General features: G+C 71.8%; 49 protein-coding genes and 1 riboswitch (1 of these 50 running past the window's edge). Of the genes, 17 read left to right on the top strand and 32 right to left on the bottom strand.

Going from position 1 to position 57,671, the window contains the following annotated elements; translation table 11 throughout:
• A protein-coding gene (gene dnaE / locus IE142_RS26150; RefSeq protein ID WP_191888022.1) for a DNA polymerase III subunit alpha crosses the window boundary here: on the bottom strand, positions 1-1,848 show its 5' portion. 1,692 nt of this gene lie to the left of the window's left edge; 1,848 of the gene's 3,540 nt are visible here — the first part of the coding sequence; it begins with the start codon at positions 1,846-1,848; the stop codon falls past the left edge of the window.
• A 245-nt stretch (positions 1,849-2,093) separates the two neighbouring features.
• On the opposite strand from dnaE, the gene IE142_RS26145 reads away from it, so the two are divergent.
• The 4 genes from IE142_RS26145 (at position 2,094) to IE142_RS26130 (ending at position 6,900) form a co-directional block, all read left to right on the top strand.
• Positions 2,094-3,434, top strand: a complete 1,341-nt coding sequence (locus IE142_RS26145; protein ID WP_191888021.1) for a DUF2252 domain-containing protein — start codon at positions 2,094-2,096, stop codon at positions 3,432-3,434.
• Between the two features lie 86 nt (positions 3,435-3,520).
• Positions 3,521-4,228: a hypothetical protein gene (locus tag IE142_RS26140; RefSeq protein ID WP_191888020.1), complete on the top strand. Its 708-nt coding sequence runs from the start codon at positions 3,521-3,523 to the stop codon at positions 4,226-4,228.
• Positions 4,229-4,325: 97 nt separating this feature from the next.
• On the top strand, positions 4,326-5,126 hold the full coding sequence (locus IE142_RS26135) for a DsbA family protein (RefSeq protein ID WP_191888019.1): 801 nt from the start codon (positions 4,326-4,328) through the stop codon (positions 5,124-5,126).
• 88 nt (positions 5,127-5,214) lie between these two features.
• Positions 5,215-6,900 carry an alkaline phosphatase D family protein gene (locus tag IE142_RS26130; RefSeq protein WP_191888018.1) on the top strand — a complete coding sequence of 562 codons (1,686 nt, stop codon included), beginning with the start codon at positions 5,215-5,217 and terminating at the stop codon, positions 6,898-6,900.
• On the opposite strand, the gene IE142_RS26125 is transcribed toward IE142_RS26130, so the two are convergent.
• A complete protein-coding gene (locus IE142_RS26125) occupies positions 6,885-7,538 on the bottom strand; it encodes a dienelactone hydrolase family protein (protein ID WP_268252975.1) in 654 nt (217 codons plus the stop codon). The genes IE142_RS26130 and IE142_RS26125 overlap by 16 nt on opposite strands.
• 60 nt (positions 7,539-7,598) lie before the next feature.
• Here IE142_RS26125 and IE142_RS26120 point away from each other — a divergent pair, with 60 nt between their 5' ends.
• A complete protein-coding gene (locus IE142_RS26120) occupies positions 7,599-8,723 on the top strand; it encodes a mechanosensitive ion channel family protein (RefSeq protein WP_191888016.1) in 1,125 nt (374 codons plus the stop codon).
• A gap of 119 nt (positions 8,724-8,842) precedes the next feature.
• On the opposite strand, the gene IE142_RS26115 is transcribed toward IE142_RS26120, so the two are convergent.
• The 5 genes from IE142_RS26115 to IE142_RS26095 form a co-directional block, all read right to left on the bottom strand.
• Positions 8,843-10,429 (bottom strand): Na+/H+ antiporter, encoded by a 1,587-nt coding sequence (locus tag IE142_RS26115; protein ID WP_191888015.1) that lies wholly within the window; start codon positions 10,427-10,429, stop codon positions 8,843-8,845.
• Positions 10,430-10,518: 89 nt separating this feature from the next.
• Positions 10,519-11,001, bottom strand: coding sequence for a GNAT family N-acetyltransferase (locus tag IE142_RS26110; RefSeq protein ID WP_191888014.1), 483 nt, complete (start codon positions 10,999-11,001; stop codon positions 10,519-10,521).
• The gene (locus IE142_RS26105; RefSeq protein ID WP_191888013.1) at positions 10,998-11,942 is read right to left on the bottom strand and encodes an RluA family pseudouridine synthase; all 945 of its coding nucleotides are present in this window, start codon (positions 11,940-11,942) and stop codon (positions 10,998-11,000) included. Before IE142_RS26105 ends, IE142_RS26110 begins: the two co-directional genes overlap by 4 nt.
• A 94-nt stretch (positions 11,943-12,036) precedes the next feature.
• Complete coding sequence (gene lspA, locus IE142_RS26100) at positions 12,037-12,633, bottom strand: signal peptidase II (RefSeq protein WP_191888012.1); 597 nt, start codon at positions 12,631-12,633, stop codon at positions 12,037-12,039.
• A 109-nt stretch (positions 12,634-12,742) separates the two neighbouring features.
• Entirely contained in the window at positions 12,743-13,486 is a 744-nt protein-coding gene (locus IE142_RS26095; protein ID WP_191888011.1) for a TraR/DksA family transcriptional regulator, read from the bottom strand.
• A 560-nt stretch (positions 13,487-14,046) separates the two neighbouring features.
• Between IE142_RS26095 and ileS the strand changes: the two genes are divergently transcribed.
• Positions 14,047-17,193: an isoleucine--tRNA ligase gene (ileS, locus tag IE142_RS26090; RefSeq protein ID WP_191888010.1), complete on the top strand. Its 3,147-nt coding sequence runs from the start codon at positions 14,047-14,049 to the stop codon at positions 17,191-17,193.
• Positions 17,194-17,444: 251 nt separating this feature from the next.
• Here the strand turns inward: ileS and divIVA are convergent, their stop codons facing one another.
• The 16 genes from divIVA to rsmH all read right to left on the bottom strand — a co-directional run bounded on the left by divIVA (position 17,445) and on the right by rsmH (position 35,383).
• Positions 17,445-18,650, bottom strand: coding sequence for an apical growth/hyphal branching protein DivIVA (gene divIVA, locus IE142_RS26085; RefSeq protein ID WP_191888009.1), 1,206 nt, complete (start codon positions 18,648-18,650; stop codon positions 17,445-17,447).
• A 55-nt stretch (positions 18,651-18,705) separates the two neighbouring features.
• Positions 18,706-18,990 carry a YggT family protein gene (locus IE142_RS26080; RefSeq protein WP_019328007.1) on the bottom strand — a complete coding sequence of 95 codons (285 nt, stop codon included), beginning with the start codon at positions 18,988-18,990 and terminating at the stop codon, positions 18,706-18,708.
• A gap of 81 nt (positions 18,991-19,071) precedes the next feature.
• Entirely contained in the window at positions 19,072-19,713 is a 642-nt protein-coding gene (sepF, locus tag IE142_RS26075; RefSeq protein WP_191888008.1) for a cell division protein SepF, read from the bottom strand.
• Between the two features lie 129 nt (positions 19,714-19,842).
• Positions 19,843-20,562 (bottom strand): YggS family pyridoxal phosphate-dependent enzyme, encoded by a 720-nt coding sequence (locus tag IE142_RS26070; protein ID WP_191888007.1) that lies wholly within the window; start codon positions 20,560-20,562, stop codon positions 19,843-19,845.
• A gap of 6 nt (positions 20,563-20,568) precedes the next feature.
• Positions 20,569-21,297 carry a peptidoglycan editing factor PgeF gene (pgeF, locus tag IE142_RS26065; RefSeq protein WP_191888006.1) on the bottom strand — a complete coding sequence of 243 codons (729 nt, stop codon included), beginning with the start codon at positions 21,295-21,297 and terminating at the stop codon, positions 20,569-20,571.
• On the bottom strand, positions 21,294-22,502 hold the full coding sequence (ftsZ, locus tag IE142_RS26060) for a cell division protein FtsZ (RefSeq protein WP_043373968.1): 1,209 nt from the start codon (positions 22,500-22,502) through the stop codon (positions 21,294-21,296). Before ftsZ ends, pgeF begins: the two co-directional genes overlap by 4 nt.
• A gap of 284 nt (positions 22,503-22,786) precedes the next feature.
• Positions 22,787-23,581, bottom strand: coding sequence for a cell division protein FtsQ (ftsQ, locus tag IE142_RS26055; protein ID WP_191888005.1), 795 nt, complete (start codon positions 23,579-23,581; stop codon positions 22,787-22,789).
• 25 nt (positions 23,582-23,606) lie between these two features.
• Complete coding sequence (gene murG / locus IE142_RS26050) at positions 23,607-24,701, bottom strand: undecaprenyldiphospho-muramoylpentapeptide beta-N-acetylglucosaminyltransferase (RefSeq protein ID WP_191888004.1); 1,095 nt, start codon at positions 24,699-24,701, stop codon at positions 23,607-23,609.
• A 6-nt stretch (positions 24,702-24,707) separates the two neighbouring features.
• Positions 24,708-26,078, bottom strand: a complete 1,371-nt coding sequence (gene ftsW, locus IE142_RS26045) for a putative lipid II flippase FtsW (protein WP_191888003.1) — start codon at positions 26,076-26,078, stop codon at positions 24,708-24,710.
• 76 nt (positions 26,079-26,154) lie between these two features.
• Positions 26,155-27,561, bottom strand: a complete 1,407-nt coding sequence (murD, locus tag IE142_RS26040; protein ID WP_191888084.1) for a UDP-N-acetylmuramoyl-L-alanine--D-glutamate ligase — start codon at positions 27,559-27,561, stop codon at positions 26,155-26,157.
• Between the two features lie 11 nt (positions 27,562-27,572).
• Entirely contained in the window at positions 27,573-28,664 is a 1,092-nt protein-coding gene (gene mraY, locus IE142_RS26035) for a phospho-N-acetylmuramoyl-pentapeptide-transferase (RefSeq protein WP_019327998.1), read from the bottom strand.
• Entirely contained in the window at positions 28,664-30,079 is a 1,416-nt protein-coding gene (locus IE142_RS26030; protein ID WP_191888002.1) for a UDP-N-acetylmuramoyl-tripeptide--D-alanyl-D-alanine ligase, read from the bottom strand. The genes mraY and IE142_RS26030 overlap by 1 nt, the downstream gene beginning before the upstream one ends.
• Positions 30,080-30,116: 37 nt before the next feature.
• Positions 30,117-31,646 carry a UDP-N-acetylmuramoyl-L-alanyl-D-glutamate--2,6-diaminopimelate ligase gene (locus IE142_RS26025; RefSeq protein WP_191888083.1) on the bottom strand — a complete coding sequence of 510 codons (1,530 nt, stop codon included), beginning with the start codon at positions 31,644-31,646 and terminating at the stop codon, positions 30,117-30,119.
• Positions 31,647-31,840: 194 nt separating this feature from the next.
• Positions 31,841-33,808 (bottom strand): peptidoglycan D,D-transpeptidase FtsI family protein, encoded by a 1,968-nt coding sequence (locus IE142_RS26020; protein ID WP_191888001.1) that lies wholly within the window; start codon positions 33,806-33,808, stop codon positions 31,841-31,843.
• Positions 33,805-34,305, bottom strand: a complete 501-nt coding sequence (ftsL, locus tag IE142_RS26015) for a cell division protein FtsL (RefSeq protein ID WP_191888000.1) — start codon at positions 34,303-34,305, stop codon at positions 33,805-33,807. The genes IE142_RS26020 and ftsL overlap by 4 nt, the downstream gene beginning before the upstream one ends.
• 121 nt (positions 34,306-34,426) lie before the next feature.
• Entirely contained in the window at positions 34,427-35,383 is a 957-nt protein-coding gene (gene rsmH, locus IE142_RS26010; protein WP_191887999.1) for a 16S rRNA (cytosine(1402)-N(4))-methyltransferase RsmH, read from the bottom strand.
• Between the two features lie 428 nt (positions 35,384-35,811).
• Here rsmH and IE142_RS26005 point away from each other — a divergent pair, with 428 nt between their 5' ends.
• The 4 genes from IE142_RS26005 to IE142_RS25990 all read left to right on the top strand — a co-directional run bounded on the left by IE142_RS26005 (position 35,812) and on the right by IE142_RS25990 (position 41,404).
• The gene (locus tag IE142_RS26005; RefSeq protein ID WP_191887998.1) at positions 35,812-36,360 is read left to right on the top strand and encodes a beta-class carbonic anhydrase; all 549 of its coding nucleotides are present in this window, start codon (positions 35,812-35,814) and stop codon (positions 36,358-36,360) included.
• Positions 36,361-36,618: 258 nt separating this feature from the next.
• Complete coding sequence (locus IE142_RS26000; protein WP_043373945.1) at positions 36,619-37,656, top strand: AAA family ATPase; 1,038 nt, start codon at positions 36,619-36,621, stop codon at positions 37,654-37,656.
• Positions 37,656-39,017, top strand: a complete 1,362-nt coding sequence (locus IE142_RS25995) for a DUF58 domain-containing protein (RefSeq protein ID WP_191887997.1) — start codon at positions 37,656-37,658, stop codon at positions 39,015-39,017. Before IE142_RS26000 ends, IE142_RS25995 begins: the two co-directional genes overlap by 1 nt.
• On the top strand, positions 39,014-41,404 hold the full coding sequence (locus IE142_RS25990; protein WP_191887996.1) for a transglutaminase TgpA family protein: 2,391 nt from the start codon (positions 39,014-39,016) through the stop codon (positions 41,402-41,404). The genes IE142_RS25995 and IE142_RS25990 overlap by 4 nt, the downstream gene beginning before the upstream one ends.
• A 319-nt stretch (positions 41,405-41,723) precedes the next feature.
• Here the strand turns inward: IE142_RS25990 and IE142_RS25985 are convergent, their stop codons facing one another.
• The 3 genes from IE142_RS25985 to IE142_RS25975 form a co-directional block, all read right to left on the bottom strand.
• Complete coding sequence (locus tag IE142_RS25985; RefSeq protein WP_191887995.1) at positions 41,724-42,125, bottom strand: spore wall synthesis complex protein; 402 nt, start codon at positions 42,123-42,125, stop codon at positions 41,724-41,726.
• Positions 42,126-42,402: 277 nt separating this feature from the next.
• Entirely contained in the window at positions 42,403-43,230 is an 828-nt protein-coding gene (locus tag IE142_RS25980) for a methyltransferase (protein ID WP_191887994.1), read from the bottom strand.
• Positions 43,231-43,480: 250 nt separating this feature from the next.
• Positions 43,481-44,152, bottom strand: coding sequence for an SAV_6107 family HEPN domain-containing protein (locus IE142_RS25975; RefSeq protein ID WP_191887993.1), 672 nt, complete (start codon positions 44,150-44,152; stop codon positions 43,481-43,483).
• A gap of 176 nt (positions 44,153-44,328) precedes the next feature.
• Between IE142_RS25975 and IE142_RS25970 the strand changes: the two genes are divergently transcribed.
• From IE142_RS25970 to IE142_RS25955, 4 genes are all read left to right on the top strand, one after another.
• Positions 44,329-45,207 (top strand): ATP-binding cassette domain-containing protein, encoded by an 879-nt coding sequence (locus IE142_RS25970; RefSeq protein WP_191887992.1) that lies wholly within the window; start codon positions 44,329-44,331, stop codon positions 45,205-45,207.
• A complete protein-coding gene (locus IE142_RS25965; RefSeq protein ID WP_191887991.1) occupies positions 45,179-47,263 on the top strand; it encodes a YhgE/Pip family protein in 2,085 nt (694 codons plus the stop codon). The genes IE142_RS25970 and IE142_RS25965 overlap by 29 nt, the downstream gene beginning before the upstream one ends.
• A 55-nt stretch (positions 47,264-47,318) precedes the next feature.
• Positions 47,319-47,948, top strand: coding sequence for a TetR/AcrR family transcriptional regulator (locus tag IE142_RS25960; RefSeq protein ID WP_191887990.1), 630 nt, complete (start codon positions 47,319-47,321; stop codon positions 47,946-47,948).
• 574 nt (positions 47,949-48,522) lie between these two features.
• Entirely contained in the window at positions 48,523-50,043 is a 1,521-nt protein-coding gene (locus IE142_RS25955) for a phytoene desaturase family protein (protein WP_191887989.1), read from the top strand.
• A gap of 30 nt (positions 50,044-50,073) precedes the next feature.
• Here IE142_RS25955 and IE142_RS25950 read toward each other — a convergent pair whose 3' ends face one another.
• From IE142_RS25950 to IE142_RS25925, 6 genes are all read right to left on the bottom strand, one after another.
• Positions 50,074-51,135, bottom strand: coding sequence for a hypothetical protein (locus IE142_RS25950; RefSeq protein WP_191887988.1), 1,062 nt, complete (start codon positions 51,133-51,135; stop codon positions 50,074-50,076).
• Between the two features lie 56 nt (positions 51,136-51,191).
• On the bottom strand, positions 51,192-52,115 hold the full coding sequence (gene metF / locus IE142_RS25945; RefSeq protein ID WP_191887987.1) for a methylenetetrahydrofolate reductase [NAD(P)H]: 924 nt from the start codon (positions 52,113-52,115) through the stop codon (positions 51,192-51,194).
• Positions 52,116-52,304: 189 nt separating this feature from the next.
• Entirely contained in the window at positions 52,305-52,961 is a 657-nt protein-coding gene (gene thiE, locus IE142_RS25940; protein WP_191887986.1) for a thiamine phosphate synthase, read from the bottom strand.
• Between the two features lie 224 nt (positions 52,962-53,185).
• A complete protein-coding gene (locus IE142_RS25935; RefSeq protein WP_043373911.1) occupies positions 53,186-53,551 on the bottom strand; it encodes an Rv2175c family DNA-binding protein in 366 nt (121 codons plus the stop codon).
• 41 nt (positions 53,552-53,592) lie between these two features.
• Positions 53,593-54,885 carry an NAD(P)/FAD-dependent oxidoreductase gene (locus IE142_RS25930; protein WP_191887985.1) on the bottom strand — a complete coding sequence of 431 codons (1,293 nt, stop codon included), beginning with the start codon at positions 54,883-54,885 and terminating at the stop codon, positions 53,593-53,595.
• Positions 54,886-54,917: 32 nt separating this feature from the next.
• The gene (locus IE142_RS25925) at positions 54,918-55,268 is read right to left on the bottom strand and encodes an avidin-fold protein (RefSeq protein WP_191887984.1); all 351 of its coding nucleotides are present in this window, start codon (positions 55,266-55,268) and stop codon (positions 54,918-54,920) included.
• Between the two features lie 52 nt (positions 55,269-55,320).
• Positions 55,321-55,432, top strand: a riboswitch (TPP riboswitch).
• Here IE142_RS25925 and thiO point away from each other — a divergent pair.
• The 3 genes from thiO to IE142_RS25910 all read left to right on the top strand — a co-directional run bounded on the left by thiO (position 55,430) and on the right by IE142_RS25910 (position 57,611).
• Entirely contained in the window at positions 55,430-56,617 is a 1,188-nt protein-coding gene (gene thiO, locus IE142_RS25920; protein ID WP_191887983.1) for a glycine oxidase ThiO, read from the top strand. Its footprint overlaps the riboswitch before it by 3 nt.
• Complete coding sequence (thiS, locus tag IE142_RS25915) at positions 56,614-56,814, top strand: sulfur carrier protein ThiS (protein WP_191887982.1); 201 nt, start codon at positions 56,614-56,616, stop codon at positions 56,812-56,814. Before thiO ends, thiS begins: the two co-directional genes overlap by 4 nt.
• Before the next feature lie 2 nt (positions 56,815-56,816).
• Positions 56,817-57,611: a thiazole synthase gene (locus IE142_RS25910; protein ID WP_191887981.1), complete on the top strand. Its 795-nt coding sequence runs from the start codon at positions 56,817-56,819 to the stop codon at positions 57,609-57,611.
• Positions 57,612-57,671: the final 60 nt, after the last annotated feature.

Genomic DNA, 57,671 nt, shown 5'->3' with positions numbered 1-57,671 from the left:
GGGGTCGTCCAGCGGAAGCGACAGCAGGTCGAGGTCGATGCCCTTGTTGGACTTCACCATCTTGACGGCGTCGTCCATGATCGTGAGGTTGCGCAGGCCGAGGAAGTCCATCTTCAGCAGGCCGAGCGACTCGCACTGCGGGTAGTCCCACTGCGTGATGGTCACGCCGTCGGTGTGCCGCACCCAGATCGGGGCGTGGTCGACGATCGGCTCGCTGGACATGATCACGCCGGCCGCGTGCACGCCCATCTGCCGGACCAGGCCCTCGACGCCCTTGGCGGTGTCGATGACCTTCTTCACGTCCGGCTCGTTCTCGTACATCGCGCGGATCTCGCCGGCCTCGCTGTAGCGCGGGTGGGTCGGGTCCGTGATGCCGTTGAGGTCGATGCCCTTGCCGAGGACGTCGGCGGGCATGGCCTTGGTGAGCCGGTCGCCCATGGCGTACGGGTAGCCCAGCACGCGCGCGGAGTCCTTGATGGCGTTCTTCGCCTTGATCTTGCCGTACGTGCCGATCATGGCGACCTTGTCGGCGCCGTACTTCTCCGTCACGTACCTGATCACCTCCACGCGCCGACGCTCGTCGAAGTCGATGTCGACGTCGGGCATGGAGACGCGCTCCGGGTTGAGGAACCGCTCGAAGATCAGGCCGTGCGGGATCGGGTCGAGGTCGGTGATGCCCATGGCGTACGCCACGATCGAACCGGCCGCGGAGCCTCGGCCGGGGCCCACCGCGATGCCCTGGTTCTTCGCCCACATGATGAAGTCGGCGACCACGAGGAAGTAGCCCGGGAACCCCATCTGGATGATGACGTCCATCTCGTATTCGGCCTGCTTCTGGCGGTCCTCCGGGACGCCGCCGGGGAAGCGGCGGGCCATGCCGCGGCGGACCTCCTCCTGGAACCAGGTGACCTCGGTGTACCCCTCGGGGATGTCGAACTTCGGCATGAGGTCGCGCTTGACGAACATGCCGGTGGTGTCGACCATCTCGGCGATCAGGCGCGTGTTGGCGCAGCCCTCCTGCCAGGCGTCGGAGGAGTCGATGGCGTACATCTCGTCCGTCGACTTCAGGTAGTAGCCGGTGCCGTCGAAGCGGAAGCGGTCCGGGTCGGAGAGGTTCTTGCCGGTCTGGATGCACAGCAGGGCGTCGTGGGCGGTCGCCTCGTGCGCGTACGTGTAGTGCGAGTCGTTGGTCACCAGCGGCGGGATGCCGAGCTTCCTGCCGATCTCCAGGAGGCCGTCGCGGACCCGGTGCTCGATCTCGATGCCGTGGTCCATCAGCTCCAGGAAGTACCGGTCCTTGCCGAAGATGTCCTGGTAGTCGGCGGCCGCCTTCAACGCCTCGTCGAAGTGGCCGAGGCGCAGCCGGGTCTGCACCTCGCCGGAGGGGCAGCCGGTGGAGGCGACGATGCCCTCGGACCACTGGGAGATGGTCTCCTTGTCCATCCGGGGCCACTTCTGCAGCCAGCCCTCGGCGTAGGCGTCGGAGGAGAGCCGGAAGAGGTTGTGCAGGCCGGTGCTGTTGACGGCCCACATGGTCTTGTGGGTGTAACCGCCGGAACCCGAGACGTCGTCCCGCTTCTGGTGCGGCTGGCCCCACTGGATCTTGCGCTTGTTGCGGCGGGACTCGGGTGCGACGTACGCCTCGATGCCGATGATCGGGGTGACCCCGGCCTTCTGCGCGGAGTGGAAGAAGTCGTAGGCCCCGTGCAGGTTGCCGTGGTCGGACATGGCGATGTGCGTCATGCCCATCTCGTTGCAGGCGTTGAACATGTCCTTCAGCCGCGCGGCACCGTCCAGCAGCGAGTACTGGGTGTGGACGTGCAGGTGCGTGAACGGCGGCTTGGACACGTTCGGCCTCCTGGGAGAACTCTCGGTGACGGGCTGGCGGCGGGTCGCGGACAGTCCGGGGGTCAGCGTCGAAGTCTATGCCTCGCCACTGACACTCCGAGGGCTTCCCCGCGTACCTTCGGGGGGCGGGTCCCGTGTCGGGCGCGGTCCCCGGGCGCGGGCACTCCCGCACCCGTTCGAACGTTGACCCGAGTGGAGATCCGCTCCACCGGTCACAGCACCATCCGCACCAGGAGGCACCAGGCATGTCGGACCCGCAGCTCAACGAGGAGCACCGCGGCGAGGAGATCCTCGCCGTCTTCGACGCCGCCTTCGGCACGCTGCTGGCCGCGGATCCAGCAGCGTTCCGCGTGAAATTCCGGAAAATGGCGGCCTCGGCCTTCGCGTTCTACCGCGGCACCGCTTGCCTCTTTTACCACGATTTGACCGAGGACCAGGAGTTCGGCTCGAAGACCGGCGGCCCGTACCTGGACGACCGGACCTCCCGGGTGTGGATCCACGGCGACCTGCACGCGGAGAACTTCGGCACCTACATGGACTCCACCGGCCGCCTGATCTTCAACGTCAACGACTTCGACGAGGCCTACGTCGGCCCCTTCACCTGGGACCTCAAGCGCTTCGCCGCCTCCGTCGCGCTGATCGGGTACGCGAAGGCGCTCAGCGACGAGCAGATCTCCGAGCTGGTCCGGGTGTACGCGGGCGCGTACCGCGAGCGCATCCACGCCCTGGCCACCGGCGCCAAGAGCGACGAGGTGCCGCCCTTCACCCTGGACACCGCCGACGGGCCGCTGCTCGGCGCCCTGCGCGTCGCCCGCTCCCTGACCCGGTTCGGTCTCCTGGAGTCGATGACCGAGATCCGAGACTTCGAGCGCCGCTTCGCCCCGGGCGGCGGCTCCATCGAGCTGGACGCCGCCACCCGCTACAAGGTGCTGGCGGCCTTCGACGGCTACCTGGAGACCCTCCCGGAGTCCTCCCTGGCCCGCCCCGACTCCTACCGCGTCAAGGACGTCGTCGGACGCCGCGGCATCGGCATCGGATCGGCCGGCCTGCCCTCGTACAACATCCTCCTGGAGGGCAACAGCGACGCCCTGGAGAACGACGTCGTGATCTACATCAAGCAGGCCCAGACCCCGGCGGTCTCCCGCCACATCACCGACCGGGCCATCCAGGACTACTTCCAGCACGAGGGCCACCGCACGGTGATCTCCCAGCGCGCCCTCCAGGCGCACGCCGACCCGTGGCTGGGCTGGACCGAGCTGGACGGCTCGGGCCAGCTGGTCGCCGAGGTCTCGCCGTACGCCGTCGACCTGGACTGGGGCGACATCGACGACCCGGAGGAGATCGCCGAGGTCGTCGCCGACCTGGGCCGGGCCACGGCCGCCATGCACGCGGCGGCGGACGACCAGTCCGGTGAGTCCCTGGTGCCGTTCTCCACGGAACGGGCCATCGACGCGGCGATCGCGGCCGACGAGGAGGGCTTCGCGCCCCTGCTGGTCGACTTCGCGCACCGGTACGGCGCACGCGCGCGCGCCGACCACCAGACTTTCGTGGACCTCTTCCGCAACGGCCGGATCCCGGGGCTGTGACCATTCCGGTTCGGTAACCGTCGGCTTTCTCACAGGAACCCTTTAGGGGTCTCTTACCGGACCCCGTGACACACTCTTGTCTCGCTATGGACATATCCGGAACCCCACTCAGAGCCGTACGCGCGGCGCTGTTCACGGCACTCGTCGTGACGCTCAGCACCGCGTCGCACGTGCTGCTGTCCGGGGTTCCTCTGCCGCTGCCCACGGTGGCGGCCGTCGCCGCCGCCGTGTTCCTGATCGCGTACGCCCTGGCCGGGCGACGCGAACGCGGCTTCGGCCGTATCGCCGCCCTGCTGATCCCGCTGGAGCTGGCCGCCGACACGGTCTTCACCACCGGCCAGCACGTCTGCTACGGCAGGGCGGGCGGGCCGGTCGCGGGCCCGCTGCGTTCGGTCGGCTTCGACGTGCTGTGCGGCGACGGGACCGGCGTCCACGCCGGGGTCGCCGCCCCGCTGAGCAGGGTCACCGGCGCCGAGACCGACCGGCTGGCGACCGTGCTCGCCGACGCCGACCCCCGGACCGCCTGGCTGCTGCTCGGCGCGCACGTCGGCATCGGGCTGCTGGCGGCGGCCTGGCTGCGGCGCGGCGAGCGCGCCCTGGCCCAGTTGCTGAGCGCGGTGGCCGCGACCACCTTCCGGCCGCTGCTGCTCGCCGTCGCGGCGGTGAGCGCGCGCCGGGCCCCGACGGTGCGCCGCCCGACGGTCTCGGCCCACCGGACCACCGGCGCCCGTGAGGCGATCCTCACGCACTCCCAGGGACGGCGCGGACCGCCGTGCCCGGTCGCTCTCGTGTGACCCGCGCGCCTTCGCGGGACACGTGACCGAGCACCGGCAGTCCCCCGTACGTATTCCGCACACCGACCGTGTGCGCGTCCCCGGAGAAATCATCACCATGAGCAAGCGGAACAGTCAGGCGGCCAAGTCGGCGGCCCGTGAGCGGCTGCGCCTGGAGCGCGAGCGTCAGGCCAAGCGCGACAAGGTCAAGCGGCAGATCATCGTGGCCTGCTCGATCGTCGGCGTGCTGGCGGTGGCCGGCGGCATCAGCTACGCCGTCGTCCAGAGCAACCAGCCCTCGAAGTGGGAGAAGGCCGCCGACGCCAAGGTAGTGGCCCCGGCCAACACCTCCGGCAAGAACGGCACCACGGTCACCCTCGGCGAGTCCAAGAGCGACCACGTCGTCCACCTCTACGAGGACCCGCGCTGCCCGGGCTGCGCCAACTTCGAGCAGACCATCGGCGAGGCCGTCAACAAGGGCATGGAGGACGGCACCTACAAGCTCTCCTTCACCATCGGTACCTTCCTCGACGGCAACCTCGGCGGCGAGGGCTCCAAGAACGCCCTCAGCGCCCTCGGCGCCGCGCTGAACGTCTCCCCCGAAGCCTTCATCGACTACAAGACCGCGCTGTACTCATCCGAGTACCACCCGTCGGAGTCGACCGACGAGTTCGCCAAGGACGACTACCTGATCAAGGTCGCCAACAGCGTCGACTCCCTGAAGGACAACAAGGAGTTCCAGGACGCCGTGGAGAAGGGCACCTACGACGCCTGGGCGATGAAGATGGGCGACGCCTTCCAGAAGGCGGAGGACGTCCAGTCGACCCCGACCGTCAAGATCAACGACAAGGTGATCGAGACCCCGAGCACGGACGCCGACTGGCAGAAGGCGCTCAAGGACGCGGGCGTCACGAAGTAGTAGGCACCAGCCGTACACAGGTGAACGAGCGGGCGAACTTTACGAGTTCGCCCGCTCGCGCCCATACCGATCAGTAACCTGATCGGCCGTGACCAGTCGACACAGATCATCCGAGACCCCCGTCCCGTCGTCCGCCGAACTCACGGGCGCCCGTTCACCCAGCCGCCGTTCGGTCGTCAAGGCCGCGGCGGCCGGCGCCGTTCTGGCCGCCCCGCTCGCCGCCGCGCTGCCGGCCGCCGCAGCCGGCGCCGTCCCCGCCTTCCTGCACGGAGTCGCCTCCGGTGATCCGCTGCCCGACGGCGTCCTGCTGTGGACCAGGGTGACCCCGACGCCCGAGGCCGTGCCGGGCTCGGGAACCGGACCCGACACCGAGGTGAGCTGGGTCGTCGCCACGGACGAGGAGTTCACGAACATCGTCGCCAAGGGGTCCGTCACCGCGACGGCCGCCTCCGACCACACCGTCAAGGCCGACGTCCGGGGCCTGGCGCCCGCCACGGACTACTGGTTCCGCTTCTCCGCCGGTCCCGCCGACTCCCCCGCCGCCCGCACGCGTACGGCCCCCGCCGCCGACGCCGCCGTGGCGGGCCTGCGCTTCGGCGTGGTCTCCTGCGCCAACTGGGAGGCCGGCCACTTCTCCGCGTACCGGCACCTCGCGGCCCGCGGCGACCTGGACGCCTGGCTGCACCTGGGCGACTACATCTACGAGTACGGCACCGGCGAGTACGGCACCCGCGACACCGTCGTACGTCCGCACGCGCCCGCCCACGAGATCCTCACGCTCGCCGACTACCGCGTCCGGCACGGCCGTTACAGGACCGACCCCGACCTCCAGACGCTGCACGCCACCGCGCCGGTCGTGGCGATATGGGACGACCACGAGATAGCCAACGACACCTGGTCGGGAGGCGCCGAGAACCACACCGAGGGCGCCGAGGGCGCCTGGGCGGTGCGTCAGGCCGCCGCCAAGCAGGCGTACTTCGAGTGGATGCCGGTCCGTCCGGCGATCGCCGGGACCACCTACCGCCGGCTGCGCTTCGGCAAGCTGGCCGACCTGTCGCTGCTGGATCTGCGCTCCTTCCGCTCCCAGCAGGTGGCGCTCGGCAACGGCGAGGTCGACGACCCGGACCGCACCCTGACCGGGCGGGCACAGATGGACTGGCTGAAGTCGGGCCTCGCCTCCTCCGACACCACCTGGCGGCTGGTGGGGAACTCGGTGATGATCTCGCCGTTCGCCATCGGCTCCATCCCCGCCGAGCTGCTGAGGCCGCTGGCCGAGCTGCTGGGGCTGCCCAAGGGCGGACTCGCCCTCAACACCGACCAGTGGGACGGCTACACCGACGACCGCCGAGAACTTCTCGCCCACCTGCGCGCGAACGCCGTCCGCAACACGGTCTTCCTGACCGGCGACATCCACATGGCCTGGGCCAACGACGTGCCGCACAACGCCGCCACGTACCCGCTGTCCGCCTCGGCCGCCACGGAGTTCGTGGTCACCTCGGTGACCTCGGACAACCTCGACGACATCGTGAAGGTCCCCGAGGGCACGGTCTCGGCGATCGCGGCGCCGCTCATCAGGGCCGCGAACCGGCACGTCCACTGGGTCGACACCGACCGGCACGGCTACGGCGTGCTGGACGTCACCGCCGACCGGACGCAGATGGACTACTACGTCCTCTCCGACCGCACCGACCCGGACGCCACCTCGAAGTGGGCCCGTTCTTACCGCACGCGCAGCGGCACGCAGCGCGTGGAGCGGGTCTACTCGCCCGTCTGAGGCTCGTCGGCCCCCTGGGTCTCCTGGAGCGAGTCGAGGAAGCCGAGCGCCACCCGCCAGGTGGCCTCGGCAGCCTCCGCGTCGTAGTCCGGCAGGTCGGGGTCGGTGTAGAGGTGTCCGGCCCCGGCGTACCGGTGCACCTCGACGTCGGCGCCGATGCGGCCCATCCGGAGGTACCAGGCGCTGAGCCAGTCGTCCGTCTCGAAGGCGTCCGGCTCGGCGACGTGCAGTTGGACCGGGAGGTCGTCGACCGAGGCGTTGGCCGCGATGTCCGAGGTGCCGTGCAGGAGGAGCAGTCCGCGGGCCCGGTGGTCGCCGAGGGCGAGGGTCTGGGCGATGGAGGCGCCGAGCGAGAAGCCCGCGTACACCAGTCCCCGTTCGGAATAGGGCGCGGCGGCCAGCACCGCCCGCTTCAACAGCTCCTCCCTGCCGATCCCGTCCTGGTGGGCCATGCCCTCCTCGACCGTGTCGAAGGTACGGCCCTCGAAGAGGTCCGGGTTCCACACCTGGTGCCCGGCGTCGCGCAGCCGGTCGGCGGCCTGCCGCACCGCGGGCCTCGGGCCGAGGGTCGAGTGAAAGAGCACGATGTTCATGAGGCCATGGTGCCAGCCGGGTGTGACAACGCGGTCGGCGGCGATACCCGGGGCGGGACGGAAGTCACAGGTTCACCGCACGGCGGGTCCGGTTACGTTCGAGGGATGGAGACGATACTCCGCCCGCTGACCGTGGTCGGCGGCTCGATCCTGCTGACCCTCGTCATCGGATGGGCCACCGACCTGCTGCTGCGCAAGGCCGACGCGCGGCATCCCGAGACGCCCCTGTGGGGGCTGCTGCGCCGTGCCCGCATCCCGTACCAGGTCATGCTGTGCGCCGCGCTGCTGAGAGGGTCGTACGTCGAGGCGCAGGTGTTCCCGGACCACCGGTCGGCGGTCGGCCGGGTGCTGACGCTGCTGCTGATCGGCTCGGTGGCCTGGCTGGTGACCCGTATCGCCGCCGCGGTCGTCGAGACGTCCTACTCCCGCTACGCCCACGCCCACGCCCAGCGCAACCCCGCCCGGGTGCGGCGGGTACGGACCCAGGTGTCGCTGATCATGCGCGTGGTCACGGCGGTCGTCGCCGTGGTCGCCGTGTCGGCGATGCTGCTGACGTTCCCGGCGATGCGCGCGGCGGGGGCCTCGCTGCTGGCCTCGGCCGGAATCCTCGGCATCGTCGCCGGTGTGGCCGCGCAGTCCACGCTCAGCAACATGTTCGCCGGGTTCCAGATCGCCTTCGGCGACATGGTGCGCATGGGCGACACCGTGGTGGTGGACGGGGAGTGGGGCACCGTCGAGGAGATCACGCTCACGTTCCTGACCGTGCGCACCTGGGACGAGCGCCGGATCACCATGCCGGTGTCGTACTTCACGTCCAAGCCGTTCGAGAACTGGTCGCGCGGCACCCCGCAGATGACCGGCACCGTCTTCTGGCACCTCGACCACTCGGCACCGCTGGACCTGATGCGCGAGCGGCTGCGCGACATCCTGCGCGAGTGCCCTGCCTGGGACGGCCGCGACTACAACCTGACCGTCACGGACACCACCCCGAACACCATGCAGGTGCGGGCCCTGGTGACCGCGAAGGACGCGGACGACATCTGGACGGTCCGGGTCACGGTGCGCGAGGGGATGCTCCGCTGGCTCGCCGACGAGCATCCCTACGCCCTGCCCCGCGTCAACACGGCCGACGCCGCCCTGCGCCCGTCCCCCGACGGGGTCAGCCGCCCCCGCCGCTCCCCCGACGGCGGCACCCGCCGCTTCCCGGAACAGCCGGCGAAAAGCCTGTGACTACCGGCACGGACCCCGCCCGGCCGACGGACCACGCCCGGACCGACGGACCACGCCCGAACGGACAGCACGGGCCGTGCCCGGCCCGGCGCTCGCGGAGCCGGGCGTGAGGACCGGCCTCACCGCATGCTGCGCACGTCCAGGTGGCGCAGGACGCGGTCGACGATCTCCGGGTCCGCGCCGGGTTCGCTGCGGGCGGCCAGCACCTCGTGGCGGGCGGCGCTGAGCATCTCGCTGTGGATGCGGCGGATCCGCTTCACCCGGCGGGCCCGCTGCTCCTGGGCCTCGCGCCGCTCCTCGTCGCCGACGTCCGGACTGATCCGCAGCCCGATGTCGAACGCTCGCCGCAACATCTGCTCGGACAGTTCTTCCGGCAGTTCCTCGACCGACTCGATCTCCCTGAGGCGCTGCTTGGCCGCCTTGGCCGCCCGCACGGCCAGTTCCTTCTCGTACTGCTTCTCCCGTTCGGTGTCCGCGCGCACCCCGAGCCGGCTCACCAGCCACGGCAACGTCAGGCCCTGGAGCAGCAGGGTGACCATGATGACGCCGAAGGCGATGAAGACGATCTCCTCGCGGTGAGGGAAGGCGGACCCGTCCTCCGTCTCCAGCGGGATCGCCAGCGCCAGCGCGACCGAGGCGACGCCCCGCATGCCCGACCACCACATGACGACGGTCTCCCGCCAGGAGGTGGGGATGTCCTCGTCCTTGTCCTGTCTGGCGTGCAGCCGCTGGGTCAGCCAGGTGGCCGGCAGCAGCCACAGCAGCCGTACGAGGATCACCACGGCCACGACGACCGCGGACCAGCCGAGCAGTTCGGTCCAGCGTCCGGAGGCCGTCCGGATCGCGTTGTGCAGTTCCAGGCCCACCAGTCCGAAGGCGACGCCGGTGACGAGCGTGTCGACGACGTCCCACACGGTGTGCCCGGCCAGCCGGGTCATCACGTCGTCGGCGTCGAAGGCGTACTCGGCGAGGAACATCGCGGTGGTGAGCACCGCCAGCACCCCGGAGCCGTGCAGCTCCTCGGCCAGCACGTAGGCCACGTACGGCACCAGCAGCGTCATGCCGATCTGCAGCGTGGCATCGCCCAGCACGCTCATCAGCTTGTTGGTGGCCCAGCCCAGTGCGAGGCCGACCGCGACGGCGACGACGGCGGACAGCACCAGGTCGAGCCCCGCCCGCCACGGGGAGAAGGTGCCGCCGACCGCGGCGGCGATGGCCACGTGGTACAGGACGATGGCCGTCACGTCGTTGAACAGCCCTTCGCCCTCCAGGATCGACACCAGTCGGCGCGGCAGCCCCAGCTGACCGGCGACTGCGGTCGCCGCGACCGGGTCGGGCGGCGCCACCAGCGCGCCCAGCGCGAAGGCGGCGGCGATGGGCAGGCCGGGCACGATCGCGTGGGCCACCGCGGCGACACAGGCCATGGTGACGAAGACCAGCGCCACGGCGAGCAGGAAGATCGGCCGCTTGTTGGCCGCGAACTGCCGCCAGGACGTGCGCCGTACGGCCGCGTAGAGCAGCGGCGGCAGCAGCGCGGGCAGGATGAGCTCGGGCGGGATGTCGACGTTGGGCACGAAGTCGAGCAGCGCCAGGACGATGCCGAGGACCGTCATCAGCACCGGCGCCGGCAGCCCGAGGCGGGCGCCGACCGGGACGCTCAGCAGGGCCCCGAGCAGCAGCATGAACAACAGGCCCAACTGATCCACGGTCACCGCTCCGGTGGGGTCTCGGCATCACACGGCGGGCTTCAAGCCTGTCACGTCACCGGCCCCACCAGCCCGTACGGCACCTCCTGCTACAGGGCGCGCCGCATTGCGCGGTGGGGTATCCCGGCGTCGGAGAACTCGGGTCCGTACGCCTCGTACCCCAGTCGCTCGTAGAAACCCAGGGCGTGGGTCTGCGCGTGCAGGTCCACGGCGGTGAGTCCGCGTGCGCGTGCCGCCTCCTCGACGGCCCGCACCAGGGCGGCCCCGACGCCCAGTCCGCGGGCCTCCCGGGTCACCGCGAGCCGACCCAGGGAGCCGACGGCCGCCTCGCCGCCGGTCTTCGCCGCGGCGGGCGCTCCGTGCAGCAGCCGGCCGGTGCCCAGGGGTGTGCCGTCCTCCCGCACCGCGAGGACGTGCACGGCGACGGCGTCGTAGGCGTCGTACTCGATGTCCTCGGGGACCTCCTGCTCGGCGACGAAGACTTCCTTGCGCACGGCGAAGCACATCTCGCGGTCGGCGGCGTCCTCGGCGACCCGCACCCGGTAGGACGGCGGCTGCGACGGGCCGCTCATGCGTAGGTCTCCTCGCGGACCCGGTCCAGGGCCTGCTGGAGGTCCTCGGGGTAGTCGCTGGCGTACTCGACCCACTGGCCGTCGCCGGGGTGCTCGAAGCCGAGCCGCACGGCGTGCAGCCACTGGCGGGTCAGGTGCAGCCGCTTGGCGAGGGTCGGGTCGGCGCCGTAGGTCAGGTCGCCGACGCAGGGGTGGCGGTGGGCGGCCATGTGGACGCGGATCTGGTGGGTGCGGCCGGTCTCCAGCTTCACGTCGAGCAGGGAGGCGGCGCGGAAGGCCTCGATGAGGTCGTAGTGCGTGACGGAGGGCTTGCCCTCGGCGGTGACGGCCCACTTGTAGTCGTGCTGGGGGTGGCGGCCGATGGGGGCGTCGATGGTGCCGCTGGTCGGGTCGGGGTGGCCCTGCACGAGCGTGTGGTAGCGCTTGTCGACCGTGCGCTCCTTGAACTGGCGCTTGAGCGAGGTGTACGCCCGCTCCGACTTGGCGACCGCCATCAGGCCGGAGGTGCCCACGTCGAGGCGGTGCACGATGCCTTGCCGCTCCGCGGCGCCGGAGGTGGAGATGCGGTAGCCGGCGGCGGCCAGTCCGCCGATGACGGTGGGGCCGCTCCAGCCCGGCGACGGGTGGGCGGCGACGCCGACCGGCTTGACGATGACGACCACGTCCTCGTCGTCGTGCACGATCTCCATGCCCTCGACGGGCTCGGCGACCACCTGCACCGGCGCGGGCGCCTGCGGCATCTCGACCTCGAGCCAGGCGCCGCCGTGGACGCGCTCGGACTTGCCGACCACCGATCCGTCGACCTGCACCTTGCCCGCCGCGGCGAGCTCCGCGGCCTTGGTACGGGAAAAGCCGAACATGCGGGAGATGGCGGCGTCGACGCGCTCGCCCTCCAGGCCGTCGGGCACGGGCAGGGTGCGGATCTCGGGAAGCGTGCTCACCCCGTCGAGTATGCCGGACGGCTCGGACACTCCCGAACGCGCTCTCAGTCCTGTGGACGACCGGGGCCGGCGGACGGTCGGTCCCGGTGGCCGGTCAGTCCTTGTGGACGGTCCCGTCCGGGTCCAGGCCCCGGAAGGAGAGGATCACGATCAGGATGCCGCCGCACACGATCGCCGAGTCGGCGAGGTTGAAGACGGCGAAGTGCTTGGGCGCGATGAAGTCCACCACCGCGCCCTGGAAGACGCCGGGCGAGCGGAAGATCCGGTCGGTGAGGTTGCCGAGGGCGCCGCCGAGCAGCATGCCCAGGGCGATCGCCCACGGCACGCTGTAGAGCTTGCGCGCGAGGCGGGCGATCACGACGATCACCGCCGCCGCGATCACCGTGAAGATGACGGTGAAGGCCTCGCCGAAGCCGAAGGCCGCGCCCGCGTTGCGGATCGCCACGAACCGCAGCCAGTCACCGACGATCTCGATGGGCTCCTGGTGCTCCAGCTCGGCGACCACGATCATCTTGCTGACCAGGTCGAGGAGGTACGCGAACGCGGCGACCGCGAACAGTACGGCGACCCGCCGCTTGCCCCGGGGACGCTCCTGCGGGGCCTGCTCCTGATCGGCGACGGGCCGCTCCCGCCCGTCCCCCGCCGCGTCCGGGGTGTCCGGAGTACCGATGATGCGCTCCGCCTCTGCCACGTGAGTCCCTCAGCCTAGGTACCTGACTGAGGACGAGGGTACGGCACACGTTCCGTCCCGCACGTGCTCAGGACCCATCCGGAGGCGGAACGGCACGATCGGGGCCGGATCAGTACCGGCGCTCCTGCTTCTGCTTGCACTCGACGCACAGCGTGGCCCTCGGGAAGGCCTGCATGCGCGCCTTGCCGATGGGGTTGCCGCAGTTCTCGCACAGGCCGTAGGTACCCGCGTCCAGGCGTTCCAGGGCGCGCTCGGTCTGGGTGAGCACCTCGCGCGCGGTGGCCGCCAGCGCCAGTTCGTGCTCGCGCGTGATGTTCTTGCTGCCGGTGTCCGCCTCGTCGTCGCCCGCTCCGTCGCCGGAGTCCCGCATCATGCCCTGGAGCGACCGCTCGGAGGAGTCGATCTCGGTGCGCAGGCGGTCGGCCTCGGACTGCAGTCCCCCGCGCGCCTCCTCGACCTCCTCCGGGGTCCAGGGTTCCTCACCGGGGCGTACCGCGAGGTCGCCGGGTTCGGCGGCGGCGCCGCGCGCCTTGGGAACGGCCGTCTTGGCCGCCGTGGCCGTACCAGGAGTCTTCTTCGCAACCACCGTCGTGGCTCCCGTCTGCTCCGCGGCCTGCGCCGCGCCCGCCTTTTTGGACGTGCTCTTCTTCGCCGCGGTCTTCTTCGCCGCGCTCTTCGTGCTCTTCCCGGCCGCGGCCCTCTTGGCCGTGCTCTTCTTGGCCGTGCTCTTCTTGGCCGTCGTCTTCTTGGCCGTCGTCTTCTTGGCGACTGCCTTCTTGGCCGTCGTCCTCTTGGCGGCGGTCTTCTCCGCAGCCGCCTCCGGCTGCTCTCCGGCGGTCTTCTTCGCCACCATGGCCGCGGCCCCTTCACATATTGTGATCTTGCTCGCGAATCGTGCTGGGACGATAAATCGACTCGGGTCCCGCGGCAACGGGGCACGCCGCCCGATTCGCCCGCCCTCCGCGCGCCGCGCGGCGAACTTGCATGCGTTGTGCCCAGCTCCCCGCCCTGTAATCCGCCGGACGGGGGCCCGGCCGGGCCCGTCGCGAAGCCGAACGCCGGCGTCGGCATTCGGGTCACCGCTGACCGTGCGAAAACCGGTCGGCCGCTGTCCGCGGGGCGCCGTACACTGGGCGCAGCGAAAAGCATGGATGGGGACGAGTAGCGGCGTACGCAGCCCAGAGCGACCCGGGGACGGTGTGAGCCCGGGGGCGAGCGCGACGTGAAGATCACCCCGGAGCCGCCGGAAGAAAGCCCTGGCCAGGACGGCCGAGGCGAGTAGAACCGGCTCGCGACCCAATGAGGGGGCTCACCGGCGCACACGACGCACCGGGGAGCCAAGGAGGGTGGTACCGCGGGAGCACGGCTCTCGTCCCTCCGACGGAAGGCAGCACGTCCGCCGGAGGAAGCTCGTTGAATACGCAGCCGCAGTACCGCCAGGTGCCCGCCCAGGTCGACCTGCCCGCGCTCGAACACGCGGTGCTCGACTTCTGGCGCGAGCAGAAGATCTTCGCCAAGAGCCTGGAGCAGTCCGAGGGCCGCCCCGAGTGGGTGTTCTACGAGGGCCCGCCCACCGCCAACGGCATGCCGGGTGCCCACCACATCGAGGCGCGCGTCTTCAAGGACGTCTTCCCCCGCTTCCGCACCATGCGCGGCTACCACGTGGGCCGCAAGGCCGGCTGGGACTGCCACGGCCTGCCGGTGGAGCTGGCGGTGGAGAAGGAGCTGGGCTTCTCCGGCAAGCAGGACATCGAGGCGTACGGCATCGCCGAGTTCAACGCCAAGTGCCGCGAATCGGTGACCCGCCACACCGACGCCTTCGAGGAGCTCACGACCCGCATGGGCTACTGGGCCGACCTCCAGAACCCGTACCGCACGATGGACCCGGAGTACATCGAGTCCGTCTGGTGGTCGCTGAAGACGATCTTCGACAAGGGCCTGCTGGTCCAGGACCACCGCGTCGCCCCCTGGTGCCCCCGCTGCGGCACCGGTCTGTCCGACCACGAGCTGGCGCAGGGCTACGAGACGGTCGTCGACCCGTCCGTCTACGTCCGCTTCCCGCTCACCTCCGGCCCGCTGGCCGGCGAGGCCGCGCTCCTGATCTGGACGACCACTCCCTGGACGCTGGTCTCCAACACGGCGGTCGCGGCGCACCCCGAGGTGACCTACGTCGTCGCGACGAACGGCGAGGAGAAGCTGGTCGTCGCCGAGCCCCTCGTCGCCAAGGCCCTCGGCGAGGGCTGGGAGACCACCGGGCAGTCCTTCACCGGCGCCGAGATGGAGCACTGGACGTACCAGCGGCCCTTCGAGCTGGTGGGGTTCCCGGCGCCGGCGCACTACGTGGTGAACGCGGATTACGTCACCACCGAGGACGGCACGGGTCTGGTCCACCAGTCCCCCGCCTTCGGTGAGGACGACCTCAAGGTCTGCCGCTCCTACGGCCTGCCCGTGGTCAACCCGGTCCGCCCGGACGGCACATTCGAGGAGGGCCTGGCGCTGGTCGGCGGCGTCTTCTTCAAGAAGGCCGACGAGAAGCTGACCGAGGACCTGGACACCCGGGGCCTGCTCTTCAAGCACATCCCGTACGAGCACAGCTACCCGCACTGCTGGCGCTGCCACACCGCGCTGCTCTACTACGCCCAGCCGTCCTGGTACATCCGCACCACGGAGATCAAGGACCGTCTCCTGGCGGAGAACGAGGGGACCAACTGGTTCCCGGACTCGGTCAAGCACGGCCGCTACGGCGACTGGCTGAACAACAACATCGACTGGGCGCTCTCCCGCAATCGCTACTGGGGCACCCCGCTGCCGATCTGGCGCTGCGAGGAGAACCACCTCACCTGCGTCGGCTCCCGCGCGGAGCTCACCGAACTGTCCGGCACCGACCAGTCGGAGCTGGACCCGCACCGCCCGTACATCGACGACGTCACCTTCACCTGCACCCACGAGGGCTGCTCCCTCGAAGCGGTGCGCGTGCCCGAGGTCATCGACGCCTGGTACGACTCGGGATCGATGCCGTTCGCGCAGTGGGGCTACCCGTACAAGAACAAGGAACTGTTCGAGTCCCGGTACCCGGCGCAATTCATCTGCGAGGCCATCGACCAGACCCGCGGCTGGTTCTACACGCTGATGGCGGTCGGCACCCTGGTCTTCGACAAGTCCTCGTACGAGAACGTGGTCTGCCTCGGTCACATCCTCGCCGAGGACGGCCGCAAGATGTCCAAGCACCTGGGCAACATCCTGCAGCCGATCCCGCTGATGGACCAGCACGGCGCCGACGCCGTCCGCTGGTTCATGGCGGCCGGCGGCTCCCCGTGGGCGGCCCGCCGCGTCGGCCACGGCACCATCCAGGAGGTCGTCCGCAAGACGCTCCTCACCTACTGGAACACGGTCGCCTTCCAGGCCCTGTACGCCCGCACCACGGGCTGGGCGCCGAGCGAAGCCGACCCGGCACCGGCCCACCGCCCGGTGCTGGACCGCTGGCTGCTGTCCGAGCTGCACGCGCTCACCGACCAGGTCACCCAGGCGCTGGACGCCTACGACACCCAGCGCGCCGGCAAGCTGCTGTCCGCGTTCGTCGACGACCTGTCCAACTGGTACGTCCGCCGCTCGCGCCGCCGCTTCTGGCAGGGCGACAAGGCCGCGCTGCGCACGCTGCACGAGGTGGTCGAGACGGTCACCAAGCTGATGGCGCCGCTGACGCCGTTCATCACCGAGCGCGTCTGGCAGGACCTGGTCGTGCCGGTCACCCCGGAGGCGCCGGAGTCCGTGCACCTGTCGTCGTGGCCGGAGGCCGACCTCACGGCGATCGACCCCGAGCTGTCGAAGCAGATGGTGCTGGTGCGCCGCCTGGTCGAGCTGGGCCGCGCCACGCGCGCGGAGTCGGGCGTCAAGACCCGCCAGCCGCTCAGCCGCGCGCTGATCGGGGTGACCGGCTTCGACGCACTCTCCCCCGAGCTGCGCACGCAGATCACCGAGGAGCTGAACGTCGAGTCGCTCGCGTCGCTGAGCGAGGTCGGCGACTCACTGGTCGACACGACCGCGAAGGCCAACTTCCGTGCGTTGGGCAAGCGGTTCGGCAAGCGCGTCCAGGACGTCGCGAAGGCCGTCGCGAACGCGGACGCCGCGGCGCTCTCCCTCGCGCTGCGCGAGGGCACGGCGTCGGTGGAGGTCGACGGTGAGACGGTCGCCCTCGCCCCGGACGAGGTGATCATCACGGAGACGCCGCGCGAGGGCTGGTCGGTCGCCTCCGACTCCGGCGCGACGGTGGCGCTGGACCTGGAGATCACGGAGGAGCTGCGCCGCGCGGGCCTCGCCCGGGACGCGATCCGGCTGATCCAGGAGGCCCGCAAGAACAGCGGGTTGGACGTCGCCGACCGGATCGCGCTGCGGTGGACGGCCACGGACGAGGCGACGGTCGCGGCCCTGACCGAGCACGCGGGTCTGATCTCGGACGAGGTCCTGGCGACGGACTTCACGCGGGGCGAGGCGGACGACGCGTACGGGGAGCCGTTCACGGACGAGGGGCTGTCCCTGACGTTCCGCCTTCGCAAGCAGTAGCCGCCTAGCGGCACCCGGGCCCGGCCGCCCTCCACGTGAGGGACGCCGGGCTCTGTGCTGTCTGTCGGTGCGGGCCAAGGGGGTGGGTGCCGCTGCGCCCACCCGTGCCGCCCTGAAGGTACCTCCCAGGCCGTTCAGGCACCGGGGGAGACACGATGCACGAAGCTACGACGGCACACGAAAGGGCGGGCCCCGGGTCAGAAACCCGGGGCCCGCCCTGAACGCTGCCGACGGCTACGCCGTACTACGGATCAGTTGTCGTCCTCGTCGATCAGGAACCCGCGCATCGGCGAGGGCGCCTGCCCCATCGGCGACGGCCCCTGCGGCCGCACCGGTGCCATCGGCTGGGTCATCGCCGGCGACATCTGCTGCTGGCCGCCGTAGGACGGACCGTTCTGGCTCGGCCCGCTGCCCATCGACTGGTTGCCGCCGTAGGACGGGGCACTGGCGCCGGCCGGTGCCATCGAGGGCGCCGGGGACGGCGGCAGGGAGGCCGTCGCGGGCGTACGCGGCGGGGCGAGCGAGTCGTCCGCCTGGGTCTCCAGCTGACGCAGCTGCGACTCCAGGTACGACTTCAGTCGCGTCCGGTACTCGCGCTCGAAGCCGCGCAGGTCTTCGACCTTGCGCTCCAGCGTGGCGCGTGCGGACTCCAGGGAGCCCATCGCGACACGGTGCTTCTCCTGCGCGTCCCGCTCCAGGGCATCGGCCTTGGCACGGGCGTCCCGCTCCAGACCCTCGGCACGCGAACGCGCCTCGCCGACGATCTTGTTGGCCTCGGAACGGGCCTCGGCGATCGCCTGATCGGCGGTCTGCTGGGCCAGCGACAGGACACGGGCGGCACTGTCGCCGCCGGGGCCGCCCTGACCGGGCATGCCGCCGGGACCACCGGGACCCTGCGGACCGCCCATGGGGCCGCCCATCGGGCCGGGGCCCATCTGGCCCTGCATCGGACCGGGGCCGCCCTGGCCCATCGGTCCCGGACCCTGGCCCATCGGGCCGGGGCCCTGCGGGCCACCCTGACCGCCGGGGCCGGCGGGCAGCTGCGGGGCACCGCTCGGCAGCTGGGGCGGACCACCCATGGGGCCACCCATCTGCTGCTGCGGCGGGCCCGATATGCCGGCGGGCACCGGAGCGCCGGGACCTCGCATGCCCTGCTGCGGCATACCGCCCTGCTGCGGCGGGCCCTGCTGCTGGTGCTGCTGCTGCTGGTGCTGCTGCTGGTGCTGCTGCTGATCCTGCGGCGGTTCCGGGGGCTTGCGCATGTTCTGCTGGTTCTGCGCGGCCGCGCGCGTCGCCGCGGCCAGCTTGGCGCGCAGGTCCTCGTTCTCGCGGAGCAGTCGGGTCAGTTCGGCTTCGACCTCGTCGAGGAAGGCATCGACCTCGTCCTCGTCATAGCCTTCTCGGAGGCGGACGGTCGTGAACTGCTTGTTCCGCACGTCCTCGGGGGTCAACGGCATCTCTTCACCTCAACGTTGTCGTCGGCATTCGGCAAGCCCGTATCTCTCTCATCGCTCACAGCCGGCTCACGATCGCGATCAGGATGTAGACGATGATCATCAGTACGAAGAAGGACAGGTCGAGCGCCACGCCCCCGAGACGCAGCGGCGGGATGAACCGCCGCAGAAGCTTCAACGGTGGATCGGTGACAGTGTAGGTGGCCTCAAGAACGACCACCATCGCCTTGCCGGGTTGCCACGAGCGGGCGAACTGGAAGACGTAGTCCATGACCAACCGGAAGATGAGCACGATGAGGAAGCACATCAGCGCGATGTAGACGACATCCAGGACCACGCTCATGACCCTTGCTTCCCTCTCCCCTGAACCATCTCTCGGACCCGTTGTCGGATCCGTGGTCTTGCTCTCTACCGGTGTTGCGTCTCAGCTCTGGTTGAAGAACCCGCCCTCTGCGATGCGGGCCTTGTCCTCCGCCGTGACATCGACGTTAGCAGGAGACAGCAGGAACACCTTCTGCGTCACCCGCTCGATACTGCCGTGAAGACCAAACACCAAACCGGCTGCAAAGTCGACAAGTCGCTTCGCATCTGTGTCATCCATCTCAGTGAGATTCATGATCACCGGCGTGCCCTCACGGAAGTGTTCCCCGATGGTACGGGCCTCGTTGTAGGTCCGGGGGTGAAGTGTGGTGATCCGGTAGGGCTCTCGTTCGGACACGACCTTGGGCATGATGACCGGTGCGCTCTTTTCCAGGCTCGCGCGTTCTTGTGTGATGGATGCCACGGGCGCGATACGCGCCGGACGGCTCGATTCCGCCGCGAGCGAGGCGGATCGGGAGACCGGTTCGCGCGGCGCGGGCGGCTGGACGACTCGTACCTCTTCGTCCCTTTGCGGCTGATGTGAACCGTGCGACTGGTGTACCGGTTCGTGCCGCCGGGGGTCCCGCTCGGGCTCCGGGTCCAGTTCGGGTTCGAAGTCGTCGTCGGGGTCGAACCCCCGGCCGTCGTACCCATCGTCCTCCACGAGGCCGAGGTAGACCGCCATCTTGCGCATCGCGCCGGCCATGCTCTGAGTCCTCCGCTCTGTGGTGGATCGGCTGACGACTGCCAAGTGCCCGCGATCCACGAGGTCACTGCATCCGCCTTTCGACGGTAATGACCATATTTTCTGCTGTGGTCCGACTTCTTGGCGACGTTACCCGAGCCTGGGGCGGACTCCGAGTACCGCGGTGCCGACGCGTACATGTGTCGCTCCGGCGGCCACGGCCTGTTCGAGGTCCGCGCTCATCCCTGCGGAAACCATGTTCGCAGCCGGATGGGTTCGGCGCACGTAGGTCGACAAATCCATGAGGCGGTCGAACGCCGCCTGCCGGTGCCCCGCGTACTCGCCGGTGAGCGGCGCCACCGTCATCAGCCCGTCGAGCCGCAGCCCTTCCGCCCCGGCGACGAGGTCGGCCAATTCTTCGATTCCAGCGGGCGACACGCCGCCGCGCTCACCGCGGGCGCTCTCCCCCGCGTCGAGTGCGACCTGAATGAGGCAGCCCACCTCCCGTCCGACCCGCACGGCTTCCTTCGACAGGGCTGTGACGAGCTTGGGACGGTCGACGGACTGCACGACATCGGCGTAACCGACCACCGAACGCACCTTGTTGGTCTGCAACTGACCCACGAAATGCCACGAGAGCGGCAGATCCGAGCATGCTGCCGCCTTCGGTGCGGCGTCCTGGTCGCGGTTCTCGGCGACATGGCGCACGCCGAGGTCCGAGAGAATGCGCACGTCGTCCGCGGGGTAGGTCTTGGTGACCACGATGAGGGTCACCTCGTCGCGGTGGCGCCCCGCGGCCGCACAGGCGGCGGCGATACGCTCCTCCACTTGTGCCAGATTCCCGGCGAGTTCGCTCTTACGGTCCGTCATGCCCCATCAGTCCAGCCAGACATAGCCCGCGAGCCGCCCGGTCGTGCGGTCGCGTCGGTACGAGAAGTGGTCCTTCGACTCCAGCGTGCACACCGGCGACTGCGCCCGGTCGCGCACCCCGAGGCGTTCGAGCTGTGCGTGCACGCCGGCGCTCACGTCGACCGCCGGTGTGCCCCAGCTCGTCTCGGCGTACGCCGCCGGTTCGACGGCGGCCACCTCGGCGCGCATGTCCTCGGGCACCTCGTAGCACCGGCCGCACACGGCGGGTCCGGTACGGGCGGTGATCCGGGCGGGGTCGGCGCCGAGTTCCGTCATGGCCCGTACTGCGGCGGGGACGACCCCGGCGACCAGGCCGGGCCGACCCGCGTGGGCCGCGGCGACGACACCGACGGCCGGGTCGGCCAGCAGGACGGGCACGCAGTCGGCGGTGAGGACGGCGAGGGCGAGACCGCGTTCGGCGGTGACGATCGCGTCGACGCGCGGGACCGGGCCGTCCCCCCAGGGACCGTCGACCACGGCGACGTCGGCACCGTGCACCTGGTTCATCCAGACCACCCGGGCAGGGTCGACGCCCAGCGACTTGGCCGCTAGGTCCCGGTTGGCCGTGACGGCGGCGGGGTCGTCGCCGACCGCGCCACCGAGATTGAGCTCCTCGTACGGAACGGCGCTCACTCCGCCCCACCGGTCGGTGAAGCCGAAGTGCGCGCCGTTCACGGTGTCGCGCTGTCCTATCACTTCAGGAAGTCCGGCACGTCCAGTTCCTCGGCCGCGCTGTCCGAGTAGGTGCGGGACGGCGGGACCGGCGGCGGGGCGACCTGCGGCAGGTCGCTCACCGGCTCCGGCGCGGGGGCCGGCTCCGGCTCCTCCTTCGGCTTGACGCTGCCGAGCGAGCCGAAGGACGGGCGGTTCTCGGGCTGCCGTACCGGGGTGGGTTCCTCGCGCTTGGCCGAGGAGGAGGCGCCGAGGACGTTGTCCCGCTGCTTGGACGGCGGCTGACCGCCGTCGAAGCCGGCCGCGATCACGGTGACCCGCACCTCGTCGCCGAGAGCGTCGTCGATGACCGCGCCGAAAATGATGTTGGCCTCGGGGTGGGCGGCCTCGCTGACCAGCTGGGCAGCCTCGTTGATCTCGAAGAGGCCGAGGTCGGAGCCACCGGAGATGGAGAGGAGCACCCCCCGGGCGCCGTCGATGGACGCCTCCAGCAGCGGCGAGGAGATCGCCATCTCGGCGGCGGCCACCGCGCGGTCGTCGCCGCGGGCCGAGCCGATGCCCATGAGGGCCGAACCGGCCTCGGACATGACCGACTTCACGTCGGCGAAGTCCAGGTTGATCAGGCCGGGCGTGGTGATCAGGTCGGTGATGCCCTGCACACCGGACAGCAGCACCTGGTCGGCGGACTTGAAGGCGTCGAGCACGCTGACCTGGCGGTCCGAGATGGACAGCAGCCGGTCGTTGGGGATGACGATGAGGGTGTCGACCTCTTCGCGGAGCTCGGCGATGCCGTCCTCGGCCTGGTTGGCCCGGCGCCGTCCCTCGAAGGTGAACGGGCGAGTGACCACGCCGATGGTGAGGGCGCCCAGCGAGCGTGCGATGTTGGCCACGACGGGCGCGCCGCCGGTGCCGGTGCCGCCGCCTTCACCGGCCGTCACGAAGACCATGTCGGCCCCCTTGAGGACCTCCTCGATCTCCTCGCGGTGGTCCTCGGCGGCCTTGCGGCCGACGGCCGGGTTGGCTCCGGCGCCGAGTCCGCGGGTGAGTTCGCGGCCGACGTCGAGCTTGACGTCGGCGTCGCTCATCAACAGAGCTTGCGCGTCGGTGTTGATGGCGATGAACTCGACGCCCTTGAGACCGACCTCGATCATCCGGTTGATGGCATTGACACCACCGCCGCCGACACCGATGACTTTGATGACTGCGAGGTAGTTCTGCGGTGCTGCCACGTCGAAGGCCTCTCGCCTCGAGTTACGTGTCGCCGAATCCCGGAGCACTGTGCCCCGCGACCGACGACTGATGCCGATTGGGACGGTCCGTAGCGCCGACCCGAACCCTAACGCTGAAGTTTAGGGTTACCAGTGTGTCCGTTCCTTGGAGTCTTCTGAACAGGACACTAAGTCGACAAGTGGCGCACGTTCAACGAACACGCCGAACCTCCCGTTTTTCTTTTCACCCTATGTGATCAGGCGTAGCACTGCCCAACCAGGGTGCTGGCCTGCACGTATACCCGTCAACTCTTCGATGACGCGGGCGCGGTGGGGACGCTCACGTCGAAGTGCCGCGCGTCCGGTGCCGCTTTCATCAACGCGGTGAGCGCCCGGGCCTTCCGCTCACCCTGCTCTGCGCTCCCCCAGACCACGGTCCGGTCGCCGCTCAACTCCAATGAGATGTCGTCGTACGAACGGACCTTGACGACCCGTGTGTCCTCGGCGACCGCGCGCGGGAGGCGGCCGGCCACCCGTACCGCTTCCCGCGCGAGGCGGTCGTCGTCGAAGCGGCGCAGACTCGCCGCGGCGGAACCGGAACGGTCGGGGTTCAATTGAAGCGTGGGCACACCTTTGGGGGCGCGGGAAACCGTGGCGAAACGGACGCCTCCATCGTCCACTTCCACGAACTTTCGACCCTTTTGAACAATGAGAACCGGAGTACGCTCCGTCACTTTCAGGCTGATTCCGTGCGGCCAGGAACGCTCTACGCGAACCTCGTCGATGCGGAGCAGTTTCCGGGCGAGCCGGGCCTCGATCGCCCCGGTGTCCACGGAGACGAGCGGGTCCCCGACGGGCACGTCTGCCGCCTCGCGCACCTGCGCCGGCGTCAGAACACGCGTCCCGGAGACCGACACGCGTTCCACACGCGTCCAGTTCGAGGCGTAGAGCAGCCAGACGGTGCCGCCCGCGAGGACCGCGAGGGCGGCGGCCACGATGACGACCGTACGGAGGCGGGGCGGGCGCACCCGCCGGGTCCGGGGCGGGCCGGACGACTCCTGCTGGCGTTCACCGCGCTCGGCGGTGGTCGGTCCGGCCACGCTCCCTGCCCTCCGTCATGCGTCCCTAGCGGTGTGCACGGGCGGCGATCGCCTCGTACACCATGCCGACGAGCAGGTCGTCGGCGTCCCGGCGGCCGAACTCGGCAGCGGCGCGGGACATCTCGTACAGCTTGTGCGGGTCGGCGAGCACGGGCAGGACGTTGTGCTGCACCCACTCGGGGGTGAGGTCCGCGTCGTCGACCAGCAGGCCGCCGCCGGCCTTGACCACCGGCTGGGCGTTGAGCCGCTGTTCGCCGTTGCCGATGGGCAGCGGGACGTAGGCGGCCGGGAGTCCGACGGCGGAGAGTTCGGCGACGGTCATCGCGCCCGCGCGGCAGAGCATCATGTCGGCCGCGGCGTAGGCGAGGTCCATCCGGTCCAGGTAACTTACCGGGATGTACGGGGGCATTCCCGGCATCTGTTGGACCTGCGGCAGTTCGTTCTTCGGGCCGACCGCGTGCAGGATCTGGATGCCGGCCTGCTGGAGCCAGGGCGCGACCTGCTGGACCACCTCGTTGAGGCGGCGGGCACCCTGCGAGCCGCCGGTGACCAGCAGCGTGGGCAGGTTGGGGTCGAGCCCGAACATCGCGCGGGCCTCCGGGCGGGCGGCGGCCCGGTCGAGAGTGGCGATGGAGCGGCGCAGCGGGATGCCGATGTAGCGGGAGTTGCGCAGCTTGCTGTCGGGCGTGGAGACGGCGACCTGGGCCGCGTACCGCGAACCGATCTTGTTGGCCAGGCCGGGGCGGGCGTTGGCCTCGTGGATGACGATCGGGACGCCGAGCCGCTTGGCCGCGAGGTAGCCGGGCAGGGCGACGTAGCCGCCGAAACCCACCACGGCGTCCGCCTTGGTGCGTTCCAGGATCTGCTCGGTCGCCTTGATGGTGCCGCGCAGCCGGCCCGGAACGGTGATCAGCTCGGGGGTGGGCTTGCGTGGCAGCGGTACGGCCGGGATCAGCGCCAGTTCGTACCCGCGCTCGGGTACGAGCCGGGTCTCGAGGCCGCGTTCCGTGCCCAGGGCCGTGATGCCCACGGTCGGATCCTGCCTGCGCAGGGCGTCCGCGAGGGCGAGCGCGGGCTCGATGTGGCCCGCGGTTCCTCCGCCGGCGAGTACGACATGCACCGAAATTCACCGCTCTCCGGACGAGCGCGCCTTCGAGGCGCGCCGTCGCATCGTGTTCCAACTCCGGGGGCTCCGCTTGGCCGCGGGACCCCTGGCCCCCCGCTTTCTACCAAAGCGAGGTTGCCGCAGCGCAAGCGCCGCCCGCGCACCGGGTTCGTCTCGCGCGAAGGCGATGAGCAGACCGATGGCGAACATGGTCGGGAGCAGGGCGGAACCTCCGTAGGAGAACAGCGGGAGGGGGACACCGGCGATCGGCAGCAGTCCGAGGACCGCACCGATGTTGATCACGGCCTGGGCCGTGATCCAGGTGGTCACGCCTCCCGCGGCATACCTCACGAACGGGTCCTCCGTGCGTCCGGCCACGCGGATACCCGCATAGCCTAGAGCCGCGAAGAGGGCGAGCACCGACAGCGTCCCCGCCAGGCCCAGTTCCTCACCTGTGACGGCGAAGATGAAGTCGGTGTGCGCTTCGGGGAGTTGGCCCCATTTCTCCACACTGGCACCAAGTCCGGAACCGAACAGTCCGCCCGAGGCGAGGGCATAGATGCCGTGCACGGCCTGCCAGCAGGCGTCGCCGGGGCCGGGGTCGGTGGCGCCGAGGCAGTTCAGCCGGGCCATGCGGTTCGGGCTCGTCTTGATGAGGATGAAGCCGAGCAGGAGGGCGATCGACAGCACGCCCGCGAACAGCCGGGTGGGCGCGCCGGCCAGCCACAGCAGGCCGAACAGGATCGCGGTCAGGATGATCGCCGTACCCATGTCGCCGCCGATCATGATCAGCCCGAGCAGCATGAACGCGGCCGGCACCAGCGGCACCAGCATGTGCTTCCACTGCGTCAGCAGCTTCTTGTCCTGCTTGCGGGCCAGCAGGTCCGCGCCCCACAGCACCAGGGCGAGCTTGCCGAACTCGCTGGGCTGGATCTGGAAGGAGCCGCCGAGCTCAATCCAGTTCTGGTTGCCGTTGACCGCGACTCCTATCCCGGGCACCTGCACCAGGATCAGCAGGCAGACGGCACCGGCGAGGATCGGGTAGGCGAGCGCGCGGTGCAGTTTCACCGGCATCCTCATGGCGGCCACCAGCAGCCCGGCGCCGATCAGCGCGGCCAGGAACTGCTTGCGGAAGAAGTACGACCCCGGCAGCGAGAGCTGGAGCGCGGTGATCTGGGAGGCCGAGTAGACCATGATCAGGCCGAGCACGGTGATCAGCGCACCGGCGCCGGAGAACAGGTAGTAGGCGGTCAGCGGCCGGTCCCAGGCACGGCGGAGGCGGTGGTACAGCCGGAGCACGGGGTTCTCGTGCTCCGGCCCCGGCGCGGTGGGGCGCTTGACGGCCCGCTGTACGGGCGCACGTCCGGTACGGCTCTGGGGACTACCGGGCATCGCTGCCTCCGCTGTACGTCGGCATGGACCGTCCCACGCGTCCTCCCGAGGTCACCCGGCGCAGGAGGCGGCCGGGTCAGGCGCCGAGTTCGCGAACGGCCTGTGCGAACGCGTCGCCGCGCTTGTTGTAGTTGGTGAACATGTCCATGGAGGCACAGGCCGGGGCCAGCAGCACCGTGTCGCCGGGCCGGGCGAGTCGCCGGGCCTCCTGGACGGCCTGGAGCATCGCACCAGTGTCGGTCCGGTCGAGGTCGACCACGGGTACTTCGGGGGCGTGTCGCGCCAGGGCTTCACGGATCAGGGCGCGGTCGGCGCCGATGAGGACGGCGCCGCGCAGCCGCTTCGCCGCACCCGCGACCAGCTCGTCGAAGGTCGCGCCCTTGGCCAGCCCGCCGGCGATCCACACGATCGACTCGTACGCGGCCAGGGATGCCTCGGCGGCGTGGGTGTTGGTGGCCTTGGAGTCGTCCACGTACGCCACCCCGTCGACGTCGGCGACGTGCGCGATGCGGTGGGCGTCGGGCGTGAAGGCGCGCAGTCCGTCCCGTACGGCCGTGGCGGGGACGCCGAAGGCACGGGCGAGGGCCGCCGCCGCGAGGGCGTTGCCGATGTTGTGCGGGGCCGGCGGGTTGACGTCGGAGACCTCGGCGAGCTCCTGGGCGTTCTTGTGCCGGTTCTCGACGAAGGCCCGGTCGACCAGGATGCCGTCCACGACGCCGAGTTGGGAGGGCGCCGGGGAGCCGAGGGTGAAGCCGACGGCCCGGCAGCCCTCCTCGACGTCGGCCTCGCGGACCAGGTCCTCGGTGGCCTTGTCGGCGACGTTGTAGACGCAGGCGACGCGATTGCCCTCGTAGATGCGGCCCTTGTCGGCGGCGTACGCCTCCATCGAGCCGTGCCAGTCGAGGTGGTCGGGGGCCAGGTTGAGGACGGCGGCCGAGTGGGCGCGCAGGGAGGGCGCCCAGTGGAGCTGGTAGCTGGACAGCTCCACCGCGAGGACGTCGTACTCCTCGTCGCCGGTGACCGCGTCCAGCAGCGAGACGCCGATGTTGCCGACTGCGGCGGTGCGCAGACCGGCCGCCTCCAGGATCGACGCGAGCATCTGGACGGTGGTGGTCTTGCCGTTGGTGCCGGTGACCGCGAGCCAGGGCGCGGAGTCGGGGCGGCGCAGGCGCCAGGCCAGTTCGACGTCGCCCCAGACCGGGACGCCGGCCTGCCCGGCCGCCGTGAACAGTGGCTTGGTGGGCTTCCAGCCGGGCGCCGTGACGATCAGCTCGGTGCCGTCGGGCAGCGTGTCGCCGTCGCCGAGGCGCACGGTGATGCCGAGCGCCTCCAACTCGGCCGCCTGCGCCCGCGCGCGGTCGTCCGCGCCGTCGTTGACGACGGTCACGCGAGCGCCGAGGCCGTGCAGGACCTTGGCCGCCGGGACCCCGGACACGCCGAGTCCGGCGACGGTGACGTGCTTGCCCTGGAATTCGAAGGGCACCGAGGAGTCGGTCACTTGTCCGCTGCCCATCCCGCGTAGAAGAGGCCCAGTCCGACGATCACACAGATGCCCTGGATGATCCAGAAACGGACCACGACAAGGACCTCGGACCAGCCTTTGAGTTCGAAGTGGTGCTGAAGTGGCGCCATTCTGAAGACGCGCTTGCCGGTGAGGCGGAAGGATCCGACCTGGATGACCACCGACATGGTGATCAGGACGAACAGACCGCCGAGGATGGCCATCAGCAGCTCGGTGCGCGAGCAGATCGCCAGACCCGCGAGGACACCGCCGAGCGCGAGCGAACCGGTGTCGCCCATGAAGATCTTGGCCGGCGAGGTGTTCCACCACAGGAAGCCGAGGCAGGCGCCCATCAGCGCGGAGGAGACCACCGCGAGGTCGAGGGGGTCTCTCACCTCGTAGCAGGCGCCCGGGTTGGTCAGGGTCAGCGCGTTGGCGCAGGACTCCTGGAACTGCCAGACGCCGATGAAGGTGTAGGCGCCGAAGACCAGGACGGAGGCGCCGGTGGCCAGGCCGTCCAGACCGTCGGTCAGGTTCACGCCGTTCGACATCGCGAGGATCATGAACAGCGCCCAGATGACGAACAGCACCGGGCCGATCGACCAGCCGAAGTCGGTGATGAACGACAGCTTGGTGGAGGCCGGGGTGTTGCCGCGGTTGTCCGCGAACTGGAGCGAGAGCACCGCGAAGGCGATGCCGACGATGAGCTGGCCGGCCATCTTCGCCTTGGCCCGCAGGCCCAGCGACCGCCTCTTCACGATCTTGATGTAGTCGTCGAGGAAGCCGACCAGGCCCATGCCCACCATCAGGCCGAGCACCAGCAGGCCCGAGAAGGTCGGCGCCGCGTCCGCCTCCGGGTCCAGGTAACTGGTGATCACCTTGGCGAGGAAGTAGGCGGCGACGGTCGCCAGGATGAAGGCGATACCACCCATGGTCGGCGTACCGCGCTTGCTGGCGTGCTCGCGCGGGCCGTCGTCGCGGATGTACTGGCCGTAGCCCTTGCGGGCCAGGAGCTTGATCAGCAGCGGCGTGCCGACCAGCGTCAGGAAGAGGCCGATGACTCCCGCGAACAGGATCTGCTTCATCATCGGGCGGCGACCTCACCCTCGGCGCCGGTCTCGAGCAGCGCCGAGGCGACGCTCTCCAGACCCACCGAACGGGACGCCTTCACGAGCACGACGTCCCCCGGGCGCAACTCGCTGCGCAACAGGTCGACCGCCGCCTGTGCGTCGGACACGTGCACCGACTCCTCACCCCACGAACCCTCGTTGTATGCGCCCAGTTGCAGCCAGCGGGCTTCCCTGCCCCCGACCGCGACGAGCTTGCTGACGTTGAGCCGAACGGCGAGCCGTCCGACCGCGTCGTGCTCGGCGAGCGCCTCGTCCCCGAGCTCGGCCATCTTGCCGAGCACCGCCCACGTACGACGCCCCTTTCCCATGGCGACGAGCGCACGCAGTGCGGCCTTCATGGACTCGGGGTTCGCGTTGTAGGCGTCGTTGACGACCGTCACGCCGTCCGGGCGCTCGGTGACCTCCATCCGCCAGCGGGAGAGGGAGCCCGCCTCGGAGAGCGCGGTGGCGATCTCGTCTGCGGACATGCCCAACTCGTGGGCGACGGCGGCCGCGGCGAGCGCGTTCGACACGTGGTGCTCACCGTACAGGCGCATGGTCACATCGCTTGCACCGGAGGGTGTGTGAAGCCTGAAGGAAGGCTGTCCGCTGTCCGTGAGTCGCACGTTCTCGGCCCGAACGTCCGCTTCGTCGGACTCTCCGAAAAGGATCACCTTCGCCTTCGTTCGGGAGGCCATGGCGCGTACGAGGGCGTCGTCCGCGTTGAGGATCGCGGTGCCGCCCTCCTCGGCCGGCAGCAGCGCCTCGACGAGTTCGCCCTTGGCCTGGGCGATCTGGTCCCGGCCGCCGAACTCGCCGATGTGCGCGGAGCCGACGTTGAGGACCAGGCCGACCTTCGGCGGGGTCAGCTCGCAGAGGTAGCGGATGTGGCCGATGCCGCGGGCGCCCATCTCCAGCACGAGGAACTTGGTCTCCTCGGTGGCGGTGAGCGCGGTGAGCGGCAGCCCGACCTCGTTGTTCATGGAGCCGGGTGTGAAGACCGTGGGCGCCATGCGACGCAGTACCTGGGCGATCAGGTCCTTGGTGCTGGTCTTGCCGGCGGACCCGGTGAGGGCCACGAGAGTGGTGCCGAGACGGCGTACGACGTGACGGGCGAGGGCGCCCAGGGCGGCCTGGACGTCGTCCACGACGATCGCGGGCACGCCGACGGGGCGGGAGCCGAGCACGGCCGCCGCGCCCGCCTCGACGACCGCCGACGCGAAGTCGTGGCCGTCCACCCGCTCGCCGACGAAGGCGACGAAGAGGCTGCCGGGTCCCGCTTCCCGGGAATCCCGGACGACGGGCCCGGTGACCTGCGCGGACGCGTCCGGTATGTCGTGCATCCGCCCGCCGACGACTTCTGCGATCTCGGCGAGAGAGAGGGTGATCACAAGTTCGTCCCCTGGATCAGCTGGATCATTCGGGATCTCATCCCTGATGGGTCTTCTGGATGGCTTCGCGCAGCACCTGGCGGTCGTCGAAGGGACGGACCACTCCGGCGATGTCCTGGCCCTGCTCATGGCCCTTGCCCGCGACCAGCACGGTGTCGCCGGGCTCGGCCCGGGCGACGGCGGCGGCGATGGCCGCGGCCCGGTCCTCGAAGACCTGGACCTCGCCGCGCTCGTGGGCGGGCACGGAGGCCGAGCCCTGGAGCATGGTGGCGAGGATCGCGAGGGGGTCTTCGGAGCGGGGGTTGTCGGAGGTCAGTACGGCGGTGTCGGCGAACCGGGCCACGGCGGCGCCCATCGGCTCCCGCTTGGTGGTGTCCCGGTCGCCGCCGCAGCCGAGCACGGCGTGCAGCTTGCCCTCGGTCACCTTGCGCAGGGCGCGCAGGACGGACTCGACGGCGTCGGTCTTGTGGGCGTAGTCGACCACAGCGAGGTACGGCTGGCCTTCGTCCACGCGCTCCAGGCGGCCCGGCACGCCCGGGACGGCCGCGATGCCGTCGGCGGCGGACTGCGGGTCGAGGCCGGCAGCGGCGAGGGCGACGATCGCGGCGAGGGTGTTCGCCACGTTGAACGGCCCGGCCAGCGGCGACTTGGCGGCGATCCGCTCGCCCTTGGGACCGAGCACGGTGAACGTCGAGTCCAGCGGGCCGACCTCGACCTCGTCGGCGCGCCAGTCGGCGTCCGGATGGCCCTCGGCGGAGTAGGTGACGACCGGGACGGTGGCCTCGTCGGCGAGCCGCCGCCCGTACTCGTCGTCGACGTTGACCACGCCGAGTTCGCTGCGTTCGGGCGTGAAGAGCTGGGCCTTTGCCTGGAAGTAGTCCTCCATGCCGGAGTGGAACTCCATGTGCTCCGGGCTGAGGTTGGTGAAGACCGCGATGTCGAAGACGCAGGCGTCGACGCGGCCGAGCACCAGGGCGTGGCTGGAGACCTCCATGGCGACCGCCTCGGTGCCGCGCTCGCGCATCACCGCGAACAGGGCCTGCAGGTCGGTGGCCTCGGGCGTGGTCCGCTCGGACTTGATGCGCTCGTCGCCGATGCGCATCTCGACCGTGCCGATCAGGCCGGTGGACTTCGCCGTGCGCAGACCGCCCTCGACGAGGTAGGCGGTGGTGGTCTTGCCGGAGGTGCCGGTGATGCCGATCTGGAGCAGGTCCCGGCCGGGGTGGCCGTAGATGGTGGCCGCCAGTTCACCCATCCGCGCGCGCGGGTCGTCGACGACGAGCGCCGGCAGACCGGTGGCGGCGACGCGCTCCGCGCCGGCCGGGTCGGTCAGCACGGCGGCGGCGCCGAGGCCGGCGGCCTGGGTGACGAAGTCGGCGCCGTGGGCGCGGGCTCCGGGGAGGGCGGCGTACAGGTCACCGGGGCGGACGGCGCGCGAGTCGTGGGTGATGCCCGTGACTCCGGTGGCGGTGGTGCTGTCCGGTGCGGTGACACCCAGCTGGTCGGCGAGTTCCGCGAGGGGTGTGGCGGAGATCCGCACCGGCCGGGGCGGTCCCGGGTAGGTCACGGGGTGGCCCTTCTGGGTGGTTTGGGACTGATCAGCGTGTGGCACGGCGGTGAGCGTACCGGGCGCAGTGGCCTCCCGGCGAAGTGAGGGGCGGCCGCTGCTCTGGTTCCCGGGATCGGGGGTGATCGTAGTCACGGGTGGTTCCTGGTGGCTCGGTGCTGCGTCGGGGCCGGCTCGGTACCGGCTCGACGGGATCAGGGTTTGAAGGTGACCGGGAGGTTCGCGGGGGCGGCCCCGGTCGGCGGGACCTGGAGGGTCTTCAGGGCGAACTCCATGACCTGCTTGTAGATGGGGCCGCAGATCTGGCCGCCGAAGTAGCTGCCCTCCGTCGCGTTCTGGATGGCGCAGTAGACGGTGACACGAGGCTTGTCGGCGGGGGCGAACCCGGCGAAGGACGAGGTGTACCCCTTGTACTGTCCGGTGGCGGGATCCACTCGGTTGGCCGTGCCGGTCTTGCCCGCGACGCGGTAGCCGGGGATGCGCGCCTTGGTGCCGGTGCCCTCCTCGTCGTCGACCACGGACTCCAGCATCCGCGAGAGGGTCTCCGCGGTCTTCTCACTGATCACGCGGGTCTTCTCGGGCTCGGGGGCCGGGGTGAAGCGTCCGTCGTCCTCCTTGGTGCCGCGCACGAGCGTGGGTTCGACGCGGACGCCGCCGTTGGCGATGGTCGAGTACACGGAGGCCGCCTGGAGCGCGTTGATGGAGACGCCCTGGCCGAAAGGGATCGTGTACTGCTGCGAGGTCGACCACTGGTCCGGCGGTGCGAGGATCCCCTTGGTCTCGCCGGGGAAGCCGAGCCCGCTGTAGCTGCCGAGGCCGAACTTGCGCAGGTAGTCGTAGAGCACCTTGTTGGCCTGGGCCTGCGTCTTGCCGAGCTCGCCGGTGGCCATGATGGTGCCGATGTTGCTCGACTTGGCCAGCACGCCGTTGAGCGTGAGGTACCAGGTCGGGTGGTCGACGTCGTCCTTGAAGAGCCGGTCGCCGCGCTTGAGCCGGTTGGGGACGGTGATGTGGGTGCCCGGGGTGGCGACGTTCTCCTCCAGTACGGCCGCCATCGACATCACCTTGGCGGTGGAACCGGGCTCGAAGGCGTCCTGCAGGGCCGCGTTGCCCAGCGCGTCCGGGTCGGCGTGGGCGAGGTCGCCCGGGTCGAAGCCCGGCGAGTTGGCCATGGCGAGGATCTCGCCGGTGGCGGTGTCCTGGACGATGACGTAGCCGCCGTCCGCCTTGGACTTCTCCACCTGCTCGCTGATGGCGTGCTGCGCGGCCCACTGGATGTCGCGGTCGATGGTGAGCTCGACGTCGCTGCCGGGCACGGCCGGCGTCTCGGTGGAACCGGCGGTGGGCACCTGGCGGCCACCGGACTGGGCGTAGCGGATCTTGCCGTCCTCGCCGGCCAGCGTCTTGTTCAGCTGCCGTTCCAGGCCCCCGCCGCCCTTGCCGTCCGCGCCGACCCAGCCCAGGATGCCGGCGGCGAGGTCGCCGCCCGGGTACACGCGCTTGCTGCTGGGGTCGGCGAAGACGCCCGCGAGGACGTTGACCACGGACTTGTCCGTCTCCGACTTCTTGGTGAGCGCGGTCCTCAGGTCCTTGATCTGACTCCAGACCTGTGGGGTCTGCCGGCGGGCGAGGCGGACGTAGCGGAGCTCCTTGTTCTCGGGGCGGAGCTGCTCGACCAGGTCCTCCTGTTCCTCGCCGAGGATCGGCGCGAGGAGCGCGGCGGCCTGCTCGGGCCCGTCGCCGACCTTCAGCTGCTCACGGGTGAACATCGTGGGGTCGGCGGTGATGTCGTAGGAGTCCACGGTGGTCGCGAGGGCCACGCCGTTGCGGTCGGTGATGCCGCCGCGCTCGGCGGGCAGGGTGTGGACGACGTAGCGGTTTCGCTCGGCCTTGGCGGTGTACGTGCCGGCGTCGACGGCCTGCACCTGGAGCAGCCGTACGACGAAGGCGGTCATCACGAGGGTCAGCGCGAGGCCGATCATGCGCAGGCGCGGGCGGGGGCTGCCCAGCCGGATGGTGCCGGGCGCGCCCGGCCGGGGCGGTCCCGGTCGGCGGGCGGACCGGGCACCGGGACCGGGCTGCCGCCGTCCGTCGGGGCGGACGGGCCTCGCGGGTCCGGGCACGCGGCGGCGCGGCGGTTCCCTGTCGGACACTTCCGTCACCTGCCGGGGGTCGGGGTCGAAGTGGGCGTCGCCGCGGCGGTGGGGCCGGGCGTCCCGGTACCGGGGGACGCGGTGCTGGGCGGTGCCGTGAGCGCCTCGGGGGCGAGGACCAGTGGAGTGGCCGGGGCGGGAGCGGGGCTGGGCGAGCCCTTGACGGTGCCGTCGGGCGCGAGGAAGGCGGGGTCTCCGCCGGGCACCATGCCCAGCTCGCGGGCGCGGCGCTCGAGGGCGCGGGGGGCCGAGTAGGCGTCGATGTCCCGTTGGAGGGCCTGCTCCTCGTCGGTGAGCTCCTTCGTCTGCTCCTTCAGGTCGTCCAGCTGGAACGAGCCCTCGCTCAGCGCGGAGTTCAGCACCAGGAGCCCGATGAGGCCACCGCCGAGGAGCACGACGACGAGAAGGACGAACGGGGCCCGGGCAGCCTGACCACGACCGCTGCCGGGCGGGAAGAGATTGGCCAGCCGGGCCGCCCTCCCCTTCAGTTCGGGTTTCCTGCTCACTGGCCCTCCCCTCGGCCCTGGCGTGCCCGGCGGGCGTCCGCGAAGTCCCGACGTCGGTCCGGAGGGCCGGACTCCGCGGCTGCTCCCCTGCCACACCGGTGCCCGGCCTGCCTCACTCGTTTCACCCGATGGACTCCCTGATGCGCTCGGCTCCCCGCAGCCGGGCCGGCGCCGCCCGCCGGTTCTCGGCGATCTCCTCCTCGGTGGGAAGTTCGGCACCGCGCGTGAGCAGCTTGAGCCGGGGCGCGTAGCGTTCGGGTACGACCGGGAGTCCGGGCGGCGCGGTGTTGGCGGCACCGGCCGCGAACACCTGCTTGACCAGCCGGTCCTCCAGGGAGTGGTACGACAGCACCGCGATCCGTCCGCCCACGGTGAGCGCCTCGACGGCCGCCGGGATCGCCCGCTCCAGGACGGACAGCTCGCCGTTGACCTCGATCCGCAGGGCCTGGAAGGTGCGCTTGGCCGGGTTGCCGCCGGTGCGCTTGGCGGCCTGCGGCAGCGCCGCGCGGATCAGCTCCACGAGCCGGGCGCTGTTGGCGAACGGCTCCTTCTCGCGTTCGCGGACGATCGCGGACACGATCCGCTTGGCCTGCTTCTCCTCGCCGTACGCCCGCAGGATGCGGACGAGTTCGCCCGGCGGGTAGGTGTTGAGGACCTCGGCCGCGCTCATCCCGGTCGTCTGGTCCATGCGCATGTCGAGCGGAGCGTCCTGCGCGTAGGCGAAGCCGCGGTCGGCCTCGTCGAGCTGCATGGACGAGACGCCGAGGTCGAACAGCACGCCCTGGACGCGGGGGGTGCCGAGCCGGTCGAGTACGTCGGGCAGCTCGTCGTAGACGGCGTGCACCAGGGTGGCGCGCTCCCCGTACGGGGCGAGCCGCTCACCGGACAGGCGCAGGGCCTCCTTGTCCCGGTCGAGGGCGACCAGCCGGGCCTCGGGGAAACGGGCGAGGAGCGCCTCGCTGTGCCCACCGAGCCCCAGCGTGCAGTCGACGACCACGGCGCCCGGTTCCTTCAGGGCGGGCGCCAGCAGGTCCAGGCACCGCTGGAGCATCACCGGGACGTGTCGACTCTGGCTCAAGGGGGACGGCCTCTCAGGTCCGGCACGGCGTCACGCACCGCCGGGTCCCCTCCCGCTCGCTCGTGAAGGGGAAGCCTGCCGGCGCCAAGAGCGTCGGCCGGCCGGGAGCGGGAGGAGGCCGAGCCGTACGTACGCGCCGCGCACGTGGGGAGATCTGGCGGGACTTCGCCCAGGTCTCCGGGGTTTTCAGTCCAGCAGGGAGAGCCTCGTCTCCCGCTTCGCGTCACTTTAGTCCACCCTGTCGCCCGGTCAATCAACCGGCCTGCGCGTCGCGGACGCGGGCGCGTACGAATCGCCGGGGGACACTACTTCACCCGTACGGAGGCAGCCGTACGGGTCTGTGGAGTGGCTCACAACAAGCCGCGATGACGTTCTTTGTCCGTCTTCCCGAGGGGTCCGCGGCGACGGTGACCAGTAACGTCATGGTTATGACGACTTCTGCATCGGTTCCCGCAGACCCCGAGTCCACCCCTGCCGGCGGCGGTTCCGTCACCGACCGGCTCGTCGAGGCGAACGGGCGCTACGCCGCCGAGTTCGCCGACGCCGAGCTCGCCGGCCGCCCCGCTCTGCAGACCGCGATCGTGGCCTGCATGGACGCACGCCTGGACGTGACCGCCGCGCTCGGCCTGCGCAACGGAGACTGCCACGTCATCCGCAACGCGGGCGGTGCCGTCACCGACGACGTGATCCGTTCCCTGACCATCAGCCAGCGTGCGCTGGGCACCCGCAGTGTGGTCCTCGTCCACCACACGGCGTGCGGCATGGAGACCCTCACCGAGGACTTCCGGCACGAACTGGAGCAGGAGGTCGGCCAGCGCCCCGTCTGGGCGGTGGAGTCCTTCCAGGACGTCGACCAGGACGTACGCCAGTCGATCGAGCGGGTCCGCACCTCCCCCTTCCTGCCGCACACGGACGACGTACGCGGCTTCGTGTACGACGTGAAGACGGGCCGGCTGCGCGAGGTCACCCCCGCCTGATCCGGCCGCTCGCCCCGAGGACCGGTGCCGCGCAAGCGCCGCAAAGACCGTAAGGCACGACATATCGCGGCCAGTTGTCCACAGGCGAGTGACACGAATCGGTAACGGCAGCAAGAATGCGGGAAGTGGTGTCGTGCGGAACTTTTTCCGGGCGGCGTCCGTGATTCGGGGTGGGCCGGTCCGGCAGTAGGGGCCGGCCCGGCAAGTTGGGGTACCCCCGCTTCCCGGGAAGCGCGGGGAAAGGCCGAGGAGGGCCGGGTGACGACCTATGACGATCGAGCGAGCCTCACTGATCTGACCGCTGTGGTCGAGCGCGTGCGCGGTTCGGTGGAGGACGTGATCGAGGGCAAGCCCGAGGTCGTACGGCTCTCACTGACCGTGCTGCTCGCCGAGGGACACCTGCTCATCGAGGACGTCCCGGGAGTCGGCAAGACCATGCTGGCCAAGGCGCTGGCGCGGTCCATCGACTGTTCCGTGCGCCGCATCCAGTTCACGCCGGACCTGTTGCCCTCGGACATCACCGGGGTGTCCATCTGGGACCAGCAGCGCCGGGACTTCGAGTTCAAACCGGGGGCGATCTTCGCGCAGGTGGTGATCGGCGACGAGATCAACCGCGCCTCCCCGAAGACGCAGTCGGCGCTGCTGGAGTCGATGGAGGAGCGTCAGGTCACCATGGACGGGCAGACCTACGAGCTGCCCAGCCCCTTCATGGTGGTGGCGACGCAGAACCCGGTCGAGATGGAGGGCACCTACCCGCTGCCGGAGGCCCAGCGCGACCGCTTCATGGCACGGGTCTCCATCGGTTACCCCAGCCCGGACGCCGAGCTGCAGATGCTCGACGTGCACGGCGGGGTGAGCCCGCTGGACGACCTCCAGCCGGTGGCACACGCGGACGAGATCCTCAAGCTGATCGAAGCGGTCCGGGGCGTGCACGTCGCGGACCCGGTCCGGCGGTACGCCGTCGACCTCGTCGCCGCCACGCGCACCCACCCGGACCTCAGACTCGGCGCCTCGCCGCGCGCCACGCTGCATCTGCTGCGCGCGGCGAAGGCGTCCGCCGCCCTGAGCGGCCGGGAGTACGCGCTGCCGGACGACGTGCAGGCCCTCGCGGTCGCCGTCCTGGCCCACCGTCTGCTGCCCACCGCCCAGGCGCAGCTGGGCCGTCGTACCGCCGAACAGGTCGTGCAGGAGATCCTGCAGCGCACCCCGGTGCCCGCGGCACCCCAGCAACAGACGGCCTACGGCATGGGCCACGGCACGCAGGCGTACGGTCAGCACCCGCCGCGGAGGCTGTGATGGACACCGGGGGGACGGACCGGTCGGAGGACGACCGGGGGCAGGGCGGCATCCGCACCGCCCTGACCGGTCTGACCACCCGCGGGCGTTCCTTCCTGGCCGCCGGCATCGCCGCCGCGGTCTGCGCGTACGTCCTCGGGCAGAGCGATCTGCTCCGCGTCGGACTGCTGCTGGGAGTGCTGCCCCTGGTCTGCGCGACCGTGCTCCACCGCACGCGTTACCGGGTGGCGGGCAGCCGCCGGCTCTCCCCCGGGCGGGTGCCCGCGGGCAGCGAGGCCCGGGTCCACCTGCGTGTCGAGAACGTCTCGCGGCTGCCCACCGGTCTGCTGATGCTCCAGGACCGGGTGCCCTACGTGCTCGGGCCGCGGCCTCGTTTCGTGCTCGACCGGGTGGAGCCGGGGGGCCGGCGCGAGGTGTCCTACCGAGTCCGCTCGGACCTGCGCGGCCGCTATCCGCTGGGCCCGCTGCAACTGCGCCTGACCGACCCGTTCGGCTTGTGCGAACTCACCCGCTCCTTCTCGACGTACGACACCCTGACCGTGACGCCACGGGTGGAGGCGCTGCCTGAGGTGCGGCTGAGCGGGGAGGCGGAGGGGTACGGCGAGGGGCGGCAGCGGTCGCTCGCGCTGGCGGGCGACGACGACGTGATCCCGCGCGGTTACCGCTACGGCGACGACCTGCGCCGCGTGCACTGGCGCTCCACCGCGCGGTACGGCGAGCTGATGGTGCGCCGCGAGGAGCAGCCGCAGCGCGCCCGCTGCACGGTGCTGCTGGACACCCGGGGCGGGGCCTTCGAGGGCGCGGGCCCGGACTCGGCCTTCGAGTGGGCGGTGTCGGGCGCGGCGTCGGTGCTGGTGCACATGCTGGAGCGGGGATTCTCCGTCCGGCTGCTCACGGACACCGGCAACTCGGTGCCGGGCGAGGGCGCCGACGGCTTCGCGGGCGCGAGCCAGGGCACGGCCGACGCGGCGGGACTGATGATGGACACCCTCGCAGTCATCGACCACTCCGACGGCACGGGTCTGTCCCAGGCGTACGACGTGCTGCGCGGCGGGAACGAGGGGCTGCTGGTGGCGTTCTTCGGCGACCTCGACGAGGAGCAGGCGACGGTGGCCGCCAAGATGCGGCAGCGCAGCGGCGGAGCGGTCGCCTTCGTCCTGGACGCCGAGAGCTGGGCCCGGGAACCGGTCGGCGCACCCGGCCCGTTGGACAGGAACCAGGAACGGCTGCGGATGCTCCGCGAGGCCGGCTGGACCGTCGTGAACGTTTCCCGGGGCGCCTCCTTGGAGGAGCTGTGGCGCCTGGCGGACCACGAGCGCACCGCCCTCACGACGGCCACCGGCGGGGAGGGGACCCGATGAGCGGGCGGGCGCGGGTGGCGCTGTGCGCGTGGGCGGCCACGTTGATGACGGCGTGCGCGTTGCTGCCCCTGGTCGACCCAGCCACCTGGATCCTGCAGGCCGCTTTCCTGCTGGCGGTCCAGTCCGGGGTGGGCGCGGCCGCCCGCCGGGTGCCGCTGGCCCGGCCGCTGACCATCGCCGTGCAGGCCCTGGTCACGTCGGTGCTCCTTACCCTGGTCTTCGCCCGGCAGCAGGCACTCGCCGGGCTGATACCCGGTCCGCAGGCCTTCCAGCGCTTCGCCGACCTGCTGCGACAGGGCGGCGACGACATCGCCCGGTACGCGATCCCGGCCCCGCTGGAGTCCGACGGCATCCGGCTGATGCTGGTCGGCGGCGTCCTCGTGATCGGCCTGCTGGTGGACACCCTGGCGGTGACCTTCCGCAGCGCCGCACCGGCCGGGCTGCCGCTGCTCGCGCTCTACTCGGTGGCCGCGGGGCTGTCCGAGGGCGGCACCGACTGGCTGTGGTTCCTGGTCGCCGCGGCCGGCTATCTGATGCTGCTCCTCGCCGAGGGGCGCCACCGGCTCTCCCAGTGGGGCCGGGTCTTCGGCGGCACTCCAGGCGGCCCGGGCGGCGAGCAGGGCGGCGCCGTCGCCCCGGTCCGCACCGGGCGGCGCATCGGCGCGTTCGCGTTGGGCGTCGCGCTGGTGGCGCCGCTCGTTCTGCCCCCGATGAACGGCGGGCTGCTGGACAGCTCCGACACGGGTGTCGGCTCCGGTGCCGGGGACGGCGGCACGATCTCCGCGGTGAACCCCCTCGTCTCCCTGCGCGACAGCCTCAACGTCAACGAGAACCGGCAGGTCCTCTCCCTCGAGACCGATTCGGGCGACATATCGAACCTGTACCTGCGCATCGTGTCCCTGGACGACTTCGACGGCACCACCTGGAAGCCGTCCAAGCGGCACATCACGGCCGTGCCGGACGGCACGTTCCCCACTCCGGTCGGCCTCGGCCCGGACACCGAGCGGGTGGAGACCCGGACGACGATCTCGGCCGCCGACTGGTACGCCCAGGACTGGCTGCCGATGCCGTATCCGCCGAGCGGCGTCCGCGTCCCGGGCAGCTGGCGTTACGAACCCGTCGGCATGACCCTGGTCGGCGATCACGGCCAGAACACGCGCGGGCTCACGTACGAGGTGCGCAGCCTCGAAGTGCAGCCGACGGCGGAACAGCTCGCCGCGGCACCGCCGCCGTCGGCGGCCCTGAAGCGGGAGTACACCGAACTGCCGGACTCGCTGCCCGAGGTGGTTACCCAGACCGCCCGCGACGTCACCGCCGGCGCGGCGAACCCCTACGAACAGGCGGTCAGGCTCCAGGAGTACTTCGCGGTCAACGGCGGATTCGAGTACGACACCCAGGTCAAGGCCGGCAGCGGCTCGCAGGCGATCGCCCGCTTCCTGAAGGACAAGGAGGGCTTCTGCGTCCACTTCTCCTTCGCCATGGCGGCGATGGCCCGGTCCCTGGACATTCCGGCCAGGGTGGCGGTCGGCTTCGCCCCGGGTTCCCAGCAGGCGGACGGCTCGGTGTCGGTGGGGCTGCGGGACGCGCACGCCTGGCCGGAGGTGTACTTCGAGGGCGTGGGCTGGACCCGCTTCGAACCGACGCCGACACGTGGCTCGACGCCGTCGTACACCCTCACGGACACGCCGGGCAGCTCGGTGCCCGACCCCGCCCTGCCGTCCCGGAACCCGCAGTCGGAGCCGTCGGCCGCCCCCTCGGCGAGCGAGAGCTGCACGGCCGAGCTGAAGAAGGTGGAGGGCTGCGCGAGCGAGTCCGCCGCCGCCGCACCGGTGACGGGCGGGAGCGGAACGAAGTGGTACTCGGTCCTCGCCTGGACCCTCGGCGGTCTGGCTGTGCTGCTGGTCCCGCTCGTCCCCATGCTCTGGCGGCTGCGTACCAGGTCGGTGCGGCTGGGGGCGCACGGCCGCACCGAGGCGGACGCGGGACCGCACACCCTGGCGGTCTGGCAGGAGCTGACCGACACGGCGTGGGACCTCGGGACCCTGCCGGAGGAATCGCAGACCCCGCGCAAGGCGGCGGCCCGGATCGTCCGGCTCGGGCATCTCGACGCCGGGGCCGCGGCGGCGGTGCACCGGGTGGCGGACGCCGTGGAACAGGTCCTCTACGCTCCCCGCCCGCGTCCGACCGCGGGCCTCACGGAGGACGTCCACCGGGCGAGCGCCGGTCTGCGGGCCGGGGTCGGGCGCGGCACGCGGCTGCGCGCACGGTTCGCCCCGCGTTCGACCGTACGGGTGGCCTGGGCGGTCTCGGCCCGGTGGGCGGCCGCGAAGCGGCGGGTCGTCGCGGCCCGGCCGACGTTGCGGAAAACCCCGGGGCAGCAGAGCTGAGCCGCCCGGGCCGGAGCGAAGGCTCCGGCCCGGGCCGCCGAGTGCCCGGATCACCGGACTGCCGGACTGCCGGGCTGCCGGACTGGCGGGCTGGCGGCGACCCGGGGAGCGGAGACAACGGTGGCCCGCAGGAAAGTGCCGGTCCATCCCCTCCGTACGGGGGCGAGTGCCTCTGGCCGGAGGCGGCCGCCCTGGTCCGAGGCGAGCACACATCAATGGCGCAGGGTCGAGCGCCGGCCCACACGTGTACGCGTGAGGGGTGACCACCGATCGGTGGTCACCCCTCACGCGGACGTCCTGGTGAACGGGTTGCCCGTGGCTACTGACCGCCCTGCTGTTCATCCCGGCGCCGCTGCCAGCGTTCGTCGATGCGATTCATCATGGAGCGCTTCTGTCTTCCCTGGCGGCGTGCCTGTGGTCCGGCGGCTGCCGCGGGCTGCTCGCCCGGCTTCGGGGCTTTGCGCCAGCCGGTCACGGCCAGGACCGCACAACCCAGCATGACCAGGAAGCCCACCACACTGAGCCAGACCTGCTGGGCGACCATACCGGCCATGAGGAGCGCAATACCTACGAGGAAGCCCGCGACCGCCTGGTAGACCCGTCGCCGGGTGTACGTACGCAGCCCGCTTCCCTCGAGCGCTGTCGCGAACTTGGGATCTTCGGCGTACAGCGCTCGCTCCATCTGCTCGAGCATGCGCTGCTCGTGCTCCGAGAGCGGCACGGAGTCCTCCTCATCGTGCAGTCGCCGGGGCGACCCGGGGGGGTCCCTTCAGGATAGGCAGGGAATCGCCCCCGTGAAACCCGCCCCTCTACGCCAATTGGCCAACCGGACTCCGTCATGGCCGTGCCGGCTCGCTGAAGTTCCCATTCCCCAGCGGCCGACCCGTCATGCCGGGCGGTCTCCCTCGATCATACGGCGACTGGCCCCCGTTCGGGGGGCTGTGGCGTACTCCATCTGCAGTCGCGCCCCTGATCAGCGCCGTACCGCACCGGGCGACTCACTCCTCTGGGGCCCCTCGCGTCTCACCGAGCACGTGGAGCTGTGTGGCCACGGAGTGGAACGCGGCGAGTTCGGCCGCTGCGGCCTCCAGCTTCAGCAGCGCGTCCATGGCGCCGGGCTCGGTGTCCACCAGCACCCCGGGCACCAGGTCGGCGAAGACCCGGACGCCGTGCACGGCGCCCACCCGGAGCCCCGCGGCCTCGACCAGGCCGGTGAGCTGTTCGGCGGTGAACCGGCGCGGCACGGGATCACCCGAGCCCCAGCGGCCGTCCGGGTCACCGAGGGCCTGCCGGGCCTCCGTGAAGTGCCCCGCGAGGGCACGGGCGAGCACGGCACCGCCGAGGCCCGCGGCGAGCAGGCTGAGGACGCCCTCGGAACGCAGGGCCGCGACCACGTTGCGGACGCCCTCGGCGGGGTCGTCCACGTACTCCAGGACGCCGTGGCAGAGCACGACGTCGTAGCCGCCGCGTTCGACCACGTCGAAGAGGCCGCGGGCGTCGCCCTGGACGCCGTGCACGCGGTCGGCGACATCGGCCTCGGCGGCACGGCGTCCCAGCGCGAACAGGGCGTCGGGGCTCGGGTCGACGACGGTGACGCGGTGGCCGAGGCGGGCCGCGGGCACCGCGAAGTTGCCGCTGCCGCCGCCGGTGTCCAGGACGTCCAGCGACTGGCGGCCCGTGGCCTTGACCCTGCGGTCGAGGGCCTCCTGAAGGACGTCCCAGACCACCGCGGTCCTCAGGGCGGCGCGGGAACGGGAGGGCTCGGAGCGCGGCGACGCCGTGTGAGGGCGGTGGGGGGAGACGGGCGGGCGCATCGGGTCCGACACGGCAGTTGACTCCTCGGCGCGGCACCGCCTCGGGCAGGGGCGGAGCGAACGGGCTGCCGCCCCGGCCCGGGAGCGGGAACGGGGCAGGCTTCAGGCGTCTCCCACCCTATTGCCTCCGGTGGGGCGGCCGGTCACCCGTACCGCCTCCGGCCCCGCGGTCACCCGCGGGGCCGGAGGGGTCCCGGGCGGCGAGGCGCCGCACCGCCGTCGGTGAGCGCGGAGCGGGCGGGCCAGGAGCGGCAGACCTCGCTCAGCCGGCGTCGGGGAGCCGCCTTCCCACCGGCCCGTCCCCCGCGGGTCCGTCCCCCGGGCGGTCCGGTCGGCCGTCCCCCGCCCGGCCCGTGCCGGGACCGCCGGGACTGCCGGGACCCGTAGTTTCCGGGCCGGGGGCGCCCGGAGCGGGGCCGTCCGTGTCGGGGCGGGGCTGGGGCAGTACCGGCTGGAGGGCCAGCATCCGCTCCACCAGGCGCAAGAACATCGCCGCGTCGCGTATCAGGTCGTCGGCGTCCCGGCTGCCCGCCGCCCCCCGGATGCCCGCCTCGGCCCGCGCCCGGCGTGCGGCGCCCGAGGCGAACAGCGCGCTCCAGTCGGCGAGCTCGGGCGCGATCTCGGGCAGGACTTCCCAGGCGCTGCGGATGCGGGCCCGGGCCCGCGGGGTGGTCTCGGGCCGGCCCCGGGCGGCGAGCACGGCGGCGGCCGTGCGCAGGGCGGCCAGATGGGCGGTCGCGTAACGCTCGTTCGGCGTCTCGAGGACGGTGGCCTCCTCCAGGCCGGCCCGTGCCTGGGCGAGCAGGTCGAGGGCGGCGGGCGGGGCGGTCGCCCGGCGGAGCACGGGGTGCACGTCGCTCGCCGGGCCGTTCAGTGAGGGTGCAGGGCCGGCTGCGCGGCGCCGCCGGGCGGCGGCTGCGGACGAGTGGGCCATGACGATCCTCCTGTCGTCTCCGTGACGACACGCTCTGTCACGAGGTGCCGTATGTGCCCATCGTGAGGTATGGCACTGACAATCCGTTCTGACCTGCCCTTTTGCCTCGATCGTAGGTTCGGGTTAGTTTTGCACTGACTAGTCAGTTCAAAAACGATGGCGAGGGGTGAGGCGGGGTGGACGGTCCGCACGGGCTCGTGGTGACGGCCCGCGACTTCGGGTTGAGGGGGCCGCGCGGCTGGGCGTTCCGCGACGTCCGCGTCGACGCGGAGCCAGGCGCGCTGATCGGGATCGAGGGGCCGTCCGGGTCAGGCCGCACAAGCCTGCTGCTCGCGCTCACCGGGCGGATGCGGCCGACCGACGGCACGGCGACCGTGGGCGGCCTGCGGCTGCCCCGGCAGATGTCCGCCCTGCGCCGGATCAGCGCCCTCGCGCACGTGCCGGGTGTCACCGATCTCGAGCCGGCCCTGACCGTCGCCGAGCACCTGCGCGAGCGGGCACTGCTGCAGCGCCGCTTCGGCGGCTCGGTGCGCGGCCTGCTGCTCCCCCGCGCGGAGCGGGCGGCGAGGGCACGGCTCCGGACCGACGCGGCACTGGCTGCGGCCGACCTCGACCTGGAGACGCTGCCCAAGGGGCCCCTTACCGCCGTACGGGACCTGGGGCGCACGGAGGCACTGCGGCTGTCGATCGCCCTGGCGTTGATCGGCCGCCCGCGGTTGCTCGGTGTCGACGACACCGATCTCAAGCTGTCGGCCGCCGAGCGGGCCGCTATCTGGTCCCTGCTGGCTTCGATCGCCGCGTCCGGCACGACGGTCGTGGCGGTGTGCAGCGAGGCGCCCGAGGACGCGGTGACCGTCTCCACGGGGCCGGGCGCGACGGACGAGCCGGACGGGACCGGAGCAGGCGCAGGGACCGGCGAGGTCCCCGCGGTCCGCGGGCCGGACACCGGGACGGACGACGGCACCGCCGCTGATGACGGCACCACGACGGACGACGACACCGACGACGCCACGAAGGAGGCCGCCGATGCGCTCGCCGAAGCTGGCCGCGCTTGAGCTCCGGCGCTTCGGGCGCGGACGGCTGCCGCGGGCCGCGCTGGTCGCGCTGCTGCTGCTGCCGCTCCTCTACGGCGCCCTGTACCTGTGGTCGTTCTGGGACCCGTACGGGCGCCTCGACCGCGTCCCCGTGGCGCTGGTGAACGACGACCGGGGAGCCACCGCGGACGGCGAGAGGCTCACGGCGGGCGACGACATCACCGAGGGGCTGCGTGAGAGCGATGTCTTCGACTGGCACGAGGTGAGCGCCGCCGAGGCCCGCCGCGGCGTCGAGGACGGCACCTACTACCTGTCACTCACCGTGCCCGCGGACTTCAGCCGCCGCATCGCCTCCAGCGCGGGCGAGTCACCCGAGACCGGCGCCCTCCAGGTCCGTACGAACGACGCCAACAACTACATCGTCGGTCAGATCTCGCGGACGGTCTTCGCCGAGGTGCGCGAGGCGGCTTCCAGCGAGGCGTCGCGGTCGTTCCTCGACCGGATCTTCATCTCCTTCTCCGACATCCACGGCGAGACCGTGAAGGCGGCGAAGGGCGCGGACGAACTCAAGGGCGGCATCGGCAAGGCGAAGGAGGGCTCCAAGGACCTCGCCGACGGGCTCAAGGACGCCGAGGACGGCAGCGGCGACCTGTCCAACGGGCTGAAGAAGCTCGACACCAAGGCGGGCGACCTGGAGAAGGGTTCCAAGCAGGTCGCGGACGGCACCGAGAAGCTCGCCGACGAGGTCAACGCCGCGGCGGGCCGGGTGGGCCCCTTCCTGGAGGACAACGAGAAGACCATCGGCGAGACGGCCCAGTTCGTCGCCGACTCCTCCGGCGCGCTCCGCAAGGACTTGGACGCCCTGGTGAAGAAGGCCCCTGCCGCCGCGAAGGACGCCCGCGCGGAGTCCGACGCACTGGCCGGGGTGTACCGGACGCGGTGCGAGGACCCGGCGCTGCCCGACGTCGCCTGCCCCGACCTGGAGAAGGCCAGGGACGCGGCGGCCGCCGTGGCGACGGTCGCCGACGACGTCAGCGTCCTGGTCACCGACCGCGCGGAGGAACTGAAGAAGCTCGACAAGAACCTGGCGGCCCTCGAGAAGCAGGCCCAGGCCCTCGCCGACCGCGCCCCGAACCTCTCCGAGGACCTCGACGAGGCGGTCAAGAAGGTCAACGACCTCAACACGGGCGCCGGGAAGGTCGCCGACGGCGCCGAGAAGCTCCGCAAGGGCATCGGCACGGCCAAGACCGGCGCGAAGGACCTGGACGAGGGCGTCGGCAAGCTCCGCACCGGTGCCGACGACCTGGACGGCGGCATGTTCAAGCTGGCCGACGGCTCCGAGGAGCTCGCCGGCGGTCTGCACGACGGGGCCGGCAAGATCCCCGATTACGACGAACGGGAGCGGGACGAGCGCACCGGGGTGATGGCCGACCCGGTCCGGCTCGCCTCCGAGTCCCTGCACCAGGCGCCCAACTACGGCACCGGTTTCGCCCCGTACTTCATCCCGCTGTCCCTGTGGGTCGGTGCCATGGTGGCGTACATGCTGATCCCGCCGATGAACCGGCGGGCGCTCGCCGCGGGGGCGTCGGCATGGCGGATCGCGTTCGCGGGCTGGCTGCCGGTGGTGGCGCTCGGGGTGCTGCAGACGGCGGCCCTGATGTCGGTGCTGCACTGGGCGGTCGGCCTGGAGATGGTCCGGGCGGCCGGGACGGTGGGCTTCCTGTTCCTGGTGACAGCGTGCTTCGCGGCGATCGTGCAGTGGCTGAACGCCCGCTTCGGGGCGGCGGGCCGCATCCTGGTGCTCGCGCTGCTGATGCTCCAGCTGACGTCCGCGGGCGGCACGTACCCCGTGCAGACCAGTCCTGGCTTCTTCAACGCGCTGCACCCCTTCCTGCCGATGAGCCACGTCGTCGAGGCCCTCAGGCGGCTCATCACGGGCGGCGGCCTGGAACCGGTGTGGCACGCGTGCGTGGTGCTCGCGGCGTTCACCGCGGCGGCCCTCGCGCTGACCGCGCTGTCGGCCCGCCGCCGGCAGGTGTGGACCCTCGACCGGCTGCACCCGGAACTGCCCCTGTGACCCCCGCGGGCCCTGCGGTGACGTGCCCGTGGCGGGTGCTGTGACAATCGGGACCATGGAAAGCAGCAGCGCCGCCTCGCACGGCAGCGGCCGTCGCGAGGCCACCCGGCAGAAGCTCTACGAGGCGGCCGTCACCCTCATCGCCGAGCAGGGCTTCTCCGCCACCACCGTGGACGAGATCGCCGAACGCGCCGGGGTCGCGAAGGGCACGGTGTACTACAACTTCGCCAGCAAGTCCGTCCTCTTCGAGGAGCTGCTGCGACACGGTGTCGGCCTCCTGACCGCGTCGCTGCGGGAGGCCGCCGAGCAGACGGCCCGCGAGGGACGCGGCCGGGTCGACGCCCTGGACGCGATGGTCCGCGCGGGGCTCGTCTTCATCGACCGCTACCCGGCCTTCACCCAGCTGTACGTGGCCGAGCTGTGGCGCACCAACCGGGCCTGGCAGTCCACCCTGCTGGTGGTCCGGCAGGAGGCCGTCGCCGTGGTGGAGGGCGTGCTGCGCGACGGGGTGGCGAGCGGGGAGTTCAGCGACGAGATCGACGTGCCGCTGACCGCCGCCGCCCTGGTCGGCATGGTCCTGGTGGCCGCGCTGGACTGGAAGTCGTTCCAGCCCGAGCGTTCCCTGGACGAGGTGCACGCGGCCCTCTCCCGGCTGCTGCAGGGGCGCGTGAGCGGCCGCCCCTGAGGCGTCGCGGGCGGCCGGGAGGGCCGGATCGCGCACGAAGAACGCCGGTCCGTGGCGGCCGCGTCCCCCGCGGGCCGCCGTCGGACCGGCGCCTTCTCTTTCCCCCGTACGTCCCCCGTTCTCGGTCGTTCCCCCGGGTTCCCCCGTGCCTCGCCCCCGCCGACCGCGGCCGGCGGAAGGAGCGGATGCGGGCCCGGCTCCGTTCCGGCACCCCGTGTCGCCGGTGCCGGAGCCGCGCCCCTCTCCGTGCCCCCACTCTCTCGTTCCGGCAGGTCACGTCCCATCCGCGTGGGTACTCATCTGGCCGGCTAGGTAGGCGTACTCAGGCGTGCGCACCCCGGCTCACGGCGGCGGTCCGCCGACCGGTCACGGGCGCGCCCGTCGCCGTACTCAGCTCCGGCCGGGACACCGACCGTCACCACAGGCCGCGGCCCTTCCGCCACGCGCGCCTCCCCCTTCCAGGTCCGCCCGGTCATCGCCCGGCCCCGGCCCTCCACGGCACCCGGAAGCGTCCCTTCCGGGACGCCGGACCCTCGGCCAGGCTCCGTCAGTGGCGGCGGATAAAGTCGCCGGCATGGCACGGATTGCGGTGATCGGCGCCGGGATGGGCGCGATGGCGGCCGCCGCCCGGCTGGCCGTCGCGGGCCACCGGGTGGCGGTGTACGAGCGGACGCCGACGTACGGCGGGGCGCTGCGCCGTTTCGAGCGGGACGGGTTCTCCTTCGACACCGGCCCCGGACTGCTGCCGCTGCCCGCGGTCTGGCGGGATCTGTTCGTCAAGACCGGCAAGGAGCCCCTGGAGGACTGCGTCGAGCTGGTCCAGGTCGACCCGTCCGCCCGGCACGTCTTCGCGGACGGCACGGAGGTAGCGCTGCCGAACGCCTCGCGGGCCGGCATCCTCGCGGCCCTGGACGCCTCGCTCGGTCCGGACGCCGGGCGGCGGTGGGGCGACTTCCTGGTGCGGGCCCGGGAGACCTGGGACCGGACGCGCCGCCCGCTCCTCGAGGAGCCCCTGTGGCCGAACTGGGAGGTGCTGGCCGAGCGCGAGCCCTACCCCGCGGTCCCGCACAAGCGGCTGCTGCGCACCCGCCGGGCCCGCACACTCGCCGAGGTCGGCGCCTGGGAGTTGCGGGACACCCGGCTCGCCGCCCTGCTGGAGAGCCACGCGCTCGCCCACGGCCTGGATCCCCGGACCGCCCCGGCCAACGCAGCCGTGCTGCCGTACATGGAGTACGCCTTCGGCATGTGGTACGTGCGCGGTGGCGGACTGCGAGAGCTGGCGCGGGCGGTGTACGAGCGGTGCCTGGCTCGCCGGGTCGAGTTCCACTTCGGCGCCGAGGTCGCGGGAATCGTCGCGAAGGACGGCCGGGTGGCGGGAGTGGAGCTGGCCGAAGGCGGCGTCGCGGAGGCGGAGTTCGTGGTCGCGGGGGTGGCACCCGGGATGCTGGACCGCCTGTGCGCGGGTTCGACGGTGCGGGACGACGGGGAGGTGCCGGCGCAGCGCGGCGGGGCGAGTCGGCTGACGGTGCTGCTGGCGCTGCGGGGCGGCCGTCCGCAGGGGGCGGCTCACCGGACTGTGGTGCACGCGGAGGACCGGGGGACGGAGCTGGAGGGCCTGTTCGGCGCGGCGCCCGCCATGGCCGCGCGGCCGACCGTCACGGTCATGCGGCCCGACGATCCGGGCCTGGTTCCGGACCCGGACCACGAGGCGGTCACGCTCACCGCCGTGGTGCCCGCCCTGGGCGGCGAGTCGGACCGGGCAGCGGGGGAAGTGCTCGCCCGCCACGCGGAGCACGTGATCGGCGTCGCCGAGCGTGCGGTACCGGACCTGCGCGACCGTCTCCTGTGGCACGAGGTACGCACCCCGGCCGACGTCGCCTCGGCGACCGGGGTGACGGACGGCGCGGTGCCGGTGCCGGCGCTGGCCGGAGCCGGCGGACGCCTGCTGCACGCGGCGAACAGCACGCGCATCGAAGGGCTGTTCACCGTCGGCGGCTGGTCCCACCCCGGCGGAGGACTGCCGCACGCCGGCATGTCGGGGGCGCTGGTCGCCGGACTCGTCGTGGAGGGACCGGAGTTCCGGGGCTCCCAGTGAGCGCCCGGCGACCGGATGCCGGAGGCAACGTCAGAAGCGGTACTGCTCGTCGTAGTCCTGTCCCTGGCCCTGAGCTTGGCCGTTGCCCTGGTACGGGTACGTCTGCTCCGGCGGGAGTTCGCCGCCGTAGGGGTCGTCGGTGCTGCGCTGCTGCGGCACCCAGACACCGCCGGCCGGGGTCTCGCCGCCGTAGCCGCCGGTCGTGCCGGTGGCGTACTGGTCCTGCGCGTAGCCCTGCTGTTGGCCGTAATTCTGCCCGGCCGCCGTGTCGTAGCCGCCGGTGTCGTACGCCGCGCCGCCGTAGGTGTGGGTGCCGATGTACGGGTCGGAGTAGGCGGCGTACTGCTGGCCCCCGGTGTCGTAGCCGTATCCCTGCTGGGTGTGGCCCGGGTAGTCGTAGGCGTAGGACGGGTCGGCGCCGTGTGCCGCCGCGGCCGGTGCCTGCCCGCCGTGTGCGTAGCCGGTGTCGCCGTACACGCCGTAGGCACCGGTGTCGTCCGGCATGGGCAGCGGCTCGTAGACGGCCGTGGTCTCCGCCGCGCCGGGGTCGACGGGGCGGGCCGGGGTGAAGACGTCGTCGCGGTCGGGGTCGTCGTGGCCGTAGGGGAAGCCTCCCTGACCCGGTCCGTGGCCCTGCGCGCGGTCGTCGTGGGCGTCCCGGTCGTCGTAGGCGTCCCGGTCGTCGTAGGCGTCCCGGTCGTCGTGGGCGTCCCGGTCGTCGTGGGCGCCCCGGTCGTACGCCTCGTGGCCGGTGTCGGCCGCTTCGAGGCCGGAGACCTCCAACGTCGCTCCCCGGCGGCCGCGTTCGGGACGGGCGCGCCTGCCGACGAGGCTCGCCGGGGCGTTGACCGCCCAGCCGGCCTCGAAGCCGCGGCGGAACGACAGCGTCACATAGGTCTGGCCGACCGCGAATGCGGCGGCGCCCAGCCCGATGACGATCACGTTGGACAGCAGCACACCGGCCACGACGCCGACGAAGCCGCCGAAGGCCAGCAGTCGCCAGCGCAGCCGCGCCTTGTACTGCAGCAGCACCTCACCGAGCAGCCACAGCGCGACGATACCGAACGCGATGTAGAGGACCGTCCAGCCCATGTACGCCCCTCTCCCAGTGGCCGCAACGCAGTGTGTCCTAAGTATGTGCGGCCGGTCTAGGCCCGCGGTGGGTGGTGCAGGCCCAGGTTCTCGTAGATTTCCAGCGTCGCCGTGGAGTTGTTGAGCGTGATGAAGTGCAGTCCGGGGACACCCTCGTCCAGCAGTCGCGCGCAGAACTCCGTGGCGAAGTCGATCCCGGTCGAGCGTACAGCCGCCGGATCGTCCTTGGCTGCGAGGATCCGCTCTTTCAGCTCGGCCGGGATGGAGGCGTTGCTGAGCTTCGGCAACCTCTCCAGCATCTTCACACTGGTCACCGGCATGATCTCGGGGATGACCGGGGTGTCGCAGCCGGCCGCGCCGACGCGGTCGCGCAGGCGCAGGTAAGACTCGGGCTGGAAGAACATCTGGGTGATGGCGTAGTCGGCGCCGGCTCGGCACTTGTCGACGAAGTGCCTCACGTCCGCGTCCCAGTCGGCGGAGCGCGGGTGCATCTCCGGGAAGGCCGCGACGCCGACGCAGAAGTCGCCGGACCCCTTGATGAGTTCCACGAGTTCGGCCGCGTAGGTCAGACCCCGCGGGTGGGGGACCCAGTCGCCCATCGGGTCGCCGGGCGGGTCGCCGCGCACGGCCAGCATGTTGCGGATCCCGGCGTCGGCGTACTGGCCGATGATGTTGCGCAGCTCCGCGACGGAGTGGTTGACCGCGGTGAGGTGGGCGACGGGGGTCAGTGTCGTGTCCGCGACGATCTGCTGGGTCTCCTTGACCGTACCCGCGCGCGTGGAACCCCCGGCGCCGTAGGTCACGGAGACGAAGTCCGGGGCGACCGCCTCGACCCGCCTGAGCGCGCTCCACAGGTTCTTCTCGCCCTTGGGCGTCTTCGGCGCCGAGAACTCGAACGAGTACGTCGTCTTGCCGGCGGCGAGGATGTCATGCACGGTGCGTGCGCGATCAGTCCTGGTGGATGCGGTTCCGAGGGCCATACGGGCAGGTTAGCCACGGGGTGGCGGTCACCCAACCGGATGCGGGATTTTTGTCCGCATTGTCGAGTTGTTGTCCACCCCTTGGACACATGCCCGAGGCGCCCGCCGGGAACCGTCCCCGGGCCGGGCGGGAACCGTCCCCGGGCCGGGCGGGAATCGTCCCCGGCCGGGCGGGCCGGTGTCGCGGCCCTACACCTGTCGCAGCCGCTTCGCGAACTCCGCCGCCGCCGCGCCGGGGTCGTCCGCCGCGGTGATCGCCCGGACGACGACGACGCGCCGGGCGCCGGCCTCGAGGACCTCGTCGAGGTTGCCGAGGTGGATGCCGCCGATGGCGAACCACGAGCGCTCGGTGCCCAGGGACGCCGTGTACCGGACCAGGTCGAGTCCGGGTGCGTGGCGGCCGGGCTTCGTGGGCGTCGGCCAGCAGGGCCCGGTGCAGAAGTAGTCCACACCGTCCTGGGCGGCCGCGGCGGCGGCCTCGGACTCGGCGTGCGTGGAGCGGCCGACGAGCACGTCGTCGCCGAGGATCGCGCGGGCGGCCTGCACCGGCAGGTCGCCCTGCCCGAGGTGCAGCACGTCGGCACGGGCGGCGTGGGCGACGTCCGCCCGGTCGTTGACCGCGAGGAGCTTGCCGTGGCGGGCGCAGGCGTCGGCGAAGACCTTCAGGTGCTCCAGTTCCTCGGCCGCCTCCATGCCCTTGTCCCGCAGCTGCACGATGTCGACGCCGCCGGCCAGCACCGCGTCCAGGAACTCGGGCAGGTCGCCCTGGCTGCGGCGGGCGTCCGCGCACAGGTAGAGCCGGGCGTCGGCGAGCCGGGCTCGTGCGGTCGCGGCGGTGTCGGGCATGCGGGTGTCCCCCTGGTGTACGGCGTGGGCCCGCGGTGGACCGCACGCCTCGGCTGACGGCTGCGGCGCCCCCCGAGGCCCTCGGGCGGAGGATCGCGGGGGCGCCGCCCACGGTACGACGCGGCGGTGGCACCGCCCCGAGGTGGCCCCCCAAGGGCCTGGGCGGCCTTCCCGGCCGCGGGCCTCGGGCCCCGGCCCGCGCGGGCCGGGGCGACGGGGTCAGGTCAGACGGCGAGCGCCTGGGCGCGGCGCTTCACCTCCGTGCCGCGGTTCTCGCTCAGCGCCTGTGCGGGGGTGCCGGGCAGGGAGGGGTCGGGCGTGAAGAGCCACTCCAGCATCTCCTCGGCCGTGAAGCCGTCGTCCCGCAGCAGCGTCAGGGTGCCGACCAGGCCCTTGACGACCTTGTCCTCGTCGATGAAGGCCGCGGGGATGTGCAGCGCGCGGTTCTCACCGCGGCGTACGGCGATGAGCTGGCCTTCCTTGATCAGCTGGCGCACGCGGGTCACCTCGACGCCGAGCATCTCGGCGATGTCGGGGACGGTGAGCCAGGCAGGCACGAGAGCATCGATCTTTGCGTCAATCTCGGTCACGCCTCAAGCGTGCCATCTGCCACTGACAGTCGGAAACCGGACTACGCCGTGGCCGCCTTCAACGGCTTCGCCGGGTCGGCCAGCAGCCGCGGGTCCATCGCCGCGCCCGCCTGGATCAGCTTCCTGCCCTGTGCCAGGTCCCGGGGGCGTCCCACCACCAGCAAAGCCACGAGGCGGTTCCCGCGCAGCCAGCAGACCGTCCAGGCGGGGCCCGCGGGATCGCCGCGCCACACGGTGGTGTCGGCGGCCGTGTGGTGACCGGCGTACTGGACGAAGCGGCCGAACTGCTCGGACCAGAAGTACGGCACCGGATCGTAGGCCTCGGGGACCTCGCCGGTGGCCGCGCCGAGGATGTCGGCCGCGACCGTGCGCGGGCCCTGGAGGGCGTTGTCCCAGTGGTGCACGAGCAGCCGCTCCCCGTAGCGGCCGGAGGGGAAGGACGCGCAGTCGCCGACGGCGTACACGTCCGGGACGGAGCCGCGCAGGCGGTCGTCGGCCAGGACCTCGCCGTGTGCGCCGAGGGCGATCCCGGAACCGGCCAGCCAGGCGGTGGCAGGCCGGGCACCGATGCCGACGACGACCGCGACGGCGGGCAGCCGGGAGCCGTCGTCCAGGACCACGTGGTGGGGCTCCTCCGGGCCGTCGCCGGGCTCGACGCGTGCCACGCGCGCGTGTGTGCGCAGTACGGCTCCCGCTTCGGCGTACCACCGCGCCATCGGCTCGGCGACCTCGGCGGGCAGCGCTCCGGCCAGCGGCCGGTCGGCGGCCTCCACCACGGTCACCGCGCAGCCCGCCTCCCGCGCGGCGGTGGCGAACTCGGCGCCGATCCAGCCCGCGCCGACGACCACGATGTCGTGCCGCCGGGCGAGTACCGGGCGCAGCCGTTCGGCATCGTCCAGGGTGCGCAGCAGGTGGACCCCGGGCACGCCCTCGGCTCCGGGCAGCCGCATCGGTTCCGCGCCGGTCGCGAGGACCAGGGAGTCGTACGGCACGGGCCCCGCGGACGTGTCGAGGACGTGCTCGCCGGGGCGGACGCCCAGGGCCTCGCAGCCGAGCCGCAGCGTGATGCCGAGCGCCTCGAAGTCGACGTCGAAGGCGGAGCCCTCGGCCGTGCCGAGCAGGACCGCCTTGGACAGCGGCGGACGGTCGTACGGCTGGTGCGGCTCGGCGCCGATCAGGGAGACGGGGCCGGTGAAGCCCTGCTCCCGAAGGGCGACCGCGGTCTGCACCCCCGCCATGCCCGCGCCGACGACGACGACCCCGCGCCGGTCGTCCGCTCCGCGCTCCCGCGTCGCTTCCGGGGCCTGCTCCGGGTCCTGCGTCCGCTCGCTCACCTGATCACCTTAGACACTTGACGACATGTCAGTCAGCACTCGTGCGCAGTGACCTGCTCCACAACGCTCGTCCCGCTGCCGCGCTGCGACTCCCACTCCCAGGTCTCGTCCAGGCGCACCCGCCCGTCCGGCAGTTCCACGACGGACGACACGCAGTGCCCCGACGACGTGCTGCCGTCCGTCTTGAGCTGCACGTACCGGAAGTCCAGGCGGTCGCCGTCCCGGGTGCCCACCAGGTGACCGCGGACGACGTCTCCGCCCGCGTACTCGGCCCACACGGCGCCTTCCTGCTCGTGGTAGGCGAAGCGGGTGCGGGTGCCCACCTGGCCGGGCGCCTGGTCGGCGACGGGGGCGAGGACGAGACCGTCGAGCGAACGTGCCACGGGCGGAGGCTCCCTTACGAGTGCGATGTGCTGCGGGCTAGGGTGGCCAACGTAAAGCACTCGCGGGAGCCCGGACGCACCGGGCTGAGAGGGAGGCTGGCGGCCTCCGACCGTACGAACCTGATCCGGGTCATGCCGGCGAAGGGAGGGGCTGGACGCCCATGTCGTCACCACCGCACACGTCGTCCCGTACACCCGACGTCCTCGTCGTCGGGGGCGGCATCATCGGCCTGGTCACGGCGTGGCGGGCCGCGCAGCACGGGCTCGCCACGGCCGTCGTGGACCCCGAACCGGGCGGTGGCGCCGCCCAGGTGGCGGCCGGGATGCTGGCCGCCGTCACGGAACTGCATCACGGCGAGCAGACGCTGCTCGCCCTGAACCTCGCCTCGACCCGCCGCTACCCCGAGTTCGCGGCCGAGCTGGCCGAGCTCACCGGCCACGACCTCGGTTACCGCCGGTGCGGCACCCTCGCCGTCGCGCTGGACGCCGACGACCGCGCCCACCTGCGGGAGCTGCACGCGCTCCAGCAGCGTTCGGGCTTGGAGTCGGAGTGGCTGTCGGGACGTGAGTGCCGGCGCATCGAGCCGATGCTCGCGCCGGGTGTGCGCGGCGGGCTCCGGGTGGACGGCGACCACCAGATCGACCCCCGGCGCCTGGCCGCCGCGCTCGTGGCCGCCTGCGAACGGGCGGGCGTCGCCTTCCGCCGCGTGTGGGCCGACCGGCTGACCGTCGTACGCGGCGAGCGGGCCACCGGCGTCGTCACCGCAGACGGCACGGCCCTGGAGGCCGGGCAGGTGGTCGTGGCCGGCGGCAGCCTGAGCGGACGGCTGAGCGGCGTGCCGCGGGACCTGCTGCCGCCGGTGCGGCCCGTGAAGGGGCAGGTGCTGCGGCTCACGATGCCGCGGACGCACGGGCCCCTGCTGAACCGGACGGTGCGTGCCGTGGTGCGCGGCAACCCGCTCTACCTGGTGCCTCGGGAGAGCGGTGAGCTGGTCGTCGGCGCCACCAGCGAGGAACTGGGCTGGGACACGACGGTCACCGCGGGCGGCGTCTACGAGCTGCTGCGCGACGCCCACGAGCTGGTCCCCGGCATCACCGAGCTGCCCCTCACGGAGGCGCGGGCGGGTCTGCGCCCCGGCTCCCCGGACAACGCGCCGCTGCTAGGCCCGACCGGTCTGGACGGCCTGCAGCTGGCCACCGGGCACTACCGCAACGGCGTCCTGCTCACCCCCGTCACCGGCGACGTCATGGCGCACGCCCTGACCACGGGGGAGCTGCCGGCCGAGGCCCGCCCCTTCACCCCCCGGCGCTTCAGCGCCGCCCCCGCACTCCCGGAGCAGCCCGCATGAACATCCGCGTCAACGGCGAGCCGCGCGAGGTGGCTCCCGGCACGGCCCTGGACGCCGTGGTGGGCACGCTCACCACGGCGCCGTCCGGTGTGGCCGCCGCCCTCAACGAAACCGTCGTCCCGCGCGCGCGGTGGTCCGCCACCGCGCTGGCCGACGGCGACCGTGTCGAAGTTCTCACCGCCGTCCAAGGAGGCTGACCATGGCCGACGATCCCTTCGTCCTCGGCGGTACGTCGTACGGGTCCCGTCTGATCATGGGTACGGGCGGGGCCCCCAGCCTCCACGTGCTGGAACGGGCGCTGGTGGCCTCCGGGACCGAACTGACGACGGTCGCGATGCGGCGTGTGAACGCCTCGGTGCACGGCTCGGTGCTCTCGGTGCTGGAGAAGCTCGGTATCCGGGTGCTGCCGAACACGGCCGGCTGCTTCACCGCCGGGGAGGCCGTGCTCACCGCGCGGCTCGCGCGCGAGGCGCTCGGGACCGATCTGGTGAAGCTGGAGGTCATCGCCGACGAGCGCACGCTGCTGCCGGACCCGATCGAGCTGCTCGACGCCGCGGAGACGCTGGTCGACGACGGCTTCACGGTGCTGCCGTACACCAACGACGACCCGGTCCTCGCGCGGAAGCTGGAGGACGTCGGGTGCGCGGCGATCATGCCGCTCGGGTCGCCGATCGGGTCCGGTCTGGGGATCCGCAATCCGCACAACTTCGAGCTGATCGTGGAGCACGCGCGCGTACCGGTGATCCTGGACGCGGGGGCGGGTACGGCGTCGGACGTGGCGCTGGCGATGGAGCTGGGGTGCGCCGGAGTGATGCTGGCGTCGGCGGTGACGCGGGCGCAGGAGCCGGTACTGATGGCTGCCGCCATGCGTGCCGCGGTGGAGGCGGGGCGGTTGGCGCGGCTGGCGGGGCGGATTCCGCGGCGGCGGTTCGCCGAGGCGTCGTCTCCTGCGGAGGGCTTGGCGGTGCTCGATCCGGAGCGGCCCGCCTTCTAGGACTTGTCCGGCGGATCATGTGACTGCTCCGCGCCCGGGTCGTTGATGTGGACATGGGGC

It is taken from the genome of Streptomyces mutabilis, assembly GCF_014649815.1.
In the GTDB taxonomy this organism is placed as follows: Bacteria; Actinomycetota; Actinomycetes; order Streptomycetales; family Streptomycetaceae; genus Streptomyces; species Streptomyces mutabilis.
Note: the sequence above shows the minus strand (reverse complement) of the source record. Positions and strands in the feature narration are given on the sequence as shown.

Coding starts and splice junctions, on each gene's coding strand:
- IE142_RS26145 (WP_191888021.1), top strand. CDS start 2,094: ATGTCGGACCCGCAGCTCAACGAGGAGCACCGCGGCGAGGAGATCCTC.
- IE142_RS26140 (WP_191888020.1), top strand. CDS start 3,521: ATGGACATATCCGGAACCCCACTCAGAGCCGTACGCGCGGCGCTGTTC.
- IE142_RS26135 (WP_191888019.1), top strand. CDS start 4,326: ATGAGCAAGCGGAACAGTCAGGCGGCCAAGTCGGCGGCCCGTGAGCGG.
- IE142_RS26120 (WP_191888016.1), top strand. CDS start 7,599: ATGGAGACGATACTCCGCCCGCTGACCGTGGTCGGCGGCTCGATCCTG.
- IE142_RS26110 (WP_191888014.1), bottom strand. CDS start 11,001: ATGAGCGGCCCGTCGCAGCCGCCGTCCTACCGGGTGCGGGTCGCCGAG.
- IE142_RS26095 (WP_191888011.1), bottom strand. CDS start 13,486: ATGGTGGCGAAGAAGACCGCCGGAGAGCAGCCGGAGGCGGCTGCGGAG.
- divIVA (WP_191888009.1), bottom strand. CDS start 18,650: ATGCCGTTGACCCCCGAGGACGTGCGGAACAAGCAGTTCACGACCGTC.
- IE142_RS26080 (WP_019328007.1), bottom strand. CDS start 18,990: ATGAGCGTGGTCCTGGATGTCGTCTACATCGCGCTGATGTGCTTCCTC.
- sepF (WP_191888008.1), bottom strand. CDS start 19,713: ATGGCCGGCGCGATGCGCAAGATGGCGGTCTACCTCGGCCTCGTGGAG.
- IE142_RS26070 (WP_191888007.1), bottom strand. CDS start 20,562: ATGACGGACCGTAAGAGCGAACTCGCCGGGAATCTGGCACAAGTGGAG.
- ftsW (WP_191888003.1), bottom strand. CDS start 26,078: ATGCCCGGTAGTCCCCAGAGCCGTACCGGACGTGCGCCCGTACAGCGG.
- mraY (WP_019327998.1), bottom strand. CDS start 28,664: ATGAAGCAGATCCTGTTCGCGGGAGTCATCGGCCTCTTCCTGACGCTG.
- IE142_RS26005 (WP_191887998.1), top strand. CDS start 35,812: ATGACGACTTCTGCATCGGTTCCCGCAGACCCCGAGTCCACCCCTGCC.
- IE142_RS25995 (WP_191887997.1), top strand. CDS start 37,656: ATGGACACCGGGGGGACGGACCGGTCGGAGGACGACCGGGGGCAGGGC.
- IE142_RS25990 (WP_191887996.1), top strand. CDS start 39,014: ATGAGCGGGCGGGCGCGGGTGGCGCTGTGCGCGTGGGCGGCCACGTTG.
- IE142_RS25975 (WP_191887993.1), bottom strand. CDS start 44,152: ATGGCCCACTCGTCCGCAGCCGCCGCCCGGCGGCGCCGCGCAGCCGGC.
- IE142_RS25965 (WP_191887991.1), top strand. CDS start 45,179: ATGCGCTCGCCGAAGCTGGCCGCGCTTGAGCTCCGGCGCTTCGGGCGC.
- IE142_RS25960 (WP_191887990.1), top strand. CDS start 47,319: ATGGAAAGCAGCAGCGCCGCCTCGCACGGCAGCGGCCGTCGCGAGGCC.
- IE142_RS25955 (WP_191887989.1), top strand. CDS start 48,523: ATGGCACGGATTGCGGTGATCGGCGCCGGGATGGGCGCGATGGCGGCC.
- IE142_RS25950 (WP_191887988.1), bottom strand. CDS start 51,135: ATGGGCTGGACGGTCCTCTACATCGCGTTCGGTATCGTCGCGCTGTGG.
- metF (WP_191887987.1), bottom strand. CDS start 52,115: ATGGCCCTCGGAACCGCATCCACCAGGACTGATCGCGCACGCACCGTG.
- thiE (WP_191887986.1), bottom strand. CDS start 52,961: ATGCCCGACACCGCCGCGACCGCACGAGCCCGGCTCGCCGACGCCCGG.
- thiO (WP_191887983.1), top strand. CDS start 55,430: ATGTCGTCACCACCGCACACGTCGTCCCGTACACCCGACGTCCTCGTC.
- thiS (WP_191887982.1), top strand. CDS start 56,614: ATGAACATCCGCGTCAACGGCGAGCCGCGCGAGGTGGCTCCCGGCACG.
- IE142_RS25910 (WP_191887981.1), top strand. CDS start 56,817: ATGGCCGACGATCCCTTCGTCCTCGGCGGTACGTCGTACGGGTCCCGT.